49 protein-coding genes (2 of these 49 only partly in view) are annotated in these 56,938 nt (G+C 72.0%); 27 read left to right on the top strand and 22 right to left on the bottom strand.

Going from position 1 to position 56,938, the window contains the following annotated elements; translation table 11 throughout:
- On the top strand, positions 1–6,609 hold the end of the coding sequence (locus tag ACEZDG_RS30625) for a non-ribosomal peptide synthase/polyketide synthase (protein ID WP_380515803.1). 15,444 nt of this gene lie to the left of the window's left edge; the window shows 6,609 of its 22,053 coding nt (coding positions 15,445–22,053); its start codon lies beyond the left edge, outside the window; the stop codon is at positions 6,607–6,609.
- 38 nt (positions 6,610–6,647) lie between these two features.
- Positions 6,648–6,857: an MbtH family protein gene (locus ACEZDG_RS30620; RefSeq protein ID WP_380515800.1), complete on the top strand. Its 210-nt coding sequence runs from the start codon at positions 6,648–6,650 to the stop codon at positions 6,855–6,857.
- 30 nt (positions 6,858–6,887) lie between these two features.
- Here the strand turns inward: ACEZDG_RS30620 and ACEZDG_RS30615 are convergent, their stop codons facing one another.
- From ACEZDG_RS30615 to paaK, 5 genes are all read right to left on the bottom strand, one after another.
- Complete coding sequence (locus ACEZDG_RS30615) at positions 6,888–7,811, bottom strand: aminoglycoside phosphotransferase family protein (RefSeq protein WP_380515797.1); 924 nt, start codon at positions 7,809–7,811, stop codon at positions 6,888–6,890.
- A 57-nt stretch (positions 7,812–7,868) separates the two neighbouring features.
- Positions 7,869–8,948 (bottom strand): iron-siderophore ABC transporter substrate-binding protein, encoded by a 1,080-nt coding sequence (locus ACEZDG_RS30610; RefSeq protein ID WP_380515795.1) that lies wholly within the window; start codon positions 8,946–8,948, stop codon positions 7,869–7,871.
- A gap of 29 nt (positions 8,949–8,977) precedes the next feature.
- A complete protein-coding gene (locus tag ACEZDG_RS30605) occupies positions 8,978–10,783 on the bottom strand; it encodes an ABC transporter ATP-binding protein (protein WP_380515793.1) in 1,806 nt (601 codons plus the stop codon).
- 50 nt (positions 10,784–10,833) lie between these two features.
- Positions 10,834–12,528 (bottom strand): ABC transporter ATP-binding protein, encoded by a 1,695-nt coding sequence (locus tag ACEZDG_RS30600; RefSeq protein ID WP_380515790.1) that lies wholly within the window; start codon positions 12,526–12,528, stop codon positions 10,834–10,836.
- Between the two features lie 126 nt (positions 12,529–12,654).
- Positions 12,655–13,950 (bottom strand): phenylacetate--CoA ligase PaaK, encoded by a 1,296-nt coding sequence (gene paaK, locus ACEZDG_RS30595; protein ID WP_380515787.1) that lies wholly within the window; start codon positions 13,948–13,950, stop codon positions 12,655–12,657.
- Positions 13,951–14,325: 375 nt separating this feature from the next.
- Here paaK and ACEZDG_RS30590 point away from each other — a divergent pair, with 375 nt between their 5' ends.
- A complete protein-coding gene (locus ACEZDG_RS30590; protein WP_380515784.1) occupies positions 14,326–15,558 on the top strand; it encodes an efflux RND transporter periplasmic adaptor subunit in 1,233 nt (410 codons plus the stop codon).
- 7 nt (positions 15,559–15,565) lie between these two features.
- Here the strand turns inward: ACEZDG_RS30590 and ACEZDG_RS30585 are convergent, their stop codons facing one another.
- The 3 genes from ACEZDG_RS30585 to ACEZDG_RS30575 are packed head-to-tail and all read right to left on the bottom strand — an operon-like array spanning position 15,566 to position 16,659.
- Positions 15,566–16,213 (bottom strand): class I SAM-dependent DNA methyltransferase, encoded by a 648-nt coding sequence (locus ACEZDG_RS30585; protein ID WP_380515781.1) that lies wholly within the window; start codon positions 16,211–16,213, stop codon positions 15,566–15,568.
- 14 nt (positions 16,214–16,227) lie between these two features.
- Complete coding sequence (locus ACEZDG_RS30580) at positions 16,228–16,380, bottom strand: hypothetical protein (RefSeq protein ID WP_380515778.1); 153 nt, start codon at positions 16,378–16,380, stop codon at positions 16,228–16,230.
- A gap of 36 nt (positions 16,381–16,416) precedes the next feature.
- Entirely contained in the window at positions 16,417–16,659 is a 243-nt protein-coding gene (locus tag ACEZDG_RS30575) for a hypothetical protein (RefSeq protein WP_380515776.1), read from the bottom strand.
- A 507-nt stretch (positions 16,660–17,166) separates the two neighbouring features.
- Here ACEZDG_RS30575 and ACEZDG_RS30570 point away from each other — a divergent pair.
- Positions 17,167–17,601, top strand: a complete 435-nt coding sequence (locus ACEZDG_RS30570) for a nitroreductase family deazaflavin-dependent oxidoreductase (RefSeq protein ID WP_380515773.1) — start codon at positions 17,167–17,169, stop codon at positions 17,599–17,601.
- A gap of 5 nt (positions 17,602–17,606) precedes the next feature.
- Entirely contained in the window at positions 17,607–18,716 is a 1,110-nt protein-coding gene (locus ACEZDG_RS30565; protein WP_380515770.1) for a PP2C family protein-serine/threonine phosphatase, read from the top strand.
- On the opposite strand, the gene ACEZDG_RS30560 is transcribed toward ACEZDG_RS30565, so the two are convergent.
- Positions 18,697–19,329 carry a GTP cyclohydrolase II gene (locus ACEZDG_RS30560; RefSeq protein ID WP_380515767.1) on the bottom strand — a complete coding sequence of 211 codons (633 nt, stop codon included), beginning with the start codon at positions 19,327–19,329 and terminating at the stop codon, positions 18,697–18,699. The genes ACEZDG_RS30565 and ACEZDG_RS30560 overlap by 20 nt on opposite strands.
- Before the next feature lie 102 nt (positions 19,330–19,431).
- On the opposite strand from ACEZDG_RS30560, the gene ACEZDG_RS30555 reads away from it, so the two are divergent.
- A complete protein-coding gene (locus tag ACEZDG_RS30555) occupies positions 19,432–19,917 on the top strand; it encodes a MarR family winged helix-turn-helix transcriptional regulator (protein WP_380515764.1) in 486 nt (161 codons plus the stop codon).
- Position 19,918: 1 nt separating this feature from the next.
- On the top strand, positions 19,919–20,365 hold the full coding sequence (locus tag ACEZDG_RS30550) for a protein-tyrosine phosphatase family protein (RefSeq protein ID WP_380515818.1): 447 nt from the start codon (positions 19,919–19,921) through the stop codon (positions 20,363–20,365).
- Here ACEZDG_RS30550 and ACEZDG_RS30545 read toward each other — a convergent pair.
- The gene (locus ACEZDG_RS30545; RefSeq protein ID WP_380515761.1) at positions 20,352–20,804 is read right to left on the bottom strand and encodes a MarR family winged helix-turn-helix transcriptional regulator; all 453 of its coding nucleotides are present in this window, start codon (positions 20,802–20,804) and stop codon (positions 20,352–20,354) included. The genes ACEZDG_RS30550 and ACEZDG_RS30545 overlap by 14 nt on opposite strands.
- Positions 20,805–20,921: 117 nt before the next feature.
- On the opposite strand from ACEZDG_RS30545, the gene ACEZDG_RS30540 reads away from it, so the two are divergent.
- Together ACEZDG_RS30540 and ACEZDG_RS30535 are read left to right on the top strand one after the other, a co-directional pair.
- Positions 20,922–22,130, top strand: a complete 1,209-nt coding sequence (locus ACEZDG_RS30540) for an MFS transporter (RefSeq protein WP_380515758.1) — start codon at positions 20,922–20,924, stop codon at positions 22,128–22,130.
- Between the two features lie 52 nt (positions 22,131–22,182).
- Entirely contained in the window at positions 22,183–23,364 is a 1,182-nt protein-coding gene (locus ACEZDG_RS30535; protein WP_380515755.1) for an aminotransferase class V-fold PLP-dependent enzyme, read from the top strand.
- A 4-nt stretch (positions 23,365–23,368) separates the two neighbouring features.
- Here the strand turns inward: ACEZDG_RS30535 and ACEZDG_RS30530 are convergent, their stop codons facing one another.
- Positions 23,369–24,232, bottom strand: a complete 864-nt coding sequence (locus tag ACEZDG_RS30530; RefSeq protein ID WP_380515752.1) for an oxidoreductase — start codon at positions 24,230–24,232, stop codon at positions 23,369–23,371.
- Between the two features lie 39 nt (positions 24,233–24,271).
- Positions 24,272–25,231 carry a LysR family transcriptional regulator gene (locus ACEZDG_RS30525; protein WP_380515750.1) on the bottom strand — a complete coding sequence of 320 codons (960 nt, stop codon included), beginning with the start codon at positions 25,229–25,231 and terminating at the stop codon, positions 24,272–24,274.
- An 86-nt stretch (positions 25,232–25,317) separates the two neighbouring features.
- Here ACEZDG_RS30525 and ACEZDG_RS30520 point away from each other — a divergent pair, with 86 nt between their 5' ends.
- The gene (locus ACEZDG_RS30520) at positions 25,318–26,283 is read left to right on the top strand and encodes a DMT family transporter (RefSeq protein ID WP_380515747.1); all 966 of its coding nucleotides are present in this window, start codon (positions 25,318–25,320) and stop codon (positions 26,281–26,283) included.
- A 337-nt stretch (positions 26,284–26,620) separates the two neighbouring features.
- On the top strand, positions 26,621–27,217 hold the full coding sequence (locus ACEZDG_RS30515; protein WP_380515744.1) for an aggregation-promoting factor C-terminal-like domain-containing protein: 597 nt from the start codon (positions 26,621–26,623) through the stop codon (positions 27,215–27,217).
- A gap of 131 nt (positions 27,218–27,348) precedes the next feature.
- On the opposite strand, the gene ACEZDG_RS30510 is transcribed toward ACEZDG_RS30515, so the two are convergent.
- Complete coding sequence (locus ACEZDG_RS30510) at positions 27,349–27,756, bottom strand: STAS domain-containing protein (protein WP_380515741.1); 408 nt, start codon at positions 27,754–27,756, stop codon at positions 27,349–27,351.
- A 464-nt stretch (positions 27,757–28,220) separates the two neighbouring features.
- Here ACEZDG_RS30510 and ACEZDG_RS30505 point away from each other — a divergent pair, with 464 nt between their 5' ends.
- Complete coding sequence (locus ACEZDG_RS30505; protein ID WP_380515738.1) at positions 28,221–30,266, top strand: hypothetical protein; 2,046 nt, start codon at positions 28,221–28,223, stop codon at positions 30,264–30,266.
- On the opposite strand, the gene ACEZDG_RS30500 is transcribed toward ACEZDG_RS30505, so the two are convergent.
- Positions 30,226–32,076, bottom strand: a complete 1,851-nt coding sequence (locus ACEZDG_RS30500) for a SpoIIE family protein phosphatase (protein ID WP_380515735.1) — start codon at positions 32,074–32,076, stop codon at positions 30,226–30,228. The two genes, ACEZDG_RS30505 and ACEZDG_RS30500, sit on opposite strands and share 41 nt — an antisense overlap.
- Before the next feature lie 276 nt (positions 32,077–32,352).
- Here ACEZDG_RS30500 and ACEZDG_RS30495 point away from each other — a divergent pair, with 276 nt between their 5' ends.
- The gene (locus ACEZDG_RS30495; RefSeq protein WP_380515729.1) at positions 32,353–33,474 is read left to right on the top strand and encodes a ricin-type beta-trefoil lectin domain protein; all 1,122 of its coding nucleotides are present in this window, start codon (positions 32,353–32,355) and stop codon (positions 33,472–33,474) included.
- A gap of 48 nt (positions 33,475–33,522) precedes the next feature.
- On the opposite strand, the gene ACEZDG_RS30490 is transcribed toward ACEZDG_RS30495, so the two are convergent.
- From ACEZDG_RS30490 to ACEZDG_RS30480, 3 genes are all read right to left on the bottom strand, one after another.
- Positions 33,523–34,671: a phosphodiester glycosidase family protein gene (locus ACEZDG_RS30490; RefSeq protein WP_380515727.1), complete on the bottom strand. Its 1,149-nt coding sequence runs from the start codon at positions 34,669–34,671 to the stop codon at positions 33,523–33,525.
- Between the two features lie 101 nt (positions 34,672–34,772).
- A complete protein-coding gene (locus tag ACEZDG_RS30485; protein ID WP_380515724.1) occupies positions 34,773–37,118 on the bottom strand; it encodes a discoidin domain-containing protein in 2,346 nt (781 codons plus the stop codon).
- 223 nt (positions 37,119–37,341) lie between these two features.
- On the bottom strand, positions 37,342–37,497 hold the full coding sequence (locus tag ACEZDG_RS30480; protein WP_380515721.1) for a hypothetical protein: 156 nt from the start codon (positions 37,495–37,497) through the stop codon (positions 37,342–37,344).
- A 415-nt stretch (positions 37,498–37,912) separates the two neighbouring features.
- Between ACEZDG_RS30480 and ACEZDG_RS30475 the strand changes: the two genes are divergently transcribed.
- The 7 genes from ACEZDG_RS30475 to ACEZDG_RS30445 all read left to right on the top strand — a co-directional run bounded on the left by ACEZDG_RS30475 (position 37,913) and on the right by ACEZDG_RS30445 (position 47,259).
- Entirely contained in the window at positions 37,913–38,734 is an 822-nt protein-coding gene (locus ACEZDG_RS30475; protein ID WP_380515718.1) for a FadR/GntR family transcriptional regulator, read from the top strand.
- Positions 38,735–38,876: 142 nt separating this feature from the next.
- Entirely contained in the window at positions 38,877–42,101 is a 3,225-nt protein-coding gene (locus ACEZDG_RS30470; protein WP_380515716.1) for a discoidin domain-containing protein, read from the top strand.
- 46 nt (positions 42,102–42,147) lie between these two features.
- A complete protein-coding gene (locus ACEZDG_RS30465) occupies positions 42,148–43,248 on the top strand; it encodes an enolase C-terminal domain-like protein (RefSeq protein WP_380515713.1) in 1,101 nt (366 codons plus the stop codon).
- Between the two features lie 57 nt (positions 43,249–43,305).
- Positions 43,306–44,658 carry an ABC transporter substrate-binding protein gene (locus ACEZDG_RS30460; RefSeq protein ID WP_380515710.1) on the top strand — a complete coding sequence of 451 codons (1,353 nt, stop codon included), beginning with the start codon at positions 43,306–43,308 and terminating at the stop codon, positions 44,656–44,658.
- Positions 44,655–45,584 carry a carbohydrate ABC transporter permease gene (locus tag ACEZDG_RS30455; protein ID WP_380515707.1) on the top strand — a complete coding sequence of 310 codons (930 nt, stop codon included), beginning with the start codon at positions 44,655–44,657 and terminating at the stop codon, positions 45,582–45,584. The genes ACEZDG_RS30460 and ACEZDG_RS30455 overlap by 4 nt, the downstream gene beginning before the upstream one ends.
- Positions 45,581–46,474 (top strand): carbohydrate ABC transporter permease, encoded by an 894-nt coding sequence (locus ACEZDG_RS30450; RefSeq protein WP_380515705.1) that lies wholly within the window; start codon positions 45,581–45,583, stop codon positions 46,472–46,474. The genes ACEZDG_RS30455 and ACEZDG_RS30450 overlap by 4 nt, the downstream gene beginning before the upstream one ends.
- Positions 46,475–46,506: 32 nt before the next feature.
- The gene (locus tag ACEZDG_RS30445; RefSeq protein WP_380515815.1) at positions 46,507–47,259 is read left to right on the top strand and encodes an NPP1 family protein; all 753 of its coding nucleotides are present in this window, start codon (positions 46,507–46,509) and stop codon (positions 47,257–47,259) included.
- An 8-nt stretch (positions 47,260–47,267) separates the two neighbouring features.
- Here ACEZDG_RS30445 and ACEZDG_RS30440 read toward each other — a convergent pair whose 3' ends face one another.
- The 3 genes from ACEZDG_RS30440 to ACEZDG_RS30430 are packed head-to-tail and all read right to left on the bottom strand — an operon-like array spanning position 47,268 to position 48,566.
- Positions 47,268–47,645 (bottom strand): VOC family protein, encoded by a 378-nt coding sequence (locus ACEZDG_RS30440; protein WP_380515702.1) that lies wholly within the window; start codon positions 47,643–47,645, stop codon positions 47,268–47,270.
- Between the two features lies 1 nt (position 47,646).
- Positions 47,647–47,826 (bottom strand): CopG family transcriptional regulator, encoded by a 180-nt coding sequence (locus ACEZDG_RS30435; RefSeq protein ID WP_380515699.1) that lies wholly within the window; start codon positions 47,824–47,826, stop codon positions 47,647–47,649.
- 26 nt (positions 47,827–47,852) lie between these two features.
- A complete protein-coding gene (locus ACEZDG_RS30430; protein ID WP_380515697.1) occupies positions 47,853–48,566 on the bottom strand; it encodes a class I SAM-dependent methyltransferase in 714 nt (237 codons plus the stop codon).
- Between the two features lie 65 nt (positions 48,567–48,631).
- On the opposite strand from ACEZDG_RS30430, the gene ACEZDG_RS30425 reads away from it, so the two are divergent.
- A complete protein-coding gene (locus ACEZDG_RS30425) occupies positions 48,632–49,528 on the top strand; it encodes an amidohydrolase family protein (RefSeq protein WP_380515694.1) in 897 nt (298 codons plus the stop codon).
- A gap of 103 nt (positions 49,529–49,631) precedes the next feature.
- Positions 49,632–50,102, top strand: coding sequence for a polyketide cyclase (locus ACEZDG_RS30420; protein ID WP_380515691.1), 471 nt, complete (start codon positions 49,632–49,634; stop codon positions 50,100–50,102).
- Here ACEZDG_RS30420 and ACEZDG_RS30415 read toward each other — a convergent pair.
- Positions 50,099–50,839, bottom strand: coding sequence for a class I SAM-dependent methyltransferase (locus tag ACEZDG_RS30415; protein WP_380515688.1), 741 nt, complete (start codon positions 50,837–50,839; stop codon positions 50,099–50,101). The two genes, ACEZDG_RS30420 and ACEZDG_RS30415, sit on opposite strands and share 4 nt — an antisense overlap.
- Positions 50,840–50,949: 110 nt before the next feature.
- Between ACEZDG_RS30415 and ACEZDG_RS30410 the strand changes: the two genes are divergently transcribed.
- From ACEZDG_RS30410 to ACEZDG_RS30390, 5 genes are all read left to right on the top strand, one after another.
- Positions 50,950–53,340 carry a LuxR C-terminal-related transcriptional regulator gene (locus ACEZDG_RS30410; protein ID WP_380515685.1) on the top strand — a complete coding sequence of 797 codons (2,391 nt, stop codon included), beginning with the start codon at positions 50,950–50,952 and terminating at the stop codon, positions 53,338–53,340.
- Positions 53,341–53,422: 82 nt separating this feature from the next.
- A complete protein-coding gene (locus ACEZDG_RS30405; RefSeq protein WP_380515683.1) occupies positions 53,423–53,833 on the top strand; it encodes a YciI family protein in 411 nt (136 codons plus the stop codon).
- A 38-nt stretch (positions 53,834–53,871) separates the two neighbouring features.
- The gene (locus ACEZDG_RS30400; RefSeq protein WP_380515681.1) at positions 53,872–55,002 is read left to right on the top strand and encodes an RNA polymerase sigma factor; all 1,131 of its coding nucleotides are present in this window, start codon (positions 53,872–53,874) and stop codon (positions 55,000–55,002) included.
- Between the two features lie 100 nt (positions 55,003–55,102).
- Positions 55,103–55,648: a YceI family protein gene (locus ACEZDG_RS30395; RefSeq protein ID WP_380515678.1), complete on the top strand. Its 546-nt coding sequence runs from the start codon at positions 55,103–55,105 to the stop codon at positions 55,646–55,648.
- A 49-nt stretch (positions 55,649–55,697) separates the two neighbouring features.
- Positions 55,698–56,141, top strand: coding sequence for an ester cyclase (locus ACEZDG_RS30390; RefSeq protein WP_380515676.1), 444 nt, complete (start codon positions 55,698–55,700; stop codon positions 56,139–56,141).
- A 102-nt stretch (positions 56,142–56,243) separates the two neighbouring features.
- Here the strand turns inward: ACEZDG_RS30390 and ACEZDG_RS30385 are convergent, their stop codons facing one another.
- A protein-coding gene (locus ACEZDG_RS30385; RefSeq protein ID WP_380515673.1) for a baeRF3 domain-containing protein crosses the window boundary here: on the bottom strand, positions 56,244–56,938 show its 3' portion. 412 nt of this gene lie beyond the right edge of the window; only the last 695 of its 1,107 coding nucleotides appear in the window; its start codon lies beyond the right edge, outside the window — the gene reads right to left on this strand; the stop codon is at positions 56,244–56,246.

Genomic DNA, 56,938 nt, shown 5'->3' with positions numbered 1-56,938 from the left:
CCGCTGGGCCAGCACACCGCCAAGTTCGACCTCAGCTTCGACTTCATCGAGCAGGGGCCGGGGGAGGGCATCCAGGGCTGGATCGAGTACAGCGCCGACCTGTTCGACCAGCACACCGTCGAGCAGCTGGCCCAGCGCCTGCTGCGGCTGCTGGAGCAGGTCGTCGCCGACCCGGCCCTGCCGCTGCGGGACCTCGACCTGCTCGACCCGGGGGAGCGGTGGCAGGTCCTCACCGGCTGGAACGACACCGACCGGGAGCTGGCCCCGACCACCCTGCCGGAGCTGTTCCAAGCCCAGGCGGCGCGCACCCCCGAGGCCCTCGCCCTGGTCCTCGGCGAGCAGCGGCTCAGCTACGCCGAGCTGGACGCCCGGGTCGAGCGCACCGCGCTGGCCCTGGCCGGGCTCGGCGCCGCACCCGAGACCACGGTGGCGGTGGCGCTGCCGCGCTCGGTCGAGCTGGTGGTCGCCCTGCTGGCGGTGCACCGCACCGGCGCGGCCTATCTGCCGCTCGACCCCGACCACCCGCCGGAGCGCACCGCCCTCATGCTCGCGGACGCCCGCCCGGTGACGGTGGTTCAGGGCGCCCTGCCGGAAAGCCCCGCGGGGGGCACCCGGGCGGCACTGCCGGAGCGCTTCGACCCGCGCCACCCGGCCTATGTGATCTACACCTCCGGCTCCACCGGGCAGCCCAAGGGCGTGGTGGTCCCGCACCGGGGCATCGTCAACCGGCTGCTGTGGATGCAGGACCGCTACCGGCTGGGCGCCGACGACCGGGTGCTGCAGAAGACCCCGTCCGGCTTCGACGTGTCGGTGTGGGAGTTCTTCTGGCCGCTCAGCACCGGAGCCGCGCTGGTGCTGGCCCGTCCGGACGGCCACCGGGACCCGGCCTACCTGGCCGGGCTGATCCAGGCCGAGGGCGTGACCACGCTGCACTTCGTACCGTCTATGCTGGCCGCCTTCCTGGACGAGCCCGCCGCTGCCGACTGCACCGGACTGCGACGGGTGCTCTGCAGCGGCGAGGCGCTGCCGGCGGCCCTCGCCGCCCGCTTCCACACGCTGCTCCCGGCCGAACTGCACAACCTCTACGGGCCCACCGAGGCCGCGGTGGATGTGACGGCCGCTCAGATCCCGCCCGGCGCGGACCGCGTCCCGATCGGCAGCCCGGTGTGGAACACCCGCGTCCAGGTGCTGGACGCCGGGCTGCGGCCGGTCCCGCCGGGTGTCGCCGGGGAGCTGTACCTGGCCGGCGTCCAGCTGGCCCGGGGTTATCTGAACCGCCACGGGCTGACCGCCGAGCGCTTTGTCGCCGACCCCTTCGGCGCGCCGGGAGCCCGGATGTACCGCACCGGCGACCTGGCCCGCTGGAACCGCTCCGGCGCGCTGGAGTACCTCGGCCGGACCGACGACCAGGTCAAGATCCGCGGCTTCCGGGTCGAACCCGGCGAGATCGAGGCCGTCCTCGGCGCGCACCCGGCCGTGGCGCACTGCGCGGTGGTGCTGCGCGAACAGCGCCTGGTCGCCTACCTGGTCCCGGCCCCGGACGTGGCTCCGGACCCGGCGGTTCTGCGTGCCCACGCCGCCGCCGTGCTGCCCGAGCACATGGTTCCCGCGGCCTTCGTCCTCCTGGACGCGCTGCCGCTCACCCCGAACGGCAAGCTCGACCGCAGGGCGCTGCCCGCGCCCGACTTCGCGGCCGAGGTGACGGACACCGCTCCGCGCACCCCGCGCGAGGAACTGCTGTGCGGGTTGTACGCGGAGGTGCTCGGCCTGGACCGGGTCGGCGCCGAGGACGACTTCTTCGCCCTCGGCGGCGACAGCATCGTCGCCATGCAACTGGTCAGCCGCGCCCGCGCGGCCGGTCTGGCGATCAGCCCCAGGGACGTCTTCCGGCACCGCACCCCGGCCGGACTGGCCGCCGTCGCCGTCGAGCCCGCGGCCACGTCCAGCGCGGCCCCGGCCGCCGAACTGCTGACCCTGACCGCGGAGGAGCAGGCCGAACTGGCCCGCTGGGATGCGGCCGAGGTGCTGCCGCTGACACCGCTTCAGGCGGGCCTGCTGTTCCACGCCTCCTTCGACTCCGGCGCGGACGGTCCCGACGTCTACACCGTCCAGGTCTCGCACGACCTGGAAGGACCGCTCGACGCCGAGCGGCTGCGCGCGGCCGGGCAGGCACTGCTGGACCGGCACGCCAACCTCCGGGCCGGCTTCCGCTACCTGTCGTCCGGCCGTCCGGTGGCGGTCGTCCCGCGCACGGCGGCTCTGCCCTGGCGGCGGCTGGACCTCTCCGAGTTGGGCCCGGCGGCCCTGGAAGCCCGCTGGACCGAGGCCCTGCTCCAGGAGCGCCGTCGCTTCGCCCCGGCCGAACCCCCGCTGCTGCGGCTGCTGCTGGTCCGCACCGGACCGCGGCAGCACCGGCTCGCCCTGTCGCACCAGCACCTGCTGCTGGACGGCTGGTCGCTGCCGCAGCTGATGGCCGAGCTGTCCGAGCTCTACCGCTCGCCCGAGGCCGCCGCCGCCCCGTCCGTCCCCTACCGGGAGTACCTCGGCTGGCTGGCGCGGCAGGACGCCGAGGTCTCCGCCGCCGCCTGGGCCCGGGCGCTCGACGGACTGGAGGGGCCCACCCAGCTGGCGCCCGCCGACCCGAACCGGGTGCCCGTCCTGCCCGGCCTCCGCAGCACCCGGCTGTCCCCAGAGCTGACCGCGGCCCTGACCGGGCTCGCCCGCAGCCGCGGACTGACCGTCAACACCCTGGTCCAGGGCGCCTGGAGCATCCTGCTGGCCCGGTTGACCGGCCGCGAGGACGTGGTCTTCGGCGCGACCGTGGCCGGGCGGCCCCCGGAGCTGGCCGGGGTCGAGTCGATGATCGGACTGTTCATCAACACCGTCCCGGTCCGGGTCCGGCTGGACCAGGGCGAACCGCTGGCGGTCTTCCTGGACCGGCTGCAGGACGAGCAGTCCCTGCTGATCGCCCATCAGCATGTCGGCCTGGCCGACATCCAGCGCCGGGCCGGGCTGGGCGAGCTGTTCGACACCCTGGTGGTCTTCGAGTCCTACCCCGGTGCCGAGGGCCCGGGTCTCGGAGCCGCCGAGGGCCTGCACAGCACCGTGCGGGACCACCAGGACTCCACCCACTACCCCTTCACCTGGGCGGTCGAGCCCGGCGACCGGCTGGTGCTGACCGCCGAGTACCGGCAGGACCTGTTCGACGCCGCCACCGCCGAGCGGATGGCCGACGCCATGGTCACCCTGTTCGAGGCGATGACCGGCGACCTCGACCAGCCGCTCGGCCGACTCGACATCCTCGGCCCCGCCGATCGCCGTACCGTTCTGCAGACCTGGAACGACACCGCGCTGCCGGACGCCCCCGGCACCGTCCCCGCCCTGTTCGAGGCGCAGACGGCCGCCGCGCCGGACGCCCCCGCCGTGGTGGCGGGCGCGGTGCGCTGGAGCTTCGCCGAGCTGAACGAGCGCGCCAACCGGCTGGCCCGGCTGTTGGTCGAGCAGGGCGCGGGACCGGAGCGGATCGTCGCCCTGGCGCTGCCGCGCTCGGCGGACCACCTGCTGGCGATCCTCGCCGTGCTGAAGGCCGGCGCGGCCTATCTGCCGATCGACGCCGAGCTGCCCGTGCAGCGGGTGCAGGCCCTGGTCGAGGACACCCGGCCGCTGCTGGTGCTCAGCACCGAGGCGCTGGCCGCCGGGCTCCCGGACACCGGCGCACCCGTGCTGCTGCTGGACGCGGCGGTGACGGTGCGTCAGCTGGCCGGGCTGTCCGGCGACAACCTCGGCACCGGCCCCGACCCGCTGCACCCGGCGTATGTCATCCACACCTCCGGGTCGACCGGACGCCCCAAGGGCGTGGTGGTCTGCCACGACAGCGTGGTGAACCTCTTCCACAGCCACCGCCGGGCCCTGCACGACCCGGCCAAGCGCCGGGCGGGCCGCCGGCACCTGCGGGTCGGCCACGCCTGGTCGTTCTCCTTCGACGCCTCCTGGCAGCCGCAGCTGTGGCTGCTGGACGGCCACGCCCTGCACATCCTGGACGAGGAGACCCGGCGCGACCCGGAGCTGACCGCCGCTGCCATCCGGGACCGGAGCCTGGACTTCATCGAGGTCACCCCCTCGTTCCTGGCCCAGATGGCCGGCACCGGACTGATCCAGGACGGCGCCTGCCCGCTGGCGGCGGTCGGGGTCGGCGGCGAGGCGGTCCCGGACGCGCTGTGGCGCGAACTCGGCGCGCTGCGCGGCACGGACGCCTACAACCTCTACGGCCCGACCGAGGCCACCGTGGACGCCCTGGTCGCCCGGATCGGGGAGAGCGAACGCCCGCTGGTCGGCCGTCCGGTCGGCAATACCCGCGCCTATGTGCTGGACGCGGCGCTGCGCCCGGTCCCGCCCGGCACCACCGGCGAGCTCCACCTCGCCGGACGGGGCCTGGCCCGCGGCTATCTGGACCGCCCCGGGCTGACCGCCGAGCGCTTCACCGCCGACCCGTACGGGCACCTGTTCGGAGCGCCCGGCGCCCGGATGTACCGCACCGGCGACCTGGCCCGCTGGACCGAGGACGGCCGGCTGGAGTTCCTCGGCCGGGCCGACGACCAGGTGAAGATCCGCGGCTTCCGGATCGAACTCGCCGAGATCGAAGCGGTGCTGGCCCAGCACCGGGCCGTCGCCCAGGTGGTGGTGCTGGCCCGGGAGGACCGGCCCCGGGCCACGCAGCTGGTCGGCTACGCGGTCCCGGCCGACGCCGCCGCGCCGCCGGACCCGGCCGCGCTGCGCGCCCTGGCCGCGGCTGCCCTGCCGGACTACATGGTCCCGGCCGCGGTGGTGCTGCTGGACGCGCTGCCGCTGCTGCCCAACGGCAAGCTCGACCGCAGGGCGCTGCCGGTGCCGGATTTCGCCGCGGCCACCGTCGGCCGACCGCCGGCGACCGACCGCGAGCGGCAGCTGTGCGCGCTCTTCGCCGAGGTGCTCGGGCTGGCCGGGACCAGTGCGGACGACGACTTCTTCGCCCTCGGCGGGGACAGCATCGTCGCCATGCAACTGGTCGGCCGGGCCCGGGCGGCCGGGCTGCGGATCACCCCGCGCCAGGTGTTCCAGCAGCGCACGGTCGCGGCCCTGGCCGCTGTCGCGGTGCTCGCCCCGGTGGGCCCGGACGGCGGGGGCCGGGCCCATGACCTGGGCACCGGCCTGATCCCGGTGACCCCGATCATGCACGCGCTGCGCGAGCTGGGCGGCCCGATGCGGGCCTACCACCAGGTGGCCCTGCTGCAGACGCCCGCGGAGCTTGACCGCGCCGGGCTGCTGACGCTGCTTCAGGCCGTCACCAACCAGCACGACATGCTCAGGGCCCGGCTTGAGCGGCTGCCCGCGGGCTCCTGCTCGGGCGGCAGCGAGGAGCTGTGGTGGCTGAACGTGCCCGCGCCCGGCACCGTGGACCCCGCCTCCTACCTGCACCAGGTCGAAACGGCCGGTGCCGACGGAGCGGCCCTGTGGGCCGCTGTCGCCGAACAGGCGGAGGCGGCGCAGGCCCGGCTGGACCCGGAGGCGGGCCGGATGGTGCAGGCGGTCTGGTTCGACGCCGGCCCGGGCGTGCCCGGACGACTGCTGCTGATGATCCATCACCTGGTCGTCGACGGGGTGTCCTGGCGGGTCCTGCTGCCCGACCTCGAAGCCGGCTGGCGGGACCTGACGGCGGGTCGGCCGATCACCCTGGCACCGGTCGAGCTGTCCTTCCGCCGCTGGGCCGAACTGCTCGACCGCGACGCCATGGACCCCGCGCGCGAGGCCGAACTGCCGCTGTGGACCACGATCCTGGACGGCGGCGACCCGCTCCCGCTGCGGCGCCCCCTCGATCCGGCGCTGGACACCGTGGCCACCGAACACCACTTGGCCCTCACCCTGCCCGCCGAGGTCACCGCGCCGCTGCTGAGCCGGGTGCCGGCCGCCTTCGGCGCGACCGTCAACGATGTGCTGCTCACCGCGCTGGCCCTGGCCGTCGCCGACTGGCGCCGCCGCCGCAGCCCGGACGGCACGGACGGCACGGCCGGTGACTCGGTGCTGGTGGACCTGGAGGGCCACGGCCGGGAGGAGGGCCTGGCCGGCCACGCGGACCTGTCCCGCACGGTCGGCTGGTTCACCAGCGTGGTCCCGGTCCGGCTGGACCCGGGCCCGGTGGACCTGGCCGACGCGCTGGCCGGCGGCCCCGCGCTGGACGCGGCGCTGGCCCGGATCCGGCAGCACCTGGACGCCCTGCCGGCCGGCGGGATCGGCCACGGGCTGCTGCGGCACCTCAACCCGGTGACCGGGGCCCGGCTGGCCCGGCTCGACCGGCCGCAGATCGAGTTCAACTACATGGGCCGCTTCGGCCACCCGGAAGCGGCCGACTGGTCCTACGCCCCCGAGGGGGACGCGGCCGACCTGGACGGAGACCCCGGCATGCCGCTGTCGCACGCCCTGACCGTCAACGCCCTGACCGAGGACCGGCCGGACGGCCCCGAGCTGGCCGCGCACTGGTCCTTCGCCTCCGGAGTCCTGACCGAGGAGGCGGTCCGGGATCTGGCCGACACCTGGTTCCTGGCCCTGCGGGCCCTGGTCCGCCGCGCCGCCTGAAGCAGATCAACACCACAACCAGAGGAGTACAGAGCACCATGAGCAACCCGTTCGAGAACCCCGAGGGCGTCTACACCGTGCTGGTCAACGACGAGGGCCAGCACAGCCTGTGGCCCGACTTCGCCGAGGTGCCGGCCGGCTGGACCGTCGCCCACGGCCCGACCGGCCGCCAGGACTGCCTGGACTACGTCGAGGCCAACTGGACCGACCTCCGGCCCAAGAGCCTGGTCCAGCAGCAGGGGAGCTGACGCACAGACCGAAGGGGCCGGTCCGCGAGTTCACCTCGCGGACCGGCCCTGGCTGCGTTCGTAGTCCGTCAGGACCTCCTGGAGCACCCGCCGCTGCTCGGTGGCCCGCTCCCGGTCGGTGTCGACGCACTCGCTCAGGACCAGCAGCGCCTTCCATACCGCCCAGCCCCGGGCCCGGGCCCAGCAGGCCGGGTCCTGGTCGACCGTGCGGCGGAAGGCGTCCCGGCTGGCGCCGGAGAACAGGTGCCAGGCGATCACCAGGTCGCAGGCCGGGTCACCGACCCCCGCCGTGCCGAAGTCGAGGACGGCGGTCAGCCTGCCGTCCGCCACCAGCAGGTTCCCTGACGCGATGTCACCGTGGAACCACACCGGCTCCCCGTGCCACTCGGCGTCGAGCGCGGCGGACCAGACGGCCGACAGCCGCTCGGTGTCGACCCGGCCGCGCAGCGCCGCCAGGCAGCGTCGGGTCTCCTCGTCGTAGTGCGCGGGCGACGCCCCGCGGTACCAGCTGTGCGCTCCCGCGAGCGGTCCGCCGGTGGTCTCGCACTGCCGCAGCGAACGCAGGAAACCGCCCACCTCGACCGCGAACACCGACAGGTCGTCGATGCGGTCGGGCGAGGCGGTCTCGCCGGGCAGCCAGCCGCGGACGGACCACGGGAAGGGGTAGCCCTCGCCGGGTGCGCCCGCCGCCAGCACCGGCGGCACGGCCACCGGCAGGAACGGCGCCAGCCGCGGCAGCCAGTGGTTCTCCTTGGCGACCGCGGCGACATAGCCGGGGGCGGTGGGCAGCCGGACCGTCATCTCCGCACCGAGGCGGTAGGTCCGGTTGTCCCAGCCGTCGACCTCCACCGGGGTCACCGGCAGCCCGCTCCACTGCGGGAACTGGGCGGCGATCAGCCGCCGCACCAGCGCCGCGTCGATGCCGGCCCGGCCGTCGGGGGGAGACGAGATCATGGCTCAGAGCCTCGCCCACGACGGCCGTCCCGCACAACGGGATTTAGCGTGTCTCGGTCAGTCGGTCGGCGCCACCACAGGGGTGGCCGGGTTGCCGTCCACGGCCTCGGCGAGCTGCGGCACCAGCCGGTCCAGCGTGTACGGCAGGCTGAGCACCGAGACGAAGGAGACCGCGTTGCCGAAGTCGCTGGAGTCCTTGACGAAGACCTCGCGGCCCTGCTTGACCACGTTCAGGTCGCCGTAGAGCTTGTTGGCGTGCAGCGTGGCCTCGTCCTTGGCCGGGTTGCCGACGATCCAGACGATCGCGTCGGCGTCGAGCAGGTCGGTGCGCTCCTCGCTGATGTTGTTGCCGAACTGGTCGCCGATCACCTTGTCCAGGTTGGCCGGCAGCTTGAATCCGAGCGAGGTGAGCACGCGCGAGCGGGCGTCCTGGCTGCCGTAGACGAAGATCCCCTGGTAGGGGGTGGCCATCACGGCGGTGGCCCTGGCGAACTCCGGGTGGGCCTTCGCCGCCGCGGTGAAGTCGGCGGTGACGCCCGCCACCAGTTGCTTGGCCTGGTCGGCCTTGCCCAGCGCCTGGCCGATCAGCTCGGTCTGCTGCTGCCAGGGGATGCCGTAGTCGTTGTAGCCCTCGGGCGCGGCCACCACCGGGGCGATCTTCGAGAGGTTCTGGTACTGGTCCTTGGTCAGCCCCGCGTACAGAGCCAGGATCAGGTCGGGGTGCAGCGCGGCGATCTTCTCCACCTGCGGTCCGGTGCCGGGGTCGGTGAGCACGGTCGGCGGGGTCGCGCCGCCCAGCTTGTCCGTGGCCCAGGGCCCGATCGCGCCCTTGTAGCCGCCGAGCCACTCGGTGGTGCCGACGGGGACCTGACCCAGCGCCAGCACGGCGTCCTGGTCGGTCAGGCCGACCGTGACGATCCGCTTGGGCGCCGCGCTGACGGTGGTGCTGCCGAACTTGTTCACCAGGGTGACCGGGAACGCGGAGGGCGCCGCGCCCGAGGCCGAGCCGCTGGGGGAGCCGGCACCGGCGCCGGTCGCGGTACTGCTGCTGGAGCCGCAGCCGGTGGCGACGCCGAGCAGCAGCAGGACGGAGGCCAGGGCCGCGGCGGGCCGGACACCTCTGGGGGAGCGGGACATCAGGATCCTCTGTGTGTGCTGATTGTCGGTCATATGAGTGGTGCGGTGGTGCGGTGGTGGCTCTCGGTGCGGGCGTCGGACCACGCCTCCCACAGGGCGGCGTAGCGCCCGCCCGCGGCGCGGAGCTGGTCGTGGGTGCCGCTCTCCACGACCCGGCCGCCGTCCATGACCAGGACCCGGTCGGCGGTGGCCGCCTGGCTGAGGCGGTGGGCGACGACCAGGGCGGTGCGGCCCTCCAGCGCCCGCGCGGTGGCCTGCTCCAGCAGCCGGGCCCCGGCGCTGCCGGCCTCGGCGGTGGCCTCGTCCAGCACGGCGATCGGCGGGTCGGCCAGGATCAGCCGGGCCAGCGCGAGCTGCTGCACCTGGGCCGGGTCCAGGCCGTGGCCGCCCTCGCCGACCACGGTCCGCAGGCCCTCGGGCAGGGCCTCGGCCCAGCCCAGCGCCTCCACCCGGGCCAGCACCTCGGACAGCTCCTGCTCGGTCGCGCCGGGACGGGCCAGCCGCAGGTCCTCGGCCAGCGGCCCGGCGAAGACATGCACCTCCTGGGTGACCAGGGCGACCACGGGCCCGCCGCCCGGCGGCGGGTCGGCGAACAGCTCGACCGAGCCGCTGGTCGGCCGGTGCACCCCGGCGACCAGCTTGGCAAGGGTGCTCTTGCCCGCGCCGCTGGCGCCGACCAGGGCCACCCGCTCCCCGCGCCGGAGCACCAGGTCCACGTCCTGCAGCACCGGCCGGCCGGGCCGGTAGGCGTGCCCCGCGCCGGTCACCAGCACGGCGGGGCCGTCCGTTGACGTCGCGTCAGCACGCTCCCGGGGCGGCTGCGCGGGCAGGTCGGCGACGGCGACCAGCCGGGCCAGGCCGGCCCCGGCCGACTGCACGTCGTCGAGCAGCACCAGCGCGGTGTTGACCGGGCCGAACAGGCTGTGGAAGTAGAGCGCCGCCGCCGTGGCCGTGCCGATCGTCGCGGAGCCGTCGCGGACCAGCAGGAACCCGGTCACCAGCACGGCCGCGAGGCCGGTGTACTCCGCCAGGTGCAGTCGGCTGTAGAAGCGCAGGATCAGCCGGACCCCGCGCAGTTCCAGCAGCACCGCCGCCCAGGAGCGTTCGGACAGCCGCTCGGTGTGCTCGGCCTCCAGCCGGAACGCCCGGACCGTGGCTCCGCCGCCGAGGGTGTCCAGCAGTTGCTGCTGCTGGGCGCCGGTGGCGATGCGCTGCTCGGCGTAGAGCGGGACGGCGTTGCGCACGTACCAGCGGGCGGTGTGCGCCTGGATCGGCACGGCCAGCAGCGCCGCCAGCAGGAAGCGCCAGTCGAGCAGCGCCAGCGCCCCCAGGGTCAGCACGATGGCCAGCAGCGAGCGGGCCAGCTCCGGCAGCGCGGTGCGGACTGCCTCGGCCACCCGGGCGACGTCGCCGGTGACCCTGGCCGTCAGATCGCCGGAGCCGGCCGCCTCCAGCCGCTCCTGGGGCAGCTCCAGCGCGCGTTCCAGGAAGCGTTCGCGCAGCTGGGCGAGCACGGTCTCGCCGAGCCGGGAGGTCAGCGCGAGACCGCCGGTGGTGGCGGCGCCCTGGACCACCGCGACCAGGGCTAGCAGCAGGACCGGCAGGGTCAGCGCGGCGGCGTCGTGCCGTCCGGCGACCAGGTCCACGATGTGTCCCAGCAGCGGCTGGGTGAGCAGCCCGACGGCGGTGGCGCCGACCATCACCGCGAATCCGCCCAGCGCGAGTGCCCGGTGCGGACGCAGCAGGGCGCGCACCGAGGCCAGGGTCTCGGCGGGGCTCGCGGTGGGCAGCAGTTCGCGGGCGCGGCCCGAGGAGGGGTGCGACGCGTCCGGCACGGGGTGCTCCAGGTCCAGGGGGGTGGGTGCGCTTTTCGGTATGCGGTCGGTCACCCCAGCACCGCGGCCCGGTAGGCGGCCTGACGGTGCACCAGCTCGGCGTGGGTGCCGGCGTCGGTGATCCGTCCGTCGTCGAGCAGGACCACCCGGTCGGCGGCGGCGAGCAGCGCGGGGCTGGTGGTGACCAGGACCGTGGTGCGCCCGTGCCGGAGCCCGCGGAGGCCCTCGGCGATCCGGGCCTCGGTCACCGCGTCGACCGCGGTGGTCGGGTCGTGCAGCACCAGGACGTCCCGGTCCGCGGCCAGGGCCCGGGCCAGGGCCACCCGTTGGCGCTGGCCGCCGGACAGCGAGCGTCCGCGCTCGCTCACCTGGGCGGCGCCGCCCAGCGGCAGGGACGCGGCGACCTGGTCGGCCCCGGAGGCCGCCATCGCGGGCCGCAGGTCCTTGCCGCCGTCCGTGGCCGCGCCGACGTTGTCGAGCAGGGTGCCGTCGAACAGTTGCGCGTCGTGCTCGGCCACCAGCATGGTGCGCCGGAGCCGGGCCGGGTCCAGACCGCGCAGCGGCGTCCCGTCCAGTTCCACGGTGCCGGCCTCGGGGGCGGTGTGTCCGGCCAGGCAGCGCAGCAGGGCCGCCGCGTCGGCCGGTCCGGTGGCGGCCACGCCGAGGATCTCGCCGGGGGCGACGTCCAGGTCGATCGCCCGCAGCCCGCCGGAACTGAGGCCGTGCAGGCGGAGCGCTCCAAGCACCGGCTCGGCCGGGCCGGGACCCCCGGACGGGGTCTCCGGCGGGGCGGCCAGCACCGCGGCGACCCGGGCCGCGGAGGCCCGGCTCTGGGCGAGGTCGCCGTTTACCCGGGCGAGCACCTCCAGCGGGCCGACCATGAACATCGCCAGTCCGACCGCCGACACCAGCTGGCCCAGGCTGATCGCGCCGCTGGTGGCGAGCCGTCCACCGACCAGGGCGATGACCGCCAGGAAGACTCCGCCGAGGGCCAGCACCATGCCGTTCTGCAGGGCCTGGGCCCGGGCCGCGCGCAGGGTGGCGGACAGCGAGGCCCGGCTGGTGAGCCGGTAGCGGGCGACCGCCGCGGGCTCGGCGCCGATGCCCTTGAGCACCCGCAGCCCGGACACCAGGTCGGCGGCGGAGCCCGAGGCGTGGGCGGCCCGCTCTTGCTCGGTCTCGCTGCGGCGCTCCAGCGGGATGCTCAGCAGATGGCCGAGCCACAGCAGGACCGGTGTGCCGAGCAGCACCACCAGGCCGAGCGGCACGGAGGTGCGCAGCAGGAAGACGGCGGCCACCAGCAGCCCGGTCAGGGCCGAAAGCCCGGACAGCAGCGCCATGGTGGCGGCGCCCACCCGTCGGGCGTCCTCGGTGGCGATACTGGCCAGCGCCCCGGGCAGCCGGCCGCTCTCGGCCCCGCCGACCGGGTCGAGCACCCGCCGGACGAGCTCCACCCGCAGTCGGTGGCCGGCTTGCTCGGCGGCCCGCTCCCCGGCCCTGGCGCCGAAGCGGAAGCTGAACGAGAGCATCACATACACGGCGGCGAGCACGGCCAGCCAGCCGACCAGCGCGCCCGCGTCCCTCGGGGCCACGGCCCGGTCGATGACGAGGCCGATCAGCACCGGGACCAGCGCCTCCCCGGCCTGGTGCCCCGCGCCCAGCAGCGTCCCGACCACAACGTCCCGGCGCTGCCCGCCGATCGCCCGGACCAGGACGCCACGTCCTGACGGCCCCGAAGCACCCACCCTCACCCCTCCATCCGCGTCACCGAGAATGAAGGTAAGGCTATCCTAACTATTGATCCCGAACCACCAGCCCCAAGGGCGGCGGCGCGGAACGGTTGTCACTGCGTGCGGATCACTGCGCGCGGGTCACTGCTCGCGCTGGTCGACGATCCGCTTCAGCTTGCCGAGCGAGCGCTCCAGGGTCTCCGGGTCGACGATCTCCACCTCCACGGTGACCCCGACGCCGTCCTTGACGGCCTGTCGGATCGCCGCCGCCGCTGCCTCGCGCACGGTCGGGGAGGAGCCGGGACGGGACTCGGCGCGGACGGTCATCCGGTCCATCCGGCCGCTGCGGGTGAGCCGCAGTTGGAAGTGCGGCGCCACCCCGGGGGTGCGCAGCACGATCTCCTCGATCTGGCTGGGGAAGACATTGACCCCGCGCAGGATGATCATGTCGTCGCAGCGCCCGGTGACCTTCTCCATCCGGCGGAACGCGGGCCGTGCGGTGCCGGGCAGCAGCCGGGTCAGGTCACGGGTGCGGTAGCGGACGATCGGCAGGGCCTCCTTGGTGAGCGAGGTGAAGACCAGTTCGCCGCCCGCGCCCTGGGGCATCACCTCGTCGGTGAGCGGGTCCACCACCTCAGGGTAGAAGTGGTCCTCCCAGATGTGCAGGCCGTCCTTGGTCTCCACGCACTCCTGCGCCACGCCCGGGCCGATCACCTCGGAGAGGCCGTAGATGTCCACCGCGTGGATGTTCAGGCGCTGCTCGATCTCGGTGCGCATGGCCTCGGTCCAGGGCTCGGCGCCGAAGATGCCGACCCGCAGCGAGGTGCTGCGCGGGTCGATGCCCTGCCGCTCGAACTCGTCCAGCAGGGTGAGCATGTAGGAGGGGGTGACCATGATGATCTCGGGCCGGAAGTCCTGGATCAGCTGCACCTGACGGGCGGTCATGCCGCCCGAGGCCGGGATGACCGTGCAGCCGGCCCGCTCGGCGCCGTAGTGCGCGCCCAGGCCGCCGGTGAACAGCCCGTAGCCGTAGGAGATGTGCACCTTGTGGCCCGGACGGCCGCCCGCCGCGCGGATCGAGCGGGCGACGACGTCCGCCCACATCGACAGGTCGTTCTCGGTGTAGCCGACCACGGTGGGACGGCCCGTGGTCCCGCTGGAGGCGTGGATCCGGCGCACCTGGTCCATCGGGACGGCGAACATGCCGAAGGGGTAGGTGTCGCGCAGGTCGGCCTTGGTGGTGAAGGGGAAGCGGGACAGGTCCGCCAGCGTCCGGCAGTCGTCGGGGGTGACGCCGGCCGCGTCGAACTTCTTCCGGTAGAGCTCCACGTGGTCGTAGGCCAGGCGCAGGGTCTGCCGCAGCCGGGTGAGCTGGAGCTGCTGCAGTTCGTCGAGGGTCAGCTGTTCGCCCGGGTCCAGGGGGTTGTCGCTGGTCATGGAGGCTCCTGTTACTACTCGTACCCGACCGAACATTCGGTTTGCATCCGGCAAGGTCAAGTAATCCAGGATCCGAACGGGGTGTCAATGGCCGCCACCCCGGGCTTCCGCCGCCGGCCCGCGTCACCTGTCCGGCCCAGCCGCGTTGCGGTCCGCCGCCGCAGGTCACAGCCTGGAGCCAACGCACTCTCCCGTGCCGGCCGGGCCCCTCTTCTCCCGGCGCAGCAGCCCCCGTCCTGGTCGGTACGGGGGCTGCTGCACGTTCGCCCTCCGGCCGAGGGGGTCCGGGAAGTACCGGCCGACCCGCCGGTCCGGGTGCTTGAGTACGCTCATACGATTTGTCAGGGTATGGGCAGCGGGAGGAGGGTGGCGGGCTTGCGGAAACTGCGAGGGTTGGGCAACTTCCGGGTGTTGGCAGCGGTCGAGGTGCTGGCGTTCGGCAGCGCCGCCGTGCTGCTGATGGCCCGACACGCTCCAGCGCCCCGGGAGTTCACCGTGCGTCCGGTGGACCTGCGGTCCACGGTCGCGCTGACCGGATACCTGGAGCCCGCGGTGACCTGGCGGCTCTACTTCGGGGCCAGCACCGCCTCGACCGCCGCCGCCGCGTCCGCCTCGTCCTCGGCGGACACCGCGGACACGGCAGGGGGAGCCGGCTCGGCCTGCGGCGGAGCCGCGAGCGCCGCCCAGGCCGGGGTCGGTCTCGGCGCGGTGTCCGCGCTGAAGGTCGCGCCAGGGGACAAGGTCAGCAAGGGCCAGGAGCTGGCCGAGGCCGACACCGCAGCCGCCCGCGCCGCACTCGCCTCGGTGCAGCAGGACCTGGACCAGGCCAATGGCCTGCTGGCCCAGGACCGGGAGCGGCCCGGGGCGGCCTCCACCGCATCGGCGGCGGACTCCCCGGCGTCCGGCGCTTCGCCGCAGCTGCTGGTGGGCCAGGACCTGGACCGGGTCCAGCGCGACCAGGACCGGATCGCCGCGCTGCAGCGCACCGTGGACGCGGCCAGGATCACCGCACCCGCGGACGGCATCGTCCAGGAGGTGGACACCGCGCTCGGCGCCTCGCCCGACTGCCGCAGCGCGGCGATCGTGCTGCGCTCCACCGGGCTGCGGGCCCACGTCCAGGCTCCCGGCGGGGTCCTGGCGCGGCTGCAGACCGGACAGGCCGTGCAGCTCGCCCTCCCGGGCACCAGCCTTCGGGTGGCCAGCACGGTCGCCGTCCTGCCCCAGGCCGCGAGCGCCCCCGACCCGGCGCCGACGACACCCGTGCTGGTCCCGGCGGTCGCCGAGTCGGCCGGGCCGCCGCAGGTCGGAGCACAGGACTACTCGCTCGACCTGGCCCTGCCCGTGCCGCCCCCGGGGACGCTGCCCGGCATGGCGGTGACGGCGACCGTGACGCTGGACGAGCGGGCCGGCGTGCTGGCGGTGCCGATGGCCGCCGTGCACCACGACCGCACCGGGATCCATGTCGCGGTGCTGCAATGCGGTTCGGGCAAGCGCAGCTGCCGCAGCACCCAGGTCACAGTGACCACCGGCCTGTCGGCCGACCGGATGACCCAGATCACCGCCGGGCTCCACAACGGCGACACCATCGCCGTGCCCAGCGCCGGCTGACGCCGGGTCAGGGCACCGGCGCGTCCTTCCGGGCCAGCAGGCAGGCCTGCGGCCACTTCTCGCCCTGCAGCAGCAGTTGCGCGGTGACGGTGAACCCGGCCCGGCTCAGCAACTCGGTGATGCGGTCGGGCCGTAGCAGGTAGGCGTCATAGGAGACGGGGTGGCCGTATGCGTGCTCGGGGCTCAGCCGCTCGTCGCCGACCCGGAATCCCAGCAGCAACTGCCCGCCGGGGGCCAGGGTGCGGTGGAACTCCGCGAACACCACCGGCAGCACCTCCGGCGGCGTGTGCAGGATCGACCACCAGGCGACCAGGCCGCCCAGCTCGCCGTCGGCGAGGTCGAGCGCGGTCATCGAACCCACCTCGAACCGCAGCTCCGGATAGCTGCTGCGGGCGATGTCCACCATCCTCGGCGACAGGTCGACACCGAACGCGGACACGCCGAGCGCGTTCAGATGCGCGGTGACATGGCCCGGTCCGCAGCCGACGTCGGCGACCGGCCCGCCGCCGCCGGTCCGGACGACCTCGGCGAACGCGCCGAGCATCGCGCGTCCCATCGGGTCCTTGGCGAACAGGAGCTTCACCCGCTCGGCATAGGAGTCGGCGACGGTGTCGTAGGACGACCGGGTGGCGGTCAGATGGGAGGGTTCGGGCATGGGGGGACGTCCTGTCAGTTCGCGAGGTCTTCGAGGAATTCGGTCCGCCGGTCGAGTGGGCTGTCCTTGGCCGAGGTCGGCGTCTCGCCCGCGCCGATGCGATCCAGCGCCCGGGCCCAGGACGACTCAACGGTGGGAGGAAGGGCTTCAGCCCCCGAAGCGGTCATGGCCGCAGCCTAGGAGAGGCCACTGACACCCGAGGATCAAGCCTCAGGGCCGACCAGACAGCTGAAGTGCTTGCTTCCGTTCGACAGCACCGCCCGCAGGCCGTGGTCCCGGGCGAGTGCGGCGGGCAGCGTGACGGCCGCGACCCCTTCCGGCAGTTCCAGGGTGGACCGATGCACCGGCCGGGTGCTGCCGGAGGCCGCCAACTCACCGTTGAGCGTGGTCAGCGCGGTCCAGCTGGTGCTGCCGCCCGGGTCGACGCGGTACTCGAGGATGCACACGGGTGGAACGGGCGCCCCGGGCGGGGGCCACGGCGCACCGGGGGGAGGCAGCGGGGGCATTCCGTGCGGCAGCGGCGGAGGTAAACGGGGCGCCGGCGGCGGTGCCGCCGGACTCCGGCCGGCGGAGGCGGACGCCCGGGCGGGCGCCTTGCTCTGGCTCATGGCGATGACCACGAGCAGCGGGACGAAGAAGATGAGCAGAGCAGCGACCCCGATCGCCAAAGGCCCCCGTGACCGGGGTGGTGGCGGTTCCTGAAATGGTTCTGACGAGCGGATGAACGCCATGGGTCTTGATGTCCCCCTGTGATGCCGGTGCGCATCACACTTGCAGCATCAACGCGGTCGCTTGCGGCTTGTTGCCGGAATGTGATCGCTTGATGCGCGGCAGGCCATCGGCACCCGGGAGCAGTTCACCCTGGTCACCGACTGAGATTGCATCGGCCGCGGTATTGAGTAAAGGTCAGGTGCGTAGGTGGTACGAGTGGTTTCGAGGATGGGATGTCCAGCATGCCTCTTGAGGGTGAGTACCAGCCGAGTCCGGAGAAGTGGGTACGCGACCAGGTCGAGCTGTACGAGGGCTCGGGCGGTACCGAGGGGACGACCCTGCGCGGCATGCCCGTGGTCGTGCTGACCACCCTCGGCGCGAAGAGCGGCCGGATCCGCAAGAACCCGCTGATGCGGGTGGAGCACGAGGGCGTCTACGCGGTGGTCGCCTCCAAGGGCGGCGCCCCCAAGCACCCGGTCTGGTACCACAACGTGGTGGCCGACCCGCATGTCGAGCTGCAGGACGGGCCGGTCCGCCAGGACATGACGGCACGTGAGGTCACCGGCGCGGAGAAGGCCCTGTGGTGGGAGCGCGCGGTCGCCGCGTACCCGGACTACGCGGACTACCAGACGAAGACCGACCGCGAGATCCCGGTCTTCGTCCTGGAGCCCAGCTGACGGGTGTGCGGGACAGGCTCTCCCCGCGGAACCTGACCCGCGGGGCTCTGTGCCTGCTGATGGTCGCAGGGGCGCTGGTCGATCTGCTGACGCCGGGCGACCAGCGGTTCGACCTGTTCCTGTCGGCCGCCCCCGCCCTGGCCGCCTCGATCGGGAGCGTCCGGGGCACGGCGGCGATCGGCGTGCTGGCGCTGCTGATCGAGGGCGGGGTCGCGTTCACCCGCGACCCCGCCCTGCGGTCGACGTCCTGGGCCGGGATGGCGGTGATCGCGGTGGTGACCGTCGCCGCCTGCTACACCAGCAAGGTCCGGGCCCAGTACGAGCAGGACCTGTCCGAGGTCCGCGAAGTGGCCGAGACCGCGCAGCGGATGATCCTGCGTCCGCTGCCGAGCAGCCTGGGCGCGATGGAACTGCACCTGCTGTACGCGGCGGCTGCCGCCCAGGCCAGGATCGGCGGCGACTTCTACGAGGTGCTGCGGGCCCCCGGCAGCGTGCGGGTGATCCTGGGCGACGTCCAGGGCAAGGGGCTGCCGGCCGTGGAGGTGGCCTCGGTGCTGCTCACCGCCTTCCGCACAGCGGGCAACGACGCCGCCGACCTGCCGGCCCTGGTCGACGCCCTCGAACAGGGGCTGGCCCGCTACAGCGAGCAGGTCCCCGACTCGGACGCCGCCGAGCGCTTCGCCACCGTCGTGCTGGTGGAGATCCCCGACGACCTGCCCGTGGTCCGGATCCTCAACTGCGGCCACCCGTCCCCGCTGCTCATCCGCCGGGGGCAGCGGATCCGCACCCTCGACCCCGCCGTTTACGGCCTGCCGGTGAATCTGACGCTGCTGGGCGGCCAGGAGGGGCGGCGGGTCGACGTCAGCCCCTTCGAGGCGGACGACCGGCTGCTGCTGTTCACCGACGGGGTCAGCGAGACCCGGGACCGCGACGGGGTGTTCTACCCGCTGACGGAGCGTCTGCAGCAGTGGACGGCCCAGCCCTGCGCGGCGCTGCTGGAGCGGCTCCGGGTCGACCTCCGGGCCTTCGGGGCGGCACCGCGCGACGACGACATGGCGGCCCTGATCGTCCACCGCCGCGCGGTCGCGGCCGGCCTCAGCCCGCCAGCTCGGTGAGGGCGATGGTGTGGTGGGTGTGCTCGACCTTGGCCCGCAGGTAGCGCAGGTTGGTGTCGGTGACGTGGGCCCCGGTGGGGACCCGCTCGGCCACGTCCACGCCGAGGGCGGTGAGCTGGTCCGCCTTGTCGGGGTTGTTGGACAGCAGCCGGATCCGCTCGGTGTCCAGGGCGGTGAGGATCTGGGCGGCGGCGCTGTAGTCGCGGGCGTCCTCGGGCAGGCCGAGCGCGGCGTTGGCGGCGTAGGTGTCCAGGCCGTCGTCCTGCAGGGCGTAGGCGTCCAGCTTGTTGTAGAGGCCGATGCCCCGCCCCTCCTGGCGCAGGTAGAGCAGGTACCCGCCGGTGGCGGCGATCAGCTCGACCGCCTCCCGCAGCTGCGGGCCGCAGTCGCAGCGGGCCGAGCCGAACACGTCGCCGGTCAGGCACTCGGAGTGCAGCCGCACCAGCGGAGCGGGCGTCGCGCCCGGATCGCCCAGGACGATGGCCAGGTGTTCCGCTCCGTCGACCAGTCCGTGGAAGGTGACCATCTCGGCGTCCACCGTGTAGCCGTCGCCGAAGCGCAGAGGTACCCGGACCCGGGTGCGCACGGTGGCGGCGGGGAGGTTCTCGGACATCGTCGGCTCCGCTCGATCGGGGGTGGTTCAAATCCGAACCACTCGAACAGGTGCGACAGTACCCCCGGATTCAAATTTGAACAACCGGGTTAAGCTTGCAGCATGACCCCCGAACCCAGATGGCTGGACGACCAGGAGCGCGCTGCCTGGATCGCCTTCCTGGCCGCAAGCAATCTTGTCGCCCGAAGACTGGAGCAGCAGCTCAAGGACGAGGCGGGGCTCTCCCATACCCAGTACGAGGTGCTGGTCCAGCTCTCCGCGGCCGAGGGCGGGTCGCTGCGGATGACCGAGCTGGCCGACCTGCTGGTCACCTCGAAGAGCGGGCTGACCTACCAGGTCACCCAGCTGGAGCGGGCCGGGCTGGTCACCCGGCGCTCCTGTCCCAGTGATGTCCGCGGTGTCTTCGCCCAGCTGACCGAGCACGGGATGGACGTGCTGCGGCGGGCCGCGCCCGGCCATGTCGAAGCGGTCCGCGAGGCGCTGATCGACGTGCTCACCCCCGAGCAGCGCTACCACCTGGCCCAGGGCCTGTCCGAGGTCAGCCGCCGGCTCCGGGCCAGTGCCCGGACCGAGGCGGCGCAGTCCTAGGCTGACTTCCGTGGCCGAGCAGCTCTGGGATCCGTCCGACCGCGGGGTGCTGCGGCTGCCGTCCGGGCGCCTGGTGCGGGGCCGCGCGCTGCGCAGGCCGCTGCCGCCGGGGCCGGTGCCCGACTTCGCCGTCCAGCTGCTGGGCCGGCGGCCGGCCGGGACTCCGTGGGAGAGCCGCTGGCTGCGCTGGCCGGACTTCGCGCTGCCGAGCGACCGGGGACTGGCGGGGGAGCTCTTCGCCGAGGCATGGGAGCGGGCCGGGGGCGAGCGGGTCGAGGTCGCCTGCGGCGGGGGCCGGGGGCGGACCGGGACCGCGCTGGCCTGCCTCGCGGTGATCGACGGGGTCCCGGCCGACCGGGCGGTGGCTTTCGTCCGCCGGTACTACGACGCCCGGGCGGTGGAGACGCCGTGGCAGCGGCGCTATGTGGAGCGGTTCACGACCCGGTAGCGGCGGCGGCCCGGTCCAGTTGCTCCACCGTCGTGACCAGCGGCGCGAGTCGGGGGTCCTGGGCCGCGTCGTCCAGCGCCGAGCGCAGTGCGCTGTCGTTGGTGGGCCGGGCGGCGGCGAGCAGGGTGAGCCCGGCCCCGGTGACATCGGTGTAGATGCCTCGCCGGTCGGTGTCGCAGAGGTAGCGGTTCAGCAGGCCGCGGTCCTCGAGCCGGCCGACCAGGCGGGTGGTCGCGCTCTGGCTGAGCACCAGGGCGTCCGCGACCTGCTGCATCCGCAGGTGGCCGCCGGGGCCGTGGTGCTGCCGGCTGAGGAGGGCGAGCAGGGAGTACTCGCGCACGCTGAGGCCGTGCCCGGCCTGCAGTGCCCGCTCGATCCGGGTCTCGATCCGCTGGTGCAGCAGCGACAGGGCGCACCAGCCCTGGGGCAGTGGGGTCATCTCTGGTCCTCCTTTAGAACACAATCGAAATATACCGCGTTTGCAAGTAGTCGGCGTCTGCAAGTACTGTGGAGGACCGTCAGGCATTCGCACCACACCAGCAGAAAGGCGCCCGCCATGCCGCTCGCGCTCCTCGCCCTGGCCATCGGGGCCTTCGGGATCGGTACCACCGAGTTCGTGATGGTGGGGCTGCTGCCCCAGATCGCCACCGACTACGGCGTGTCCATCCCCACCGCGGGCCTGCTGGTCACCGGGTACGCCCTCGGCGTGGTCGTCGGCGCTCCGCTGATGACCGTGCTGGGCACCAGGATCTCCCGCAAGCGCATGCTGATGCTGCTCATGGGCCTGTTCACGGCGGGGAACCTGCTCTCCGCCCTCGCCCCGACCTTCGGGCTGATGCTCGCGGGCCGGATCCTCGCCTCGCTGGCGCACGGCGCGTTCCTCGGCATCGGCTCGGTGGTCGCGGCCGACCTGGTCGCCCCGCAGAAGAAGGCCGGTGCCATCGCGATGATGTTCACCGGGCTGACCGTCGCCAATGTCGTGGGCGTCCCGCTGGGCACGCTGATCGGCCAGTCGCTGGGCTGGCGCACCACCTTCTTCCTGGTCGCCGCACTGGGCCTGGTCGGCCTCGCGGGCATCGCCCGGCTGGTCCCCGAGCTGCCCAGGCCGCAGGGGGTGCGGCTGCGGCACGAGATCGCCGCGTTCCGCAACGTCCAGGTGCTGCTGGCGATGGCGATGACCGTGCTCGGCTTCGGCGGGGTCTTCGCGGCCGTCACCTACCTCGCGCCGATGATGACCCATGCCGCCGGTTTCGCCGACGGCTCGGTGACCTGGCTGCTGGTGCTCTTCGGACTCGGCATGGTCGGCGGCAACCTGCTCGGCGGACGCTACGCCGACCGCAGGCTGATGCCGATGCTCTACACCACGCTGGGCGGGCTGGCGCTGGTGCTGGCCCTGTTCACGGTCACCGCCCACAACAAGGTCGCCGCCGCGGTGACGATCACGCTGATCGGCGCCCTGGGCTTCGCCACCGTGCCGCCGCTGCAGAAGCGGGTGCTCGACCACGCCTCCGGCGCGCCCACCCTCGCCTCGGCCGTCAACATCGGCGCCTTCAACCTCGGCAACGCCCTCGCCGCCTGGCTCGGCGGCCTGGTCATCGCCGGCGGCCTCGGCTACACCGCGCCCAACTGGGTCGGCGCGGCGATGGCCGGATCCGCCCTGGTCATCGCCCTGGTCTCGAGCGCCCTTGAACGCCGCGGCAGCGCGCCGAACCGCCAGGACCACGCCGCGGTGGAGAACCCGCGGCAGCAGCCGGCCCTTCGCTAGGGTCTGTCCGACGTCGTCACCGAGCCCGCAACGCTGCTGAGGAGCCCATCGCATGGACATCGAGGCACTGCGCCGGGACACGCCCGGATGCGCGAACCGGGTGCACCTCAACCACGCCGGGGCCGGCCTGCTCTCCCGCCGGACCCTGGCCGCCGTGACCGGCCACCTGGAGCTCGAGGCCGCGATCGGCGGCTACGAGGCCGCCTGGCAGCAGGCCGAACAGGTACAGGCCGGCTATACGAACCTGGCCCGGCTGCTGGGCGGCCGGGCCGACGAGGTGGCGCTGTTCGACAGCTCCACCCGGGCCTGGAACGCCGCCTTCTACGCACTCTCCTTCCGCCCCGGCGACCGGATCCTGACCGGCCGGGCCGAGTACGGGAGCAATGTGCTGGCCTACCTCCAGGTCGCCCGGCGCACCGGCGCCGAGGTGGTGGTGGTCCCCGACGACGCCTCGGGACAGCTCGACACCGCCGCGCTGGCCGGGCTGATCGACGAACGCACCCGGCTGGTCGGTGTCACCCACGTCCCCACCAGCGGGGGACTGGTCAACCCGGCGGCCGAGATCGGCCGGATCACCCGCGCGGCCGGCGTCCCGTTCCTGCTGGACGCCACCCAGTCGGTCGGCCAGTTCCCGGTCGACGTCGCCGAGATCGGCTGCGACATGCTGACCGGCACCGGCCGCAAGTTCCTGCGCGGTCCGCGCGGCACCGGCTTCCTCTGGGTGCGGACCGGGGCGCTGGAGTACCTCGACCCCTGCGTCGCCGAGATCCAGTCCGCCGACTGGGACGGCAAGCGCGGCTTCAGCTGGAAGCCGGGCGCCCAGCGCTTCGAGTCCTGGGAGAAGAGCCACAGCAATGTCCTGGGCCTGAACGCGGCCGTCGAACAGGCCCTTGAGCTGGGGCTCGACCGGATCGGGGAGCGGGCCTCCGCCCTCGGCGCGAGGCTGCGCGAGGGGCTCAGGGCCGTGCCCGGCGTCTCCGTGCACGACCTGGGCCCGGAGCCCTGCGCCATCGTCACCTGCAAGGTGGCCGGGACGGCGGCCGAGGACGTGGCCGCGGCTCTGCGCCGTCAGCACATCAATGTCACGACCACCGTCCCCGAGCACACCCAGTTCGACACCGAGCACCGCGGCGTCCACCCGCTGGTCCGGCTGTCCCCGCACTACGTCAACACCGAGGCCGAACTCGACCTGGCGGTCCGGGCCGTCGCCGAACTGGCTAGTGCGGCAAGCTAGTCGCTCAGTCGAAGTCGGTGCTGCGGCTGACCGGCTCCCAGTCCAGGGCCTCCTGGCGGGAGGTCTCGAAGTTGGCGAGGATCGCGTCCGCGGCGTCACTGCCCAGCGCGAGCCGCAGCGGCGTCCGGTCGGCCTCCAGCGCGGCCAGGATCGCCGCGGCGGCCTTGGCCGGGTCCCCGGGCTGCTTGCCGTCGCTGCTCGGCAGCACCTCGCGGACCGGCCCCACCGTCTCCTCGTAGGCGGGCAGCGCGGCGGACTGCTGCAGCGCCCCGCCGCCCGCGAAACCGGTGCGGAACGAGCCGGGCTCGACGATCAGCACCTTGATCCCGAACGGGGCGACCTCCAGCGCGAGCGCCTCGGAGAGCCCCTCCAGGGCGAACTTCGTGGCCGAGTAGCCGCCCACGCCCGCGAAGGAGAACCTGCCGCCCATGCTGCTCATCTGCACGACGGCGCCGGAGCCCTGGCTGCGCATCTGCGGCAGCACCGCCCGGGTGAGCGCGGCCGGGCCGAAGAAGTGCAGGTCCATCAGGTCGCGCAACTCCTGCTCGGTGGTCTCCTCGACCGCGCCGACCAGTCCGCGCCCGGCGTTGTTGACCAGGACGTCGATCCGCCCGTGCTGCCGCAGCACCTCGGCCACCACGGCGCCGATCTGCGCCTGGTCGGTGACGTCCAGGGCGACCGGGAACACCCGGCCGGGGTGCGCGGCGGCGAGGGCGTCCAGCAGCGCCGGGCGGCGGGCCGCGGCGACGACGGTGTCGCCGGCCCCGAGCGCGACCTCGGCCAGCGCCTGCCCGAAGCCCGAGGAGGCGCCGGTGATCAGCCAGACCCGGCCGGAGGACTCGCGGTCGGGAGTGTGAGTGGTCGTCATCGTCAGCTCCAGCGTTGGTGGTTGGTATGAATCTTCATTTTATTCGCCGGGGTGCCGGTGCCGGGCCGAGACGGTGTGCAGCAGCTCGACCACCCGCTTCAGCTGCGGTTGCCGGGCCTCACCGGTGCGGGTCAGCGCGCTGACCGTGCGGGTGACCGGTTCGGTGAGCGGATGCAGGCTCACCCCGGTGGTGTCGGCCGGCAGCGCCAACCGCGGCACCAGCGCCACCCCGGCCCCGGCGCCGACCAGAGCGGTCAGCACCGAGAAGTCACTGGCCAGCGCGACCTTGCGGGGGACGAACCCGGCTGCCCCGCAGGCGCGTTGGGCCAGCTCGTGGCAGGAGGTCTCCGGGCCGGGCAGCAGCCAGTCCTCCCCGGCGAGACGCCGGAGGTCGGCGGCCTGCCCGGGGGACAGCCGCAGCCGGTCGGCGGCCCCGGCCGGTACCGCCAGCAGGACCGGGTCGTCCAGCAGCCGGTGCTGCTCGCATCCGGGCGGCAGGTCGCGCGGGAGCAGGCTGTAGGCATGGACCACGGCGAGGTCCGCGTCCCCGTGCCGCAGGGCCTGGACGGCGCGGTCCGGCTCGGCCTCGGTGAGGTGCAGGCGCGGTGCCGGTGCCTGGGCCGGTGCCGGTGCCTCGGCGGACCCGGCGGCGAGTTCGCGCCACAGCAGCGGCAGCAGCACCCGTGCGGCGGAGGGGAAGGCGGCGATCCGCACCAGGCTCCTGCCACCGCCGTCGGCGCGCAGCGCCAGCAGGTCGGCCTCGGCCGCCGCGAGGCTGCCCAGGATGACCTCCGCATGCTCGACCAGCAGCCGCCCGGCGGCGGTGAGCCGCAGCACCCGGCCCTGCTTCTCCAGCAGCGGGACCCCGGCCTCCTTCTCCAGCGCGGCCAGCTGCTGCGAGACCGCCGGTCCGCTGAGGCACGCCGCCTCGGCGGTGGCCGTCACGGTGCCGTGGACGGACAGGTCGCGGAGCAGGCGGATGCGCCGAACATCCAGCATGAAGGTTTCCTTCTTGGTCTGCCAACAAAGAGTAACTGGATCTTTTCTATTCTAGGCGGAACCCTGAAGGTGTGAAGAGCCGAGCGATGCCCCTGCGATTCCTGGCCCTGGCGGCGACCGTCGTCCTCTGGGCCTCGGCGTTCCCTGCGATCCGGGTGGGCCTGGACGGCTACGGGGTCGCGGGCCTGTCCTTCCTGCGGTTGGCGGTCGCCTCGCTGGCGCTGGCCCTGGCGGCTCCGCTGCTGGGGGTGCGGCTGCCGAGGCGCGGCGACCTGCCGCGGATCCTGCTCTGCGGGGCGGCCGGGATGGCCGCCTACCAGCTCCTGCTCAACTGGGGCGAGGTGCACGTCCCGGCCGGCACGGCGAGCCTGCTGGTCTCCACGGCCCCGGTCTTCAGCGTGCTGCTCGCCGGCACCCTGCTGGGCGAGCGGCTCACCCGCAGCACGGTCCTGGGCAGCGTGATCGCGATCGCGGGCGCGGCGGCGATCGCACTGGCGGGGGGCTCGGCCCAGGCCTCGGCGGGGGCGCTGATCGTGCTGGCCGCCGCGGCCGTCCAGGGGGTGTACCACGTCGCCACCAAGCCGCTGCTCGACCACTGCACCGGCTTCGAGGTCGCCTGCTACGCCATGTGGACCGGCACCCTGCTGCTGCTCCCGCTGGCGCCGTCCGCGCTGCACGGCCTGGCCACCGCGCCGGCCTCCGCCACCGGCTCGGCCCTCTACCTGGGCCTGCTGCCCTCCGCGCTGGGCTTCGCCACCTGGGGGTACGCGGTCGCCCGCACCACGGTCACCACGGCGACCGCCGCGCTCTATCTCGTGCCGCCGGTCGCGCTGGTCGTCGCCTATGTCTGGCTCGGCGAGACGCCGCGCCCGGCGGCGGTGCTGGGCGGCCTGGTCAGCATCGTCGGTGTGGTCCTGATCAACCGAGGCGGCGCGAGGGCGCGGTCCGAGGCCCGGTCTGCCCGGTCGGCAGAGCGACTAAACGGACAATTCGCCGAGGAGTTGGTGACGGTCGCCACAGCCGATTCGGCACAGACTAGGCCCGGTAGTTGATCCGCGGCCGGTCCGGGCCGGTCCCCGACGCGGGAGCCGTGCGGTGCCGGCCAGGGGTTTTTGCTGGCCGTCGGGAGGCGCCTGCTACGTGGTTCGGTAGTAGCGGGGGCCCTTGGCGAGGCGCCGACCGGCGGCTACAAATGACCGAGTCAACCGGTGCCGCAGCCCCTGTCCCGCTGCTCACCGCCATCGGCACTAGGGTCTGCCCGATCGACCCTGGGGTTCATCCCCCACCGCAAGCGGAGTGCCCGCTGCCCCGATGCCGACCGCGCCCCCTGTCCGGGCGCCGTCCCTTCCGCGTCGGAGGCACACGCCAACCGATTGAGGTATTTCTTCCATGCGTAGCTTCTCCCCCCGTCTTCGTGCCTCCGCCGCTCTGATCGCGGCCACCGCCGGTCTGGCCTCGCTGGGCGCGTTCACCACCGCCGCCCACGCCGACACCCCGACCAGCGCGGTCGCCGCCGCCCAGACGTCCCAGCTCAACTCCCGCGCCGAGTCCCTGGCCGAGCAGGCCTACAACGCCGCCAACGGCTCCAGCACCAGCAGCGACTCCTCCAGCGCCGCCGCGTCCACCGACTCCGGCGCGAGCACCGGTTCGGTCTCGGACGACTCCGCCGCGAGCAGCGACTCGTCCAGCACCTCGTACTCGGGTGACGCGCAGTCGATCGCGGCGCAGATCGTGCCGGCCGACCAGCTGGCGTCCTTCGACGAGATCATCTCGCACGAGTCCGGCTGGGACGTGACCGCGACCAACCCGTCCTCCGGCGCCTACGGCCTGCCGCAGGCCCTGCCCGGCGACAAGATGGCCTCCGCCGGCGCCGACTGGCAGACCGACGCCGCCACCCAGATCCGCTGGGCGCTGGACTACATGAACACCACCTACGGCAGCCCCAACCAGGCCTGGGCCTTCTGGCAGGCCAACAGCTGGTACTAGAAGCCCCCCACACCACCCCGCGGCGCCCAGGCACCGGACAGGGGAGAACCTGGGCGAACCACCCCGTAGGGGCCCGGCACACCACGTGCCAGGCCCCTACGGGCATTCAGCCACCCGCCCATGACCCCGGGTCAGACGGCCTCCGTCGTTGCCGGCGGTGGGGGGAAGCCGTAGAGGGGGCCGTGGAACGGGGACGGCGCCGGGTCCGGGTCGCCGTCCGCGGTGAGGACCTCGGTGAGGCCGGTGAGTTTCAGGAGGCGGCGCAGCGGAGCGGAGGTGCGGACGAGCCGGAGGGTGACGCCTCGGGCGGCGGCCTGCCGCTGCGCGCCCAGCAGGGCGTCGAGGCCGGCGGCGTCGCAGAAGCTCAGCAGCGCGGCGTCCAGCTCGATGCGGCGCAGCCGCCGGTCGCCGGCCAGAATGCTGCTGATGGCGGCTCTGAGCGGCCCCGCGCTGTAGTGGTCGAGCTCTCCCGCGAGGAGGACGTGCGAACTCCTCCGGACGTCGACGACCGCGACGCCGAGAAGTGTGAGATCGCCCATGGTGTGCGCCCAACGTGGTTGGCAGCCAGTGTAGTTGCAGTCTGCCACGAATGAACGTGCGAATGGCATATGCGTGACGGGATGCACACCGTCCCTCCGCCTCCACCCCGGGCCCGCCGCCCGTCCGGCCGGCTCGCCAATTCATTCGGGCTAATGCGTCGGCGTCCGGATGCGCATCGTCGGCAGAATGATTTACTGGACATCGGTACAGGTCGTGTGCGGAACTGGGCGGATCCGGTTTCCTGTTGTCCGAACTTCTTCCGGCCGACCCCTGGTATTCATGCGGGAGTCCCCCTCCGGGGCTTTCGCCTCTGGATACTTGCCCTGTTCTGCCGCGGGGCGGAGCCGCTTGTGTGAGAAATAGACAATACGGGTGTGAATTCGACGGTGACTGCCGAGGATTCTTCGGGTGCGGGGGAGCGGAAGTGACGGGCCAGGAACGCAACGGAGGCCGGACGTACGCCGTGGCTGTGCGGCCACTGGCCGAGGGCCCGGTCCACGGGCCGCTCCAGGGTCCGGCCGCCCTCCGGCGGCCCCCGGGCCTCGGCGGGCGCAGCCCCAAGGTCCTGGTGTCCGCCCTGGCGCTCTGCTGGCTGCTCCCGCTGATGCTCGGGGCGCTGCACCTGCAGGTGCTGACCCTGGTCGTGGCGCTGCTGGCGATCGGCTCCCTGGTGCGGGTCGGCGGCGGCCTGGTGGACCGGCTGATGGTCTCCGGGCTGCTGCTGTCCGGTGCGCTGATGGCCTTCGGGCTGGTCGCCTCGGTGTGGCCCTGGCGACTGGATCCGCTGCCCGCGGGCGGGGTGCTGCTCTCGGTGATCGCCCTGGCCGGCTGGTACGGCGACCGCAGACCGCGCTTCGCGCTGCGGCTGCGCTGGTCGGACGGCATCATCGCCGGGACCGGCCTGGTCGTCTGGCACTTCGTCCACCGCGGGGTCACCGGCCGGCTCGGCGACGGCATGATGATGGTGGGGGACCGGTTCTCCCACTTCGCGATCTTCGAGTCGATCGGCCGGATCGGCGGCTACCTCTTCCTGCACCAGGCGGCCGGCCAGGTCTCCACGATCGGCAACGCCGCCGGGGTGTATCCGCAGGGCTCGCACTTCCTGTTCGCCTGGGTGGACGTCTTCGTCCGTTCGAGCACTGTCCCGCTGAGCACCCCGCAGTCCCTGTCGCGCTACTTCACCTATGTGCTGCTGGCGTTCGTGCTGCTGTGCGTCTGCGTGGTGTGGGCCACCCGCTGGGTGGCGGGCCCGCGGCTGGCCGGCTGGCGCACCGGGGCGGTCTGCGCGGTCTCCGCCTGCCTGGTCCTGGCCGAGCCGCTGCCGGAGCTGCTGCGGGAGGGGTTCGACTCCGAGATCGTCGGGCTGGCCTTCGTGGCGGTGTCGGTGGCGCTGCTGCTGCGCCCGGCGATGGGGCAGACCGAGTACGCGCTGGTGGCCGCGGCCGGGTTGGTCACCGTCGCCTACAGCTACAACATCTACGTGGTCTTCGTGGCCCTGCCGATCGCGGCCGGGCTGCTGCTGTTCCGCCGCAGGCAGCGCGGGCACCGGGTCGCGCTGCTGGTCTGGCTGGCCGCGGCGGGTGCCGTCGCCCTCCTGCCCAGCGCCATCAGCGTGTTCTCCCACTTCGACGTCGGCCAGCAGTCGGTCGCCAACGGGATGGTGATCCACTTCGACCGGGCCACCGTGATCGGCCTCGGCCTCGCGGTGATCCTCTCCTCGCTGGTCTCCCTGAGCCGGCCGACCGCGACGCAGGTCCTGGTCCTGGTGGCCGCGGTGGGCACGGTGGCGGTACTGGGGGTGTTCGCGGCCTGGCAGATCCACCGCAGCGGCACGGTCTCCTACTACTTCGAGAAGCTGGCGCTGGCGGCCTTCGTCGTCTTCCTGACGTCCCTGGGGTCGGTCGGCGGGCTGCTGCGCCCGCTGGCCCGCCGGGGCCGGAGCGCGCCGCTGCCGCGCAGACTGCAGGAGCCGCTGCTCGCGGTCGGCGTGGGCGCGGCGGCGCTGAGCCTCTTCGCGGGCTTCCAGTGGGGCATCCCCTCCGTCGGCAGGACCTCGGCCCAGTGGCGGCTCAGCTCGCTGGTCTCCTGGTCGACCGAGCGCCAGGGGAACCAGCTCGCCGAGGGCACCCGCACGTTCATGGCTAGGGACATGGCCAGGTCCACCGCGCCGGTCATCACCCTCTACCGGGGCTCCGGCAGCCTCAACTGGCAGACCGCCTACCTGGCCCAGGCTCTGCTCCGGAGGAATGGGATGATGACGGAATTCGGGGCGCTGTGCAAGGTGGACATGGGCAGCAGCTATATCAGCGGGCCCAGGTACCGGCAGTCGCTGGAGCAATTGCGGCTGCTGGTCCACGGGCTGCCGTCGCGGCCCACGATCCTGGTCGGGAACAAGCGGCTGTCCGAACAGATCGACCACGATCTGAACGGCGGGGGAGTGAATACGGCAAAGGTGCTGTTCGCGCCGCTCATTCACTATCCGCCGGCAGCGGCTGCTCCGCCCAAATGATCTTGTGGGTGGGGGTGTACCGGGTGCCCCAGTGCTCGGAGAGCCGGGCGACCAGGAACAGTCCGCGCCCGCCCTCGTCCATCGTCGCCGCGTAGCGCAGATGGGGGGAGGTGCTGCTGGTGTCCGACACCTCGCAGATCAGGTTGCGCTCGCGCAGCAGCCGGACCTGGATCGGTCCGGTGGCGTGGCGGATGGCGTTGGTGACCAGCTCACTGAGGATCAGCTCGGTGGTGAAGGCCATCTCCTCCAGCCCCCACTGGGCCAGTTGGCGGCTGGCGGCGGCCCGCGCGCCGGCCACCGCGGCGGGGTCGAACGGCACCTCCCACTCGGCGATCCGGTCCGCGGGCAGGGCCCGGGTGCGCGCGACGAGCAGGGCGATGTCGTCCTTGGGGACGGCGGGCAGCAGCGCGTCCAGCACCGCGTCGCAGGTCTCCTGCGGCGAGCGGCCGATGTCGGACAGCGAGGTGCGCAGCAGGTCCAGGCCGACGTCGATGTCCCGGTTCCGGTCCTCGACCAGCCCGTCGGTGTAGAGCACCAGTTGGCTGCCCTCGGCCAGTTTCAGATGGACCGTCTCGAAGGGCAGGCCGCCGAGGCCCAGCGGCGGTCCGGCCGGGAGGTCCAGGTACTCCACCGTGCCGTCGGGGTGCACCAGCGCGGGCGGCAGGTGCCCGGCCCGGGCCAGGTCGCAGCAGCGCGACACCGGGTCGTAGATCGCGTAGAGGCAGGTGGCGCCGGTGATCGAGGCCTCGCCGTTGGGGCCCGCCTCGTCCTTGTCGATCCGGGCGACCAGTTCGTCCAGGTGCGCCAGCAGGTCGTCGGGGGGCAGGTCCAGCATGGAGAAGTTGTGCACCGCGGTGCGCAGCCGGCCCATGGTGGCGGCGGCGTGCATGCCGTGGCCGACGATGTCCCCGACCACCAGCGCGACCCGGGTGCCGGGCAGCGGGATGACGTCGAACCAGTCGCCGCCCACCGCGCCCTGGGCGGGCAGGTAGCGGTAGGCCACGTCCACGGCTTCCTGGGCGGGCAGTCCGCGCGGCAGCAGGCTCTGCTGCAGGGTCACCGCCATGGCGTGGTTGTCGGTGACGGCCGAGATGATCTGTTCCTGGGTGGCGTACTTGGTGTCGAAGGAACCGCTGTTGCGGCCCAGCCGGAGCACCTCCACCCGGTCCGCGACCGCGCGCACGCTGTCCAGGTCGTGGCTGACCAGGAGCACGCCGAGCCCCTGGTCGCGGAGCCGGGTGATCAGCCTGAGCACCAGGGCGGTCTGTTCGACGCCGAGGGCGGCGGTGGGCTCGTCCAGTACCACCACCCGGGGGCTGCCGATCAGGGCGCGGGCGATGGCCACGGCCTGGCGCTGGCCGCCGGAGAGCGTCCCGACCGGGATCCGCACGCTGGGGATCCGGGCGGACAGGTCGCTCAGCAGTCGGCGGCAGCGCCGCTCCATCTCGACCTCGTCGAGGAAGAAGCCGAACTTGCGCAGTTCCCGGCCGATGAAGAGATTGCTGACGGTGTCCAGGTTGTCGCAGAGCGACAGGTCCTGGTGCACGGTGGCGATGCCCAGGTGCTGGGTCTGCAGCGGGTTGTGCAGGTCGACCGGCCTGCCCTCCCACTCGATCGCCCCGCTGTCCGGAGGGGACACTCCGGCGATGGCCTTGACCAGGGTGGACTTGCCGGCACCGTTGTCCCCGACCAGCGCGACGACCTCGCCCTCGTTGATTTCGAGATCGACGTCGCGCAGCGCCTGTACGGCGCCGAAGCGTCTGGAGATCCCACGAACGGCGAGCAGGGGAACAGATGCCAAGGAAACCACCTCCGTGAGTAGTGTCTCGTGAACCGAAGGTTTGCTTCGGACAAGCGCGCGTATTCATCGTTCCTGAGAACGATATTGATACCCGACTTCAAGAAGTGAAGTCGGAAGGTCCCTCGAAGTGGCTGAGAGCGTTCTCTCGTTCAACTATATGAACGCGCAGCTCAGGGCTGGAGAGGGCGTGCGTCTTAAAAATTGTTAGGAAGGTTTCCTGCCTCTTGTCTTGACGGAGTGTCATGACCACAGGTTGACTCCGGTCACCCCAGAGGAAGGCATGCCATGCAACGCTTACGAGTTGCCCTGGCCACCGCGGCGGTCGCGGTGGCAACACTTGTCGCCACTGTGACGTTCGCCGTGCCCGATTCGACCGCCGCGGTCGCTCCGGCCGCGACCAGTCCCACTGCCGCGCAACTGCTGGCGCAGACCCAGACCTGTACCCCGGCCTCCAACGGCGACTACGCCACCGACGAGGGCGCGGCGGCGACCATCCCCATCTGCAAGAAGGGGTCGGCGTACTTCTGGACCTCGGACATGGACATCGACTGCGACGGGATCACCACCTCGCACTGCAGCAACTCCACCGACCCGACGTACTTCGACGAGACCTCGTTCCAGACCTCGACCGGCCAGTTCTTCACCTCGGACGTCACCCACTACTACGTGATCCCGCTGCCCAGCTCCCGCTTCAACTACCAGAGCGCGGGCATCACCCCCGGCAGCGTGGCCGCGGTGATCTACAACAACAAGCTGGTCTACGCCGTCTTCGCGGACGAGGGCCCCGACGACATCATCGGCGAGGGCTCCTACTCGCTGGCGGTGGCGCTGGGCATCGACCCCGACCCGGCCACCGGAGGCACCGAGGGCCCGGTCACCTTCATCGTCTTCCCCGGCCATGTCCCCAGTCCGGTGGAGAACAACTCGGCCATCGACTCCGCCGGGGCCTCGGCGGCCGGCAGCTGGCTCGGCTCGGGCGGCACCACCTCCCCGCCGCCCACCTCCCCGCCGCCGCCCACCGGGGGCGTCGGCCAGATCACCGGCTACGGCGGCAAGTGCGTGGACCTGGCCGGAGCCAGCAGCGCCAACGGCACCGCGGTGCAGCTCTACACCTGCAACGGCACCGGCGCGCAGAGCTGGACGGTGGAGAGCAACAGCACGCTGCAGGCACTGGGCAAGTGCATGGACGTCACCGCGGCCGGCACCGCCAACGGCTCCAAGGTCCAGCTCTACGCCTGCAACGGCACCGGATCCCAGGTCTGGCAGCACCAGGCCAACGGCGAACTGGTCAACCCGCAGTCCGGCAAGTGCCTGGACGCCACCGGACCCAGCTCCGCCAACGGCACCCGGCTGCAGATCTGGACCTGCAGCGACGGCGCCAACCAGCAGTGGAACCTGCCCGCCTGAACCGAGGGTGGGCGCCGGGCCGGCCGCGGAATACGCTCCGCGGCCGGCTCAGCGGCGCGCGTACACCGCGACGAAGTCCCGGCTGGACTCGTCGTAGTAGCGGGTGGCGTCGCGGACGAAGTTGACCAGGTTGTGCGGCACCGGGTCGCGCGGCTGCCGCTTCCCGTCGTAGGAGATGAAAGAGGGCCAGCTCAGATTGATGTCCAGCATCATCGCGGTCACCGCCCCGGCCCGCTGCAGCACGGTGGCCAGCGACTGCACGGTGAGCTCCCGGCCGCCGACGTAGACGATGTCGCCGTGCCGGTCGATACCCACCCCGGAGCGCGGCACCGAGGCGTTGCCGCCGTCGGTCAGGCCCCAGACGTCCGTGCCGCCGTAGCGGACCGCGTCGGTCACCGCGCCGTGGGAGACCAGCGGCACCAGGCACTGACGCACCCCGACCACGTCCGGGGCCATCGCCACGTCCTGGTTCCAGACGCCGACCGAGAGCGAGCCGTCGCGGTGGAACACCTCCGAGGCGGCGCCGCTGCGCAGCGGCACCGCGGTCCGCCCGTTGAGGTAGAAACCGCCGTGGGAGTCGCCGTTGGAGAGCTTGAAGCCGCCGTTGTAGGCGGCCAGCAGGCCGGTGCGCCGCCCGGCCGGGATGGTGGACGGCACCGCCCAGCTGCCGCCCGGTTCCTCGGCGCCCGGGTGCAGCTGGAAGGTGAGCGCCTTGTTGCGCATCCAGACCACGCCGACCGGGAAGTCGGTGTCGTAGGGATCCGGGCGCATGGTCGCACTCTGGATCACCGGCTGGCCCTTGACCAGGCTCAGCGGGGTGAAGACCCCTTCGCCGGGCCGCGCGGGGGAGACCAGGGGGCGGACCCGGGCGTGCAGCGGCACCGGCGTGACCGTGGGGGTGGGCCGCGGCTTGGGCTTGGCGGCGGCGAGCGGCTGAGCCTGGGTCAGGGCGTCGCTCGCGCTGCAGTCGCCGGAGGGGGCGGTGCGCGGGTGGCCGTCGACCACGTCCGCGACATAACCCAGGTAGTGGCACCGGCTCCAGCGCGCCAGCTTGGCGCTCGCCCCGTCCTTGCCCGGCAGTGACACGGCGTCATGGACGCAGTAGGCCAGCAGTGCCAGGACCAGGAGGGCAGCGGTCAGGCCCCAACGGCGGAGCAGCGTGGGGCGCGGTCGTCCGCCCCCGTTGTGGAAAACCATCAGTTCCCTCTGTCGGCCGTGCCGGGTACGCCCTGAGGCATACCCGGCCGGACGACAGGCGGTACCGGAGTTCGCTCGCTCGGCCTACTCGTGCGGGCCGGTCAGGAGGCGTAGGCCTCCAGCTCGGACAGCTGGCCGGCCGGCCAACCGGTGTTGCCGGTGAAGGTCAGCCGCAGGTAGCGGGCGCTGGTGCCGGACGGCAGGGTGATCGTCACCGCGTTGCCGGTGGCGGGGTTGAAGGTGCGCCCCGCGGAGCCGGACAGGGTGGTGTAGCTGGAATTGTCGGTGCTGCCCAGGACCGACAGGGTCTCGGTCCGGGTGGCCCAGCTGCTGGCCGGGGGCAGCTTCAGCACCAGTCGGCCCACTGTGCGGGTGGCGCCGAGGTCGACGGTCAGGCTCTGTGGGAAGGCGTTGTCGGTGCTCTCCCAGTAGCTGTTGGCGTCGCCGTCGACGGTGTTGCCGGCCGTGTAGTTCTGGGTGTGGCCGGTGTCGGTCACGGCCGCGTGCAGCGCCAGGTCGGTGCCGGCCGGCGGCTGCGTGGTGGGCGGTGCCGTGGTCGGCGGGGCGGTGGTGGGGGTGCCGGGGCCGGGGCCCGTCGGCGGGAGCGCGCTCGGCGACGGGAAGGAGGTCAGCACCGGGGTGCTGCTCCAACCGGAGTTGCCGCTGCCCTGGTTGATGGCGAAGGTGCCCGCGGTGTTGTTCGGGTAGCCGTAGTTGTAGCTGCCGGCCACCTTGACGTTGGCGGCGGTCAGTCCGCCGACCGAGGCGGAGCCGGTGGTCTCGGCCTGGAACACGGTGGTGCCGGTCCAGTTGACGGTGTTGTTGGTGAAGTTCAGTCCGTTCACCGCGTAGCCGGAGCCGCCGCCGGAGACGATCTCGAAGGCCGCGTAGGGGCTGTCGTCGATCGCGTTGCCGCTGAGGTTGACGGTGGTGTTGCTGAAGGCCGAGTTGTAGGAGTCGAAGCGGATCGCGCCCATCGCGTGGCCCCAGTTGGGGTTGAGCGCACCGGTCCTGAGCAGGGTGTTGTTGGACACCGTGATGGTTCCGGACAACGGGGTGAACGGGGAGAGGAACGCCTGGTTGGAGATGGCGATCCCGCTGCCCAGCGCATTGGTGTCGGCGATGGTGTTGCCGGTCACGGTGTTGTTGGAGCCGCCGTAGACCGCGATGCCGTTGGCCAGCGAGGGCTGGACGATGGTGTTGCCGCTGAGGGTGATCCCGGTGTCGGGGGCGGGCATGGACCACAGGGCCAGGCCGTCGTCGCCGGTGTTGCGCAGGAAGTTGTTCTTCACGGTGCTGTTGGTCGCGTTGCCGTTGAAGTTCAGGCCGTCCGCGTCGGTGGAGAGCACGACGCTGTTCTCCACGGTGATGCCGCTGTTGCCGTACTGCAGCCAGAAGCCGACGTTGGTGTCCTGGATCCACAGCCCGTTGACCGTCGAGCCGCTGCCCAGCGAGCCGTTGATCGCGTTGGCGGTGCTGTCGTCGTGGCGGCCGACAGTGGAGCCGAGGATCGCGAAGCCGCTGAGGTTGACCGGGCCGGAGACCGCGGAGGTGTTGTTGATGAACTCATTGGTCGCCAGCTGCGAGTACCAGCTGCCGGCGCCGACGATGGTGGCCTTGTTGACCTGCAGCGCCGAGGTGATCCTGAAGGTGCCCTGCGGGATCCACACCGGCACATTGGCCGCGGCAGCCGCGGCGATGGCGGTGCGGAAGGCGTTGGTGGAGTCGCCGCCGCCGCTGGCGTCCGCGCCGTCGCTGACCACCGAGATGGAGCCGGCGGGCTGGGCGGCGGGGGCGGCGACGTCGAAGAAGTCGGCGACGTCGAGGGTGTAGGGCAGGGCGGTGTCGCCGGAGTCGACCTGGAACTTGACGGTCGATCCCACGGCCGCCTCGGAGGGCAGCTTCAGCCGGACGTCGTCGTAGAACTTGTGGGTCTTGCTGCCGGCGATGCCGCCGGTGCTGATGTAGCTGTAGGCCGAGGTGAGCGACAGCTCGGTGCTCAGCTTGGTCCCGTTGACGTAGACGGACAGCTTGCCCGAGGCGCCCTGCGGCACGGCGTAGTGCAGGTCCACGGCGTTGGCCGCGGCGGTCAGTTTGAACTGCAGGTACTGGCCCTGCCCGGTGAGCTGCACCGCCTGCCGACCGGAGGCCTCGGTGGCCAGGTCGCCCTGGGTGTAGTCGGGGCCGATCAGCTTGCCGTTGGTGGTCGACTGCGCACCCTCGGCCTCGTACTCGGTCATTCCGGGGAGGACCGCCCCGGAGGCATTGGCCGCCGCGGCGGCGACCTGGGTCAGCCCGACCGGGGCGGTGCCTGCGGTGGTGGTGGAACCGTGCGCGGGAGCCGCGACCAGCAGCCCGAGCCCGGCCAGGGCCAGGGCCGCGGCAGTCGCCCCGGCCTGGACCTTCCTGTCCTTCCGCAGCGCGTGTATGGAACGGTGGTCGGTCACGAGGTACGACCTTCCTGAGTGACATGGGGGAAGCCAGAGATGGCAGGTTCAGGTCACACCCCAGGACACAACAACCCGTCACTTCACGGCGCGCACCACTAAACCAGCCCTGAGGTGCTGTCACAAGATGTAAACGAAGACCCGTAAAAAACAGACTGTGGAGATTTGGGAATTGCGCGAACACTGAAATTTGACAGCAGCGCCCGGGGCTCGGCGGGCCGGCTCAGCGGCGGCGGCCTCGGAGGATCAGCACCACGACCACCACGGCCACGGCCAGGGCGGCGATGACCAGGCCACCGGTCTGCAGCGGCAGCCGCTGCGCGGTGATGGCCAGGCGGAGGTGCTGGAGGTGGTGCAGGTGCTGAAGGCGCTGAGGCATGGACGGTGCTCCTTGGGGCGGTGGGGGCCGTGGGCCGCACTGGTGGGTCACCGGGTATCTGTCGCGGTGCGGGGGTGCGGTTCCCGTGGCCTGGCTCACATGGAGGCTCGCAAAGAGGTGTCGGCCAGGACGGGGGAGACCTGGCCGACACTTGTTCAACGCTCAACCAGGACTGGGCGTTCCCTGGCGATAGGTCAGATCTATCCGGGCTTGCTTGCCAAGGCAGGGGAAGAATCGGATCTATACGGAGTGCCGAGCCGGGGTGTCCCGTGCCTCATGGGATGATTTGTCGGCTTTGAGTGGCGAGTTTGATGTCCCGACGAGCAAAATTCGCCGGGAAGCTTCCCTTCCGGATCTACCGGTGCCATAGTGGCGGCGAAAATAGATCTGGTTCATTCAGGGCAGGGGTCATCTGGTGTCAGGGACAGCGAAGACCGGGCCGGGCGAGGCGGACGATGAGTCGGACCGTTACCGTCCGGGGTACGAGGTGGTCGCGGAGCAACTGTTGGGCTATATCGCCGAACAGAACCTGATGCCGGGGGACCGGTTGCCGACCGAGCAGGGGCTCGCTCAGATCCTCGGAGCGACCCGCAATGTCACCCGGGAGGCGGTCAAGGTCCTGGCGGCGATCGGCAGGCTCAGCGTCCGCAAGGGCGCCGGGATCTTTGTCGCCGCCTCACCGGGGGCCCTGGCCGACGACCAGTTGGCGCACTTCCAGCCCACCAGCATGGAGCATGTGCTGATGCTGCTGGACTTCCGGCGGCTGATCGAGGCGGAGACGGCGCGGCGTGCCGCGACCCTCGCCACCCCGATCGAGGTCCGTGCGATGCGGGAGAGCGCCGAACTCTCGCTGGCCGCCGGAAGAGCGGTCGACGCAGTGGAGTTCGCCCGGGTCGACGCCCTGTTCCACGAATGCATCGGTATCGCCGCGCACAACCTCTTCCTGCGGTCGGGAGTGGCCAATATCCGACGGCTGTTGTCGCAGTCGGACGTGCTGCTGTTCCACGGGGACGTGCCCGGTTCGCTGGAGGTCGCGGCCAACCAGCACATCGCCATCACCGCGGCCATCGCTGCGGGCGACCCGGAATCGGCCGCGGCCATGATGACCACCCATATCGACACCACCCAGCACCAGTTCGAACGCAGGATCCGTGACCGTGTGTTCAGCCTGACCAACAGGCCGACGGCTGCCGCCCCGTCCACGCAGCCGGCGAGCCAGGAGACGTCCGCCTCGTAGCGGAGCGCTCTTCCTCTCTGTCGCACGTATCACGCCTGTCCGCCCACCCCGGCAGTCGATTGGAATTTCAGTGACGAAATTTCCTGCCCTTTTTCGCGCGCTGACGCGGAGAACCACCGTTGTCGCCGGCATATCGCTGGCGATGCTGGCCGCACCGAGCGGTACGGCCCTGGCGCACAGCCCGTCCCGGGCCCCCGCCGCCGCCTCACCGGTCAGCGTCTATGTCTCCCCGACCACCGGTTACGACCACGGGGCCGGCACCAGGGCGCACCCGTTCCGGACCCTGGTCGAGGCCAGGGACTACGTACGCACCATCGACAAGAACATGAAGCGGGACATCCAGGTCGAGCTGGAGACCGGGACCTACCAGCTGACCAGCACGTTCGCGCTGACCAGCGCGGATTCCGGCAGCAACGGCCACAGCATCGTCTACCGGGCCGCGCCCGGGGCCGCCCCGGTGGTCAGCGGCGGTTCCGCGGTCACCGGCTGGACCCTGGCCGATCCGGCGCACAACGTCTACAAGGCGCATGTCGGCGACATCGACACGCGCCAGCTGTATGTCAACGGCGAGTTGGAGACCCGCGCCAAGAGCGCCGACAACCCGCCGGGCTTCACCAAGACCGCCACCGGTTACACCATCACCGACACCAGCATGGACAGTTGGAAGAACCAGTCGGACCTGGAGGTGGTCAGCGCCTGGGGCTGGATGCTCTACCGCTGCCCGGTCCAGTCCATCGTCGGCACGACCATGACGATGCAGCAGCCCTGCTTCCACAACGCCAATCTGCACCAGGGCGAGGAGATCCAGAACCCGACCTGGCTGGAGAACGCCCGTGAGCTGCTGGACACCCCGGGGGAGTGGTACCTCGACAAGAGTGCCGGCGACCTCTACTACATGCCCAAGGCCGGCCAGAACCTCGCCACCGCGACGGTGACCGTGCCCCGGGTGCAGGACCTGGTGGACCTGAACGGCACCCTGGGCCACCCGGTCAGCAACGTCGGCTTCCAGGGCATCACCTTCTCCTACTCCACCTGGCTGGCGCCCAGTTCGTCCGACGGAATGGTCGAGGGCCAGGCGGGCTTCCGCATCGTCGGCGACAACAACCCCGACTTCGACTCCACCCGGCTGAACTGGGTGAAGACACCCGGCGCGGTCAATGTGAGCTACGGGCACGGGGTGTCCTTCACCGGCAACACCTTCACCCACCTCGGTGCGGTCGGGTTGAACCTCAACACCGGCACCCAGGGCACCGACGTCACCGGCAACGTCTTCAAGGAGGTCGCGGCCACCGGGATCCAGGTCGGCGGCACCGACGTCATCGACCACCATCCCAGCGACAAACGGTCGATCACCAAGGACAACACGGTCGACAACAATGTCGTCACCGGTGTGGCCGACCAGTACCGCGGGTCGGTCGGCATCCTGGTCGGCTACACCGACCACACCGTGGTCACCCACAACAAGGTGTACGACCTGCCCTACAGCGGGATCTCGGTGGGCTGGGGCTGGGGTCTTACCGACCAGGGCGGCGATACCAACTACCCCGGCAACAGCGGCGTCCCGATCTACACCACGCCGACCACCAGCAGGGACAACGTGGTCAGCGACAACGATATCAGCGACATCATGAAGTCCCAGGCGGACGGCGGGGCGATCTACACCCTCAGCTCCGACCCGGGCGGCGTGGTCTCGGGCAACTACATCCACGGCATCCCCGCCCCCGCGTACGGCGCCATCTACCAGGACGAGGGCAGCCGCTACTGGACCACCACCGGGAACGCGCTGTGCGACGTGGCCTTCCAGTGGCTCTTCCTGAACCACGGCATGGACATCAAGGCCACGGACAACTTCACCACCCAGTCGGCCTTCAACACCCAGGCCAACAGCATCAACGACACGCTGACCGGTAACACCACGCTGTCCGCCTGCAACCAGTTGCCCGCCTCGATCGTGGACAACGCCGGCCTCCAGCCCGCCTACCGGCACCTGGACCCGGATCCGGTCAGCACCGACCACACCGCACCGACGGCACCCGGCAAGCCCTCCGCCGTGACCGCCTTCCCGACCGTGGCCGACCTCAGCTGGCCCGCCGCCACCGACGGCACCGGCGTCACCGGCTACTCCGTCTACCGCGACGGCAAGCTCGTCAGCGCCTCCGCCGGTACCGGCGTCCGGTTGTCCGGCCTGACCGCGGCGACCAGGTACACCTTCACCGTGACCGCGCGGGACGCGGCCGGCAACGAGTCCCGGCCCAGCGCGCCGCTGACCGTGACCACGCCGTCCGGCAGCGACCTGGCCCTCGGCAAGCCGGTCACCGCCTCCTCCTACTCCAACCCTCCCGGGCTCGCGGTGGACGGGGACCTGTCCACCCGCTGGGCCCAGGGGCTCGGGCTGCCCGACCCGTCCTGGATCCAGGTCGACCTGGGCGCCCAGTACGACGTCGCCGGGGTGATCACCACCTTTGAGAAGTCCAACGGCTACAAGTACCGGATCGAGGTCTCGCCGGACGAAGTCCACTGGACCACCCTGGAGGACCACACCGGCGCGGCCACCACCGAAGCGGCCCAGTACGACACCGCCTCCTCCACCGTCGACGGCCGCTACCTGCGGCTGACCGTCACCGGCTCGAACGGCAACGGCGGCAGCATCTACGAGCTCCAGGCCTACGGCACCGCGCTGCCGCCCAGCACCGACACCACTCCGCCGGCCGCCCCCGGGCAGCCGACGGTGACCCCGGTGCTGCCCGGCCAGGCCGACCTGAGCTGGCCGGCCGCCACCGACAACGTGGGTGTGACCACCTACGAGGTCTACCAGGACGGCCAGCGGATCGCCGTCACCGACGCGACCGCCTACCGCGTCACCGGCCTGAGCGCGCAGACCCCCTACACCTTCACGGTGGTGGCCCGCGACGCGGCGCTCAACGAGTCCGCCCCCAGCCCGGCCGCCACCGTCACCATGCCCGCCACCGTCGACCTCGCGTTGAAGGCCCCGGTCACCGTCTCCTCCTACTCCACTCCCAACACCCCCGACCTGGCCGTGGACGGAGATCTGTCCACCCGTTGGGCCCAGGGGCTCGGGCTGCCCGACCCGTCCTGGATCCAGGTCGACCTGGGCAAGGTCACCCAGGTCTCCAGCGTGGTCACCACCTTCGAGAAGCCCAGCGGCTACCAGTACCTGCTGGAGTACTCCAGCGACGGGGTCGGCTGGTCCACCCTCGACGACCACACCGCTACGGCCACCACCGCACAGACCAACTACTCCGTCGCCGCGGCCCCGGTGTCGGCCCGCTATCTGCGGCTGACCGTCACCGGCTCCAGCTACAACGGCGGCAGCATCTACGAGATCCAGGCGTACGGCGGTTTCTGACCCACTGTCAGCTGCCCGCACCCGCTCCTACGAACAGAAAGTCAGCATGAAGATCACTCATGTCGAAGCCCACCGGATCGGCGTTCCCGCGGCGGATCCCCCCTTCCAGTGGCGGAACGGGTTGGCCGGCAGTCCGGCGGTGGGCGACGGCGCGGTGCTGCGGATCGGCACCGACGAGGGCGCCGAGGGCGTGGCGCTGTTCGCCCGGCCGGGAGCCGCCGTGCTGCTCCAGGACCTGGTGGACCGGGTCTTCCGGGACGAACTGGTCGGACAGGACCCGTTCCAGCGGGAATGGCTCTGGGAGCGGGTGTGGGAGCTGGACCGGATCCAGGAGCTCCCGCTCCCGGCCCTGGGCCTGATCGACATCGCCCTGTGGGACCTGGCCGCGCGGGCGAACGACCAGCCGGTCTGGCAGTTGCTCGGCGGATTCCGCGAGGCCATACCGGCCTACGCGTCCACCTCCACCTTCGCGACGACCGAGGAGTTCCTGGACGTCGCGGACCAGTGCCTGGCCCTGGGCTACCGGGGCATCAAGCTCCACGCCTGGGGCGACGCCCGCAAGGACGCGGCGCTGTGCATGGCGCTGCGCGGGCACGTGGGCCCCGAGGTGCCGCTGATGTACGACGGCTCGGCCGGCTTCGACCTGCCGGACGCGGTGTACCTGGGGCGGGCGCTGTCCGAGGCGGACTACCTCTGGTACGAGGAGCCGATGCGCGAGTTCAGCATCACCGCCTACAAGCGGCTCGCGGAGCAGGTCCAGGTGCCGTTGCTGGTCGCCGAGACCTCGGACGGGGCGCACATGAACTCCGCCGACTTCATCGCGGCGGGCGCGGCCACCTTCGGCGTGCGCACCGGCACCACGCTGCGCGGCGGCATCACCGGCGCGATGCGCACCGCGCACCTGGCCGACGCCTACCGGCTGCGGGCCGAGGTGCACGGCTCGGACATCCCCAACCACCACCTGTGCATGGCGATCTCCAACACCACCTACTACGAGTCCTTGGTGACCTCCACCACCGTCACCCGGGAACGCCACGTCGACGCCCAGGGCCTGGTGCACGCACCGGTCGGCCCCGGCATCGCCCTCCCGCACGAGAACGACTACCCCGCGGAACTGCACCGGTTCGTCGAGGGACACACGAACTGACCGCAGGCCCGTCCCACCCCCACCCGAACAGAGCCCCAGTACCGGAAAGGCACCACCATGAGAACCCTGAGAGCCGTCGCCCTGCTGTCGGCGTGCACGCTGACCGCCCTGGCCGGGTGCGCCAGCGCCGACCCGTCGACCGGAGCCTCCTCGGCCTCCTCGGCCGCGAGCTTCAAGCCGGTCGCCCAGGACGCGAGCGCGACGGTCACCGTCTGGACCGACTCGACCCGGCTGCCGGAGGTGCAGGCCTACCAGAAGGCCAACCCCGGCGTGAAGCTGAACATCGTCACCTACGACGGCAGCGCGGACGGCTCGACCTACCTGCAGACCAAGGTCCAGCTGTTCGACCGCACCGGCAGCGGCTGGCCGGACGTGGTCTTCGGCTCCCCGACCGACGTCACCTGGGCGTCCCAGCCCACCAAGCCCGGCGCGACCCCCTTCGCCGCGCCGCTGGACGAGAACCTGGTGCCGCAGAGCACCCTGGACAACTTCGCCAAGGGCTCGCTGACGCCGTGCCAGTTCAACGGCCACACCTACTGCCTGCGCAACGACATCGCCCAGGTTGTGCTCTGGTACAATAAGAAGCTGATGGACCAGTTCGGCTACACCGTGCCCACCACCTGGCAGCAGTACCAGGCCCTCGGCGAGAAGGTCGCCAAGGAGCACCCCGGATACCTGGTCGGCGCGGTGGGTGACACCAACTCGCAGGAGTCGTACTTCTGGTCCAGCCAGTGCCCGGCGTTCCAGCTGACCGCCCCGGACACCCTGCGCACCGACCTGTCCAGCCCGAACTGCACCCGGATGGCGAGCCTGCTGGACACCCTGATCGCCGACAAGTCGGTCAGCACCCAGGGCTTCTTCAGCCAGGGCTTCGCCAAGGACAGCGGCAGCAAGGTGCTGATGGCCAACGGCCCGTCCTGGTACGGGCAGTACCTGTTCAACTCCGCGTTCAAGACCCCCGCCGGGCAGATCGCCGCCGCCGCCCCGCTGACCTGGGACGGCGAGAGCACCGCGGCCACCGGCAACGTCGGCGGCGGGGTGTGGATGGTCTCCTCGCACAGCACCAACCTCAAGGGCTCCACGGCCCTGGCGACCTGGCTGACCACCTCCGACGCCAACCAGGCCGGCGCCCCCACCTACCCCGCCTACGGCCCCGCCGCCGACGCCTGGCTGGCGAACCCCGTCAACAAGGCCTACTTCGCCACCGACGTCAGCAGCGCCTTCAAGACCGCCGCCAACGAGGTGTGGACCGGATGGGCCAACACCAAGTTCAGCGACGCCACCGCCTGGTCCAGCGTGGTCCTGCCCGCACTGACCGCGGGCAAGACCCTGACCGCCACCCTGCCCGCCTGGCAGACCGCCATCGCCAACCAGGCCAAGGCCGTGGGATACAAGGTGACCACGCAATGACGTTGCTGGAATCCCGGCGCGTCACAGCTCCCGCCCGCCGCCGCGGTACGCCGCGGCGGCGGGGCGGCGGCCTCGCGGGCTACCTCTTCGTCGGCGGCTACGCGGTCCTGCTGCTCGCCTTCGGTGTGTTCCCCACCGTGTACGCGTTCTACCTCTCGCTGACCAACGACCGGGGCCAGTTCACCGGCGTCAACCAGTTCGTCAAGGTGGCCAAGGACTACCGGTTCGTGCCCGCCTTCGCCAACATGCTGCTCTACCTGGCCATGTGGCTGGTGGTGCTGGTCGTGCTGACCGTCCTGGTGGCCGTGGTACTCAGAGGCCGGATGCGGCCGGGCATCTCGGCGCTGTTCCGGTTCCTGTTCTACATCCCCGGCGCGCTGGCCGGCGTCGCCAGCGTCCTGGTCTGGCTGTTCATGCTCGACCCGGCCGTCAGCCCGGTCTCCTGGCTGCTGGACTCGCTCGGCTTCCACAGCTTCGCGGCCGTGCTGACCCCGGGGAACCTGCCGGTGATCTTCGTCCTGATCGCCTTCTGGACCGGCGCCGGCGGCTGGATCGTCGTCATGTACGGGGCGCTGAACAACATCCCCGACGAGGTCCTGGAAGCCGCCCGGATGGACGGCGCCGGACCCTGGAAGACCGCCTGGCACATCCAGATCCCGATGATCCGGCAGTGGATCGCCTACATGGCCATCCTCGCCTTCGCCGCCGGCACCCAGCTCTTCGTGGAGCCGCAACTCCTGCAGACCGCCAGCCTGGGCCGGGTCACCCCGACCTGGTCACCCAACCAACTCGCCTACGTCTTCGCCTTCCAGCAGGGCGACTTCAACGGCGCCGCCGCCATCTCCGTCTTCCTGCTGGCCCTGGGCCTGATCGGCGCGGGTGTGCTGGTGCGACGCTCGGACATGTTCAAGGTGGATGAATCATGACGGACACCGCTCTCCGCAGATCCCCCGGACGGCTGCTGTCGACGCTCGTCGTCGTCCTGCTGCTCGGCCTGCTGCTGGTCTTCTTCGTCCTGCCGGTGATCTGGCTGCTGCTGGCCCCCTCCAAGACCGCCGCACAGATCGTCAGCGACCCGCCGCTGTCGTTCGGCTCCTTCGGCCAGATCGGCAAGGCATGGGACCATCTGACGTCGTTCCAGGACGGCGCACTGCTGGTGTGGCTGAAGAACTCCGCGATCTACTCCGGCGCCTCGCTGCTGCTGACGCTGGCCACCAGCATCCCGGCGGGCTACGCGCTGGCGCTGACGAAGTTCCGCGGGCGCAAGACCCTGCTGATGGTCACCCTGGTGACCATGATCATGCCGTCGGCGACCCTGGTCCTGCCGATCTTCCTGGAGCTCAACAAGTTCCACCTGATCGGCACGGTGTGGTCGATCATCCTGCCGTTCTCGTTCTACCCGTTCGGCGTCTACCTGGTCTACATCTACTTCGCCACCAGCCTGCCCCGCGACCTCCTCGCCGCGGCCCGCATCGACGGCTGCTCGGAACTGCAGATCTTCACCCAGATCGCACTACCGCTGGCCAGACCCGTCATCGGCCTGGTGGCCTTCTTCAGCTTCGTCGGCAACTGGAACAACTTCTTCCTGCCCTACCTGGTCCTGCCCAACAGCAACGAGTTCCCCATCCAGGTCGGCCTGAACCAACTGCTCTCCTCCACACCCTCGTTCAACCCGGTCGCCGGCGCCGGGCTGAACATCACCATCCCGGAACTGGCACTGGCCATCATCATCGCCATCCTGCCGGTACTGGTTCTCTTCCTGTTCTCCCAACGGACGCTCGTCTCCGGGATGCTTGCGGGTGCAACCAAGGAATGACGGTTCATCAATGAGGAGTTCACGTGCGCAGAATGCTGTCGTCGACGCTGGTGAGCCTGTTCAGTGCAGCGGCACTGGTCGTGATGCTCGCGACCGACGCGAACGCCTCGATCCTGCAGTCGCTGCCGCAGAACGCGGACGGGTTGGAGCAGTCCTTCTCGCCGGCCTACGACTACGACGGTGACGGCTGCTACGCCACCGCCGCGATCGGTCTCGACGGCACCCTCAACCCCGGTCTGAAGCCGGGCGGGGACGTGAACGGCCACTGCCACGACTACGCCCAGCTGGCGAACTCCAACACCTACTCGCGCGAGAAGTGCAACAACGGCTGGTGCGCGGTCGTCTACGCCAGCTACTTCGAGAAGGACCAGGCCACGCTGGGTCCCGCGGCCATCGGGCACCGGCACGACTGGGAGCACGTGGTGGTGTGGATCAACAACAACCAGGTCCAGTACGTCTCCACGTCGCAGCACAGCGGCTGGAAGTGGTACCCGAGTTCGCAGGTGCGCTTCGACGGCACCCACCCGAAGGTCGTCTACAACAAGGACGGCGCCTCGACCCACTTCTTCCGGCTCGCCAACAGCAATGACGAGCCCCCGGAGAACGTGACCGGCGGCTGGTTCTACCCGCGCCTGGTCGGCTGGGACGGCTACCCGGCGGGCCTGCGGGACGAGTTGATGAACGCGAACTTCGGTGCTGCCACCATCAAGATCACGGACAGCACCTTCGACGACGCCCTCAGCAACTCCGAGCCCTCCGGGATCCCGTTCAACCCCTACGCCTGAGGCGACCCCTACGCCTGAGCGGACCCAGGTGCCTGGGCCGGCGACTGCTTCCCCGGCGCCTGGAGGCTCCAGAGCCGTCCGTCGGGGTCGCGGACCGTCATCAGCCTGGTCCCGAAGTGGGTGTCCTCGAACGGGGTGACCACCTCGACGGACGGGTCGAGCCGCAACGCGTCCGGGTCGGACACCTTCAGCACCAGCTGCAGTTCGGGCTGCTTGCTCTCGGGGACCTCGGCGATGAAGAGGGAGGGGCCGTCGCCGTGGCGCAGCTGGCCCGAGTTGTGGTCGGTGGCGAACTCCAGCTCGAAGCCCAGCGCCTGGAAGAACTTGGCGGCCTTCCCCCAGTTGTGGGTCTCCATGAACACGGCTTCGATGCCTTCGGCGGTCATCTCAGGACTCCTTGTCGATTGACTGCTCGTGCGTCGGATCCGGGCTGTCGAGATAGGCCCGCAGCGCGTCGGCCACCAGGGCCGACAGCGACTGCTCCGTCTCGATGGCCCGGAACTTGACCTGCTTGATCAACCCGATGGGCAGGTACACGTTGAACTGCTTCACATCCTCGTCTCCCACGAGGTCAATGCTAGCATGCTAGCTGGCTAGTTGCGCTGGCTGCTCGCTGTCCCGAGCAGGGCATACCGCTCGTCCGCCACCGGGCCGCCCCACAGGTCCGCTTCGCCGCTGAGCGGTTCGATCCGCACCTCGGCGACCAGGGGACGGACCGCCGCGGTCAGGTCCTCGGCGCTGATTCCGCCGTTCCACGGCAGGGATTCGGCGCCGGCGACGTACGGGGCGGCCGGCTGACCCGCCGTGGACCAACGGCCCTCGATCAGCAGCAGACGGCCGCCCGGCCGCAGACGGGACACCCACGCCCGCAGCGCGGCCTGCGGATCGGGCAGGGTCCAGAGCAGGTGCCGCGACAGCACCACGTCGAACAACTGGTCCCCGGTCGGCGGTGACATCGCGTCACCGACCAGGAAGCGTCCGGCCAGGCCCGCCGCGCCGAACTTCGCCCGCGCCCGCTCGACCATGCGCGGAGCCAGGTCGACGCCGGTCGGCCGGTGCCCGGCCTCGGCCAGCAGCAGGGACACCGACCCGGTGCCGCAGCCGACGTCGAGCACCTCGAGCACGTCGGCCGGACCGGTCGGGAGCAGGGAGCGCAGCAGCCGGGCCCAGGCGGCGCGGGTGTCCGCGGCCAGCATCCCGTGGTCGGGCGCGCGGTCGAAGCTCGCCGCCGCGGCATCCCAGTAGGCGGCGATCAAGGCATCGCGGTCGGTCATGGGGTCCATGGGGTCGGTCATGGGGTCGGTCATGAGGCGATCCTCTCAGCGGCCCGTGGCAGGATGCGGAGGAGAGACCACCACGGAGGACGGACACCTTGGACTTGGACACGACGGCCGAGGCGGACCGGGTGCGGGGCCTGTGGCAGGAACTGGGGCTGCCCGGCCTGGTCGACGTGCACACCCACTTCATGCCCGACCGGGTACTGGCCAAGGTGTGGGCCTACTTCGACGCCGCCGGACCGCTGGTCGGCCGTCCGTGGCCGATCAGCTACCGCACCGAGGAGGACGAGCGGCTCGCCACCCTGCGCTCCTTCGGCGTCCGTGCCTTCACCTCGATGCTCTACCCGCACAAGCCGGGGATGGCGGCCTGGCTGAACTCCTGGTCCCGCGACTTCGCCGCGCGGACCCCGGACTGCCTGCACACGGCCACGTTCTTCCCCGAGCCCGACGCCGCCCACTACACCCGGCAGGCGGTGCAGGACGGCGCCCGGGTGTTCAAGTCCCATCTGCAGGTCGGCGGGTACGATCCCAATGACGCCCTGCTCGACCCGGTCTGGGGCCTGCTGGCCGAGGCCGGCGTCCCCGTCGTCACCCACTGCGGCTCGGGCCCGGTGCCGGGCAAGCACACCGGCCCGGAGCCGATCGCCCGGCTGCTGGCCCGCCACCCGTCGCTGCGGCTGATCGTCGCGCACCTGGGCATGCCCGAGTACGGCGACTTCCTCGACCTGGCGGCCCGTTACCCCGGCGTCCACCTGGACACCACCATGGCCTTCACCGACTTCAGCGAGGCCAGCGCCCCGTTCCCGCCGTCCGAGCTGCCCCGGCTGGCCGACCTCGGCGACCGGATCCTGCTCGGCACGGACTTCCCCAACATCCCCTACCCCTACCTGCACGCCCTGGAGTCGCTCGCCGGTCTCGACCTGGGGCCGCAGTGGATGCGCGGGGTGTGCCACGACAACGCCGCCCGGCTGTTCCGGCTGTTCGAGTCGTGAGCGGACCGATGAGTTCTGCTCCGCCGCGTCGTCTGCAGAGTGAGAACGTTCCCTTCCGCGGCCGCGGGAGGACCGAGCCGAGAGGACAAGGAGCGTGCACCCCGTGGACCAGGAGAACGTGAGTGCCACCCTGACCGTCGCCGTGCCTGCCGCACGGGTGTTCGCGGTGCTGGCGGATCCGACCACCCATCGTGCGATCGACGGCACCGGCTGGGTCCGGGAGGCCGTCGACCGGGCGCCGCTGACCGAGGTCGGGCAGGTCTTCCGGATGGACATGTACCACGCCAACCACCCGGACGGTGAGTACCGGATGGCCAACAGGGTCGAGCTGCTCGACCCGCCGCGCGCCATCGGCTGGCTGCCCGGGCAGGAGAAGGACGGTGAGCTGGGCTTCGGCGGCTGGCTGTGGCGCTACGACCTGGTGCCGCTGGGTTCTTCCGAGACCGAGGTCACGCTCAGCTACGACTGGTCCGGGGTGCCGCAGTCCATCCGCGCGTACATCCAGTTCCCGCCGTTCGGCCCCGACCACCTCGCCGACTCGCTGCGCCACCTGGCCGAGCTCGCAGCACCCTAGGGGCGCGGGCCCCGCTGGGCGAGGGTGACGATCTCCCGGCTGCTGCCGGTGACCGGCCCGCGGAGCCAGTCGCCGTACTGGGCCTCGATCTCGAAGCCCGCCTCGGCGAGGAACGTGTTGAGCGTCGCCGGGTCCAGGAAGCGCAGGCTGGAACGGTCGACGCGGAGCACGGTGCCGTCGGGGCCGGCCGTGGTCTCGCTGAGGGTGATCACATCGTCGACGACCGACTCGACCTGGTGCTGGATCCGCAGGACCCGCCCGGTCGGGTCGGTGGTCTCGGAGGCATGGGCCGGGTTCCACTGCTCCCAGGCCCTGGCCTGCGGGTGACGGGTCTCGAAGGCGAAGCGACCGCCGACCCGCAGCGCGCTGTGCACCGCCGCGAGTGAGGCCCGCAGGTCGTCGTCGGTGACCAGGCACTGGAACGCATGGCTGACCATCGTCGCCAGGTCGAACTCGGCCTCCCAGCGCGCGTCCGCGGCGGTGCCCTCGACCCACTCGACGTCGCCGCGGCGGCGGGCCCGGGCCAGCGCGGCGCGGTCCGGCTCGATCCCGACCAGGCGGCCGGCATGGCCCTGCTCACGGGCACGGTGCAGCATGGAGCCGGTGCCGCAGCCGAGGTCCAGGACCGAGCCGGCCGCCATGACCAGCTCGTCGTAGAAGGCGTCACTGGGCCAGAGCGCGGGATCCCACGGGTTCAGCTGGTCGTAGAGGGCGGCGGCATCGGCGTCGGAGAACATCGGGACAGTATTCAGGCATCGGCCGAATCGCGCGCCTCAATTTCCGCGCACAGCGAAGGTCCTGTCTGAACCCGCGTCATCAACCGTGCGGTGGCTGTACGTTGGTCTGTATGAGCACGGCAGTCCCGGACTGGAACGCTCCCTGGCGGCGCGCGGGCGACCTGCCCGCCGAGGTGACGGGCTTCGTCGGCCGTGCGGAGCAACTCGCCTCGCTCCAGCAGCTGCTGGGCGATTCCCGGATGGTCACGCTGACCGGGCCCGGCGGGGTGGGCAAGACCAGGATCGCGCTGCGCGCCCTGCCCGAGCTGAGGACCCGTTACCCCGACGGGATCTTCCTGGTGGAGCTGTCGGCGCTGAAGGACCCCGAGCTGCTGGCACGGACGGTCTGCGCGGTGCTGAACCTTCCCGAACAGCCCGACCGCGCCTCCCTGGACCTGCTGACCGAGCATCTGGCCGGACGCCGGGCGCTGCTGGTGCTGGACACCTGCGAACACCTGGTCGACGCCTGCGCCATGCTGGCGAGCCTGCTGCTGCGGGACTGCGCGCCGCTCAGCGTGCTGGCCACCAGCAGGCAGCCGCTGGACGTGCCCGGCGAGCACATCCTGCCCGTGCCGCCGCTGCCGGTGGTGCCCGAGGGCATCGACGGGACCGGCGCGGTGGCGCTGTTCGCCCAGCGGGCCATCGCCGTCATGCCGACCTTCGCGCTGACCGAGGCCAATCTGCCGCAGGTGCTGGCGCTGTGCCGGCGCCTGGACGGGATCCCGCTGGCGATCGAGCTGGCCACCGTCCGGCTGCGGGCGCTGGCGCTCGGCGAGCTCGCCGACCGCCTGGAGGACCGGTTCCGGCTGCTGACCGGGGGCCGCAGAACGGCGGTGCCGCGGCACCAGACGCTGCGCACCACCATCGGCTGGAGCCATGAACTGTGCACCCCGGCCCAGCGGTTGCTGTGGGCCAGGCTGTCCGTCTTCGCCGGCACCTTCGACCTCGCCGCCGCCGAACAGGTGTGCGCGGGCGGCGAACTGGCCATGGACGACGTGGTCGAGCAGTTGATCGCCCTGGTCGACAAGTCGGTGGTGCTGCGCCTGGACGAGGGAACCGGCGCGCGTTACCGGCTGCTCGACTCCATCCGCGAGTACGGGGCGGAGTGGCTGGCCCAGACCGGCGAGAAGGAGCAGGTGCAGGACCGGCACTGCGCCTGGTTCGGGGCCCGCTTCGAGGAGCTTGAACAGGCGTTCCCGACCTCGCGGCAGCTGCCGGTGTTCCGCGCGCTGCGCCGGGACCACGACAATCTGCGCGCCGCCCTGGAGTTCGCGCTGAGCCGTCCCGGCGGTGAGCGCCGGGCGCTGTCGCTGGCGGTGTCCAGCTGGCCGTACTGGATGGCGGCCGGGCTGCTCGGCGAGGGCGCGGTCTGGCTGGACCGGGCCCTGGCCCGGGTGCCGGAACCGGTGCTGGAACGCGGCTGGGGCCTGGCCCGGCACGGCTACTTGGGCGTGTTCCACGGCTCCTCGGCCCGGGAACTGCCCTACTTGGCCGAGGCCAGGGAGATCGGCGAGCGGCTGGGCGAGGACCGGCTGACCGCCCACGCGGTGATGTTCCAGGGCCTGGCCCTGGGCTTCCTCGGCGACGTGGAACAGGCGCAGGCCCGCTGCGAGGACGCCAGGGCCCGGCTTTCGGCGCTGGGCGACGACTTCACCCTGACCGTGCTGGACACCCAGGTCGCCTTCATCTGTGCGATGTCGGGCCAGGCCGCCGAGGCCATAGCGCTCTGCACCCGGGGCCTGCGCGCGATGCAGAGCGAACCGCAGGAGCGCTGGGTCACCGGGTACCTGCGGGTGCTGCGGGCGCTGGCGCGCTGGGTGGAGGGCGATGTGATCGGCGCCGAGGCGGACGGCCGGGCCGCGCTGGCCTGCGCCTGGAGCCTGGAGGACAGCATAGGGGCCGCGTACTGCCTGGACCTGCTCGCCTGGACCTCCTCGGTCCGCGGGCGCCACCGGCGGGCGGCCCTGCTGCTGGGCGCGGTGGCCCGGCTCTGGGAGCCCACCGGCACCACCCTGGGCGGCGTGGTGAGCCTGCAGCAGGAGCACCGTCGGGTCGAGCAGGAGGTGCACGGCGCCCTGGGCCCTGACCTGTACGCCCGCCGGGTCGAGACCGGGGCGCGGACCCGGATCGCGGACATCGTCCGGATGGTCGAGCAGGACGCCGAGACCGCGCAGCCGCTGGGCGCGGCCGTGCCGCCGGGCGGCGCTGCGGAGGGTGCCGGGGGCGACGGGGCGGTGGCCGGGGCGGGTGCCGCGGCCGGCCCCGGGGCCAAGGCGCTGACCCCGCGTGAGCGGGAGGTCGCCGCGCTGGTCTCCGCCGGCCTGTCGAACCGTCAGATCGCCGAGAAGCTGGTGATCTCCAAGCGGACCGCGGACGCCCATGTCGAGCACATCCTCGCCAAGCTGGGCGCCGCCTCCCGTATCGAGGTCAACTCCCTGCTCGGCACCCCCCGTCGCGGCTGACTAAAGTAGCGGGCCCGTGGTGTCCCCCGCGCCGTCGCTCGTTCGTCGTGAGGGTGAGAGTCCACCGACCCCGGAGGCCGCGATGCAGTACGCCCTGATGATCTACACCGAGCCCGGCTACGACGAGGCGCTGTCGGACGTGGAACGCGAGGCGGTGCAGGCCGAGTACCTGGCGCTGGCCGACGACGACCGGTGCGTCGGCTTCGCGCAGCTGCAGCCCGCCGAGACCGCGACCGGCGTACGGGTGGCCGGCGGCCGGACGCTGCTGACGGACGGCCCGTTCGCGGACACCAAGGAGGTGCTCGGCGGCCTCTGCCTGATCGAGGCGGCCGATCTGGACGAGGCGCTGGAGCTGGCGGCGCGGATCCCGGCGGTCCGGTTCGGCGGCGGTGTCGAGGTCAGGCCCGTGGGCCGGGCGGGGGTCGGTCCGGGAGTCGGGCCGGGGGTCGGTCCGGGAGCCGGCGTGACGCCCGGGCCGGTGGTGCGGCGCTGACCGCGCTGGAGCAGGTCTTCCGGGACGAGTGGGGCCGGGTGCTGGCCTCACTGGTCGGGTTCCTCGGCGACTTCGACAAGGCCGAGGACGCCGCACAGGAGGCGTTCGCCATCGCGGCGAAGCGCTGGCCCGAGTCGGGCGTCCCCGACAAGCCGGGCGCGTGGCTGGTGACGACGGCCCGCAACCGGGCGATCGACCGGATCCGCCGGGAACGCACCCTGGCCGCGAAGATCTCCCTGCTCCCGGCCCCCGAGGCGGTGAGGGACCTGATGGACGAGTTCGACGACACCGTGATCAAGGACGAGCGACTGGAACTGGTCTTCACCTGCTGCCACCCGGCCCTGCCGCTGGAGGGGCAGGTGGCGCTGACCCTGCGGGCCCTCGGCGGCCTGGAGACCGCCGAGATCGCCCGGGCGTTCCTGGTCTCGGAGGAGACCATGAAGCGGCGCCTGAGCCGCGCCAAGGCCAAGATCAAGGCGACCGGGATCCCGTTCGCGGTCCCCGGCGCGCAACTGCTGCCCGACCGCCTCGACGCGGTGCTCGCGGTGATCTACCTGATCTACAACGAGGGCTACCGCGGCCGGGTCGACCTGGGCGCCGAGGCCATCCGGCTGGGAGACCTGCTCGCCGGGCTGATGCCGGACGAGCCGGAGGCGCACGGGCTGCTGGCGCTGATGATGATCCACCACGCCCGGCGCCGGGCCCGGTTCTCCGGCGAGGACCTGGTGCTGCTGGACGACCAGGACCGGTCGCTCTGGGACCTGCGCCAGATCGCGGCGGGACGGGCGGTGCTCGACCGGGCCCTCGCGCTGGGCGGACGCGGCGCCTATGTGGTGCAGGCCATGATCGCGTCGATGCAGACCCGGGAGCGGATCGACTGGCCCCGGGTCGCCGAGCTGTACCGGCGGCTGGTCCGGCTCACCGGCTCCCCGGTGGTCGCGCTCAACCACGCGGTGGCCGTCGCCCAGGCCGGCGACCCCGCCGCCGCGCTGCAGGCCGTCGACCGGCTGGACCTGGGCGGCTACCTCTACTTCCACTCGACCCGGGGCGAGCTGCTGCGGCGGCTCGACCGTGCGGCCGAGGCCCGGGCGGCCTACACGCGGGCGCTGGAGCTGGCGAGCTCCACCCCCGAGCGGCGGTTCCTGGCCCGCCGGATCGACAGTCTCTGACTCCGTGACCGCAGGGGTGTCCCCCGGGCGGGCGCCCGTTCGTCGCCTGGACATGAGCGGCAAACGCTCGGCCACCGGCACCCCGTCCACGGAGGAAGACATGAGCACCACCCCAACGACCGCCACGATCCCGGACTACCTGGTCGGCACCTGGAAGGCCGACCCGGTGCACTCGGAGGTCGCGTACTCCGTCCGGCAGCTCATGGTCAGCAAGGCGCGCGGGCGGTTCGCCGACTTCGACGTCACCATCGTCACCGGCGAGGACCCGCTGGACTCGTCGGTCGCCGCGACCATCGACATCGGGTCCATCGACACCGGCAACGCAACGCGTGACAAGCACCTCTGCTCCGAGGAGTACTTCGACGTCGCGAAGCACCCGACGATGAGCTACCGCTCCACCGGCATCCGCTGGACCGACGGCAGTTGGGTCGTCGACGGTGAGCTGACCCTGCACGGCGTCACCCGGCAGGTGCCGCTGACCCTTGAGGTGAACGGATTCGTCGCGGACCCGTTCGGCGGACAGCGGGCCGGCTTCTCCGCGACCGCGCAGGTCAACCGGCACGACTTCGGCGTCGACGGCGGTGGCGTGGCGGTCAGCGACAAGGTGGCGATCAGCCTGGAGATCCAGGCCGTGCTGCAGACGTGACCTGAACGGCCGTGACCCGAACGTGCGTACCGATCTGAGGAGAAGTCAGATGTCGGCCTTCCAGCCTGCCCGCAACAAGGAGACGCTCGCCCGTCTGCACGAGGCCGTCAACAGCGGCGATGCGGAACTGATCCCCAAGGCGATCGACCAGGTCTTCGAACCGGACGTGCTGATCAGCACGCCCCTGCCGATCGGGGCGACCGGGACGGAGGCGCTGAAGGAGGTGTTCTCCAGGCTGCTCCGGGCCTTCCCCGACCTGCACATCGCGGTCGAGGACGTGATCGCCGAGGGGGACCGGGTGGTCAGCAGGAACACGGTCACCGGGACCCACCGGGGCGAGTACCTGGGCCTTCCGCCGACCGGGAAGCCGGTCAGCTACAACGAGATCTTCATCTGCCGCTTCGCGGGCGACCGGGTCGCCGAGACCTGGGGCGTCGTCGACGTCCTCGCGCAGCTGCGGCAGCTGGGCGCGCTCCCCGGGAGCCCGGCCTGAGCCCGGAAACTGCGCTCGAACCCGGAACCCGGGACGACGGCGGCTGCCGTGCGTCCCGGGTTCGGGCCTATCGAGTGTCACGGGCGCCTGTCGAGGGCGTCCTCAGTACCGCAGCGCCGCGCTGATGTGGCCGGTACCGGCCAGCGCGCCGTCCGGGAGGAAGCTCACCCGGGCGCCCGTGTCCAGGGCCTTTTCGATGATCTCGTCGACGATGTCGTCCCTGGCCCCGCGGTCTCCGGGCTCGGCGGGAACCAGGTGGTCGCCGTCGTCACGGACCGTGACCAGATACGGCTCCTCGACCGCGAGCAGCCCCACCCGGCCGGCGGTCACCTGCTGCCAGACCTCGTCGATCCCCGCCGCGAACTGCCGCCGTCCCCGGGCCTGGTCCAGCTCCTGCCGCACCGAGGCGGACTCCTTCTCGGCCTGCTCCTTGACCGCGGGCAGGACCGCCTCCCGGACGGCCTCCGCCGACCCCTGGGCGAGCCCGCCGTGGCGAACGACCGCGGTGGCCCTGCCCGCCGCGGTGCCGACCTCCTCCAGCACGGCCACTGCCGCGGCCTCGCCGAGCACATACAGCGGTCGCTGGTCCGCGCGCAGGACCGAGGTCACGGCCGTGTCGACGTCGCGGAGGAACTGCCGGGTCTGCTCGTCCCGGAAGGTGCTCGGCAGGTCGCCGATGCGCTCCTTGCGCTCGGCGTCGGGGTCCTCCAGGTCCCTGGTCAGCGGAAACCCGCCGGTGTCCTGCTCGACCACCCGCCCGGGTCCGCCGCTCCACAGGCTGGCGTGATCGGCGGCCA

The sequence above is a fragment of the Streptacidiphilus alkalitolerans genome, from assembly GCF_042511045.1.
GTDB classification, from domain to species: Bacteria; Actinomycetota; Actinomycetes; order Streptomycetales; family Streptomycetaceae; genus Streptacidiphilus; species Streptacidiphilus alkalitolerans.
This window is presented reverse-complemented; position numbering and strand designations above follow the sequence as displayed.

Excerpts from the sequence above, each read along its gene's own strand:
- ACEZDG_RS30620 (WP_380515800.1), top strand. The coding sequence starts at position 6,648 with ATGAGCAACCCGTTCGAGAACCCCGAGGGCGTCTACACCGTGCTGGTC.
- ACEZDG_RS30615 (WP_380515797.1), bottom strand. The coding sequence starts at position 7,811 with ATGATCTCGTCTCCCCCCGACGGCCGGGCCGGCATCGACGCGGCGCTG.
- ACEZDG_RS30610 (WP_380515795.1), bottom strand. The coding sequence starts at position 8,948 with ATGTCCCGCTCCCCCAGAGGTGTCCGGCCCGCCGCGGCCCTGGCCTCC.
- paaK (WP_380515787.1), bottom strand. The coding sequence starts at position 13,950 with ATGACCAGCGACAACCCCCTGGACCCGGGCGAACAGCTGACCCTCGAC.
- ACEZDG_RS30585 (WP_380515781.1), bottom strand. The coding sequence starts at position 16,213 with ATGCCCGAACCCTCCCATCTGACCGCCACCCGGTCGTCCTACGACACC.
- ACEZDG_RS30580 (WP_380515778.1), bottom strand. The coding sequence starts at position 16,380 with ATGACCGCTTCGGGGGCTGAAGCCCTTCCTCCCACCGTTGAGTCGTCC.
- ACEZDG_RS30570 (WP_380515773.1), top strand. The coding sequence starts at position 17,167 with ATGCCTCTTGAGGGTGAGTACCAGCCGAGTCCGGAGAAGTGGGTACGC.
- ACEZDG_RS30560 (WP_380515767.1), bottom strand. The coding sequence starts at position 19,329 with ATGTCCGAGAACCTCCCCGCCGCCACCGTGCGCACCCGGGTCCGGGTA.
- ACEZDG_RS30555 (WP_380515764.1), top strand. The coding sequence starts at position 19,432 with ATGACCCCCGAACCCAGATGGCTGGACGACCAGGAGCGCGCTGCCTGG.
- ACEZDG_RS30545 (WP_380515761.1), bottom strand. The coding sequence starts at position 20,804 with ATGACCCCACTGCCCCAGGGCTGGTGCGCCCTGTCGCTGCTGCACCAG.
- ACEZDG_RS30540 (WP_380515758.1), top strand. The coding sequence starts at position 20,922 with ATGCCGCTCGCGCTCCTCGCCCTGGCCATCGGGGCCTTCGGGATCGGT.
- ACEZDG_RS30535 (WP_380515755.1), top strand. The coding sequence starts at position 22,183 with ATGGACATCGAGGCACTGCGCCGGGACACGCCCGGATGCGCGAACCGG.
- ACEZDG_RS30530 (WP_380515752.1), bottom strand. The coding sequence starts at position 24,232 with ATGACGACCACTCACACTCCCGACCGCGAGTCCTCCGGCCGGGTCTGG.
- ACEZDG_RS30525 (WP_380515750.1), bottom strand. The coding sequence starts at position 25,231 with ATGCTGGATGTTCGGCGCATCCGCCTGCTCCGCGACCTGTCCGTCCAC.
- ACEZDG_RS30520 (WP_380515747.1), top strand. The coding sequence starts at position 25,318 with ATGCCCCTGCGATTCCTGGCCCTGGCGGCGACCGTCGTCCTCTGGGCC.
- ACEZDG_RS30515 (WP_380515744.1), top strand. The coding sequence starts at position 26,621 with ATGCGTAGCTTCTCCCCCCGTCTTCGTGCCTCCGCCGCTCTGATCGCG.
- ACEZDG_RS30510 (WP_380515741.1), bottom strand. The coding sequence starts at position 27,756 with ATGGGCGATCTCACACTTCTCGGCGTCGCGGTCGTCGACGTCCGGAGG.
- ACEZDG_RS30495 (WP_380515729.1), top strand. The coding sequence starts at position 32,353 with ATGCAACGCTTACGAGTTGCCCTGGCCACCGCGGCGGTCGCGGTGGCA.
- ACEZDG_RS30490 (WP_380515727.1), bottom strand. The coding sequence starts at position 34,671 with ATGGTTTTCCACAACGGGGGCGGACGACCGCGCCCCACGCTGCTCCGC.
- ACEZDG_RS30480 (WP_380515721.1), bottom strand. The coding sequence starts at position 37,497 with ATGCCTCAGCGCCTTCAGCACCTGCACCACCTCCAGCACCTCCGCCTG.
- ACEZDG_RS30470 (WP_380515716.1), top strand. The coding sequence starts at position 38,877 with ATGCTGGCCGCACCGAGCGGTACGGCCCTGGCGCACAGCCCGTCCCGG.
- ACEZDG_RS30465 (WP_380515713.1), top strand. The coding sequence starts at position 42,148 with ATGAAGATCACTCATGTCGAAGCCCACCGGATCGGCGTTCCCGCGGCG.
- ACEZDG_RS30460 (WP_380515710.1), top strand. The coding sequence starts at position 43,306 with ATGAGAACCCTGAGAGCCGTCGCCCTGCTGTCGGCGTGCACGCTGACC.
- ACEZDG_RS30455 (WP_380515707.1), top strand. The coding sequence starts at position 44,655 with ATGACGTTGCTGGAATCCCGGCGCGTCACAGCTCCCGCCCGCCGCCGC.
- ACEZDG_RS30450 (WP_380515705.1), top strand. The coding sequence starts at position 45,581 with ATGACGGACACCGCTCTCCGCAGATCCCCCGGACGGCTGCTGTCGACG.
- ACEZDG_RS30445 (WP_380515815.1), top strand. The coding sequence starts at position 46,507 with ATGCTGTCGTCGACGCTGGTGAGCCTGTTCAGTGCAGCGGCACTGGTC.
- ACEZDG_RS30440 (WP_380515702.1), bottom strand. The coding sequence starts at position 47,645 with ATGACCGCCGAAGGCATCGAAGCCGTGTTCATGGAGACCCACAACTGG.
- ACEZDG_RS30430 (WP_380515697.1), bottom strand. The coding sequence starts at position 48,566 with ATGACCGACCCCATGACCGACCCCATGGACCCCATGACCGACCGCGAT.
- ACEZDG_RS30415 (WP_380515688.1), bottom strand. The coding sequence starts at position 50,839 with ATGTTCTCCGACGCCGATGCCGCCGCCCTCTACGACCAGCTGAACCCG.
- ACEZDG_RS30410 (WP_380515685.1), top strand. The coding sequence starts at position 50,950 with ATGAGCACGGCAGTCCCGGACTGGAACGCTCCCTGGCGGCGCGCGGGC.
- ACEZDG_RS30405 (WP_380515683.1), top strand. The coding sequence starts at position 53,423 with ATGCAGTACGCCCTGATGATCTACACCGAGCCCGGCTACGACGAGGCG.
- ACEZDG_RS30395 (WP_380515678.1), top strand. The coding sequence starts at position 55,103 with ATGAGCACCACCCCAACGACCGCCACGATCCCGGACTACCTGGTCGGC.
- ACEZDG_RS30390 (WP_380515676.1), top strand. The coding sequence starts at position 55,698 with ATGTCGGCCTTCCAGCCTGCCCGCAACAAGGAGACGCTCGCCCGTCTG.